This window comes from Arhodomonas sp. SL1 (assembly GCF_052060015.1).
GTDB lineage: Bacteria > Pseudomonadota > Gammaproteobacteria > Nitrococcales > Nitrococcaceae > Arhodomonas.
Genome location: NZ_JBPODZ010000011.1, coordinates 1 through 57,671 on the forward strand (window position 1 = coordinate 1; position 57,671 = coordinate 57,671).

Sequence of the window (57,671 nt, forward strand, 5' to 3'; positions counted from 1 at the left end):
TCAACACCGTCGGCCGGAATCAGAATCCCGAACCCGGAATGCGGGCTGCCGCGTAATGGGTTATTCAGGACGGACTACCTACCGGGTAACCCGCAATTATCGGCACCAAATGTCTCTGGCGGCCCCCGTGGTAGGCCGCCTATCGGGGCATTCCATCACCTTGCATTAGCCGTAAGTACCGCTCTTTATTAGGGAAACGCACATCTGCCGTTCGTGGAAGCGTAGCGCGCGCCGATCCTTGGCTATACGTTATTCGACCATGCTACGGCATTACATCTACCAGGACTGGCGTCCGATCTGCCAAGACACCGTTATCGATAACGATCAGGTGAGCACCCCATGTTCCACAAGGAGACGGCATCAGGGCAGCGGCCTGTGCCCATTGGGCTACTGATTGTCCGCGGCCGCCAATAACCCGGTGAGGTTTGGATGTGGGTCATAGCGAAACCATGAACTGGCAACGCCTGATCAATTTGCTCGACGCGGGTGGTCCGGTGGTGCCGATTTTGCTGCTGATGTCGATGCTCGCGCTCACCTTGATAATCGGAAAGGTCTGGCAGTTCCGCTTGTTACGTATCAGTGATTGGCGAGCCACGGAGGAGGCACTTACGCTATTTCGGAATGGTCACCTCTATGAGGCCCAACAGCGGGTGAATAGCTGCCGAAACCCAGCCGCACAGGCCTTAGCCCAGGCACTGAATGGCCTTAGGCGGGGCGTCGGCGAAGACCGGATTCGAGAGGAGGTGACTCGTTACGCCCGCAATGCCCTAGAGAGCCTGCGCAGCGGCTTACGCCCGCTTGAAGTCATTGGCTCCCTCGCTCCGCTTCTCGGTCTGTTCGGCACGGTGCTCGGGATGATCAAGGCGTTCCGGGAGCTGGAGCTGGCCGGCAGTCGGATCGATCCTGCAGTACTGTCCGGAGGGATCTGGGAGGCGTTGTTGACCACAGCTGTGGGGCTCGCCATCGCCATACCGGTAATCGCCGCGCTCAACTGGTTCGAGCGCCGCGTGGAACGCGTGGCCCACCGCATGGACGATGCGATCACCCGGGTATTCACGGAGGACCTCGCCGGTGGCACCCCCGGTGGGAATCAATCCGGTGAGGAGAGGGCTCGTGAGCCATCACCACGCACCGAAGCCAATGACTCCGGCGTGTGAGCGGCCACCCAGCGACTGCCTAGAATTAAGGTACCGCACGTCATCTGCTGATCTCCCATTCACTGTGCTTGCACTCTCCGCGGCCGGTTTACGTTACGTGGCCAGAGGTACCATCGAAGTGGGGACGTTGGGTACCGGCAGCTAGTATTCCCCATACAGGGGGTGCTGCTGGAAATCCACCGGGAGAGTTGCCTTATGGAAGGCATGGCCATAACAGGAGGTACGCCGTACCCGGGCGCGGGTCCCCGCCAGCGAAAGAACATTGGCATACGCCTTCTGATGCGGTCGGCCCGAGTCGTGCGCGCACGACTCGGGCTACTGGCTGTCGCGGATCACTGATGGACGTATCACGCCGGCAATGGCTACTCGCGTTCACGATCGCGGTGCTAATTCATGTCGCCGCTGCGATATTGCTATTGCAGCGCGAGCAGGGCACCGGCACCCCGGCGGCGGGTAGTGAAGGCCTGGAGATCTCCCTGGAAGCCCAGGGCGGCGCCTCCGCGAACGCAGGGGCGGAGGTGCCGGAGCTAATCGGCGCCGAGGCCCCGCGCAGGGCAAAAGGAGGCGTTGATAACGCCCTCCCGAAGCGGGCCGAGGCTAAAGCGGATGGTGCTACAGCCGTCGAGACCGCACCCGAGCGTAGACCGGCAGCGGAACCGGGACCAAGAATCACCCGCGCTACAGGACCATCGTTCGGGCCAGAGGCGGCCCCCGAGGTCGGGCCTGCTCCCATTACCGACATACATCCTCAGCACCCAAATATCGCAACCGGGGACATCGAGCCCGCCGAACCAGCAGGTGAGAGTCGCCGACGGGGAGCTCACAAGACAGAACCCCAGAGACCAGCAGCTGCAGTCCCCCAAGCCACAGCCGCCAAGGCCGGGACGGAGGAACCGGCAACCGCAGCCCCCCAATCCACAGCCGGCGCAGCCGAACCGCAGGGACCAGCCGCCGCGGCGGCCCAGCCCACTGCCGCCGAGGTCGAGGCGAAGGAACCGGCCGCCGCAACCACCCAATCAGCAGCCGTCGCAGCCGAGCCGCAGGAACCACCCGCCGTGGGTGCCCAGCCCAGTGCCGCCGAAGCCGAGCCGCAAGAACCAGCCGCCGCGGGCACCCAGCCCACTGCCGCCGAGGCCGAGCCGGAGGAACCGGCAACCGCAACCACCGAATCAGCAGCCGCTGCGGCCGACCCGCACGAACCAGCCGCCCCGGGGGCCCAACCCACTGCCGCCGAGGCCGAGACGGAGGAACCGGCAGCAGTGACTGCTCAAGCAATGGGCCGCAATATCGAGGCTGAACAGTCGGGGACCGTAACGAACAACGAGAGCACGGACAGGCACCGGGATAGTGATGACGGTGCCAGTGGCACGGGTGCAGCCACTGACGAGGCAGATAGCACCCAGACCGACTACTTGGCCACTCTCCGGAGGTGGTTCGAGAAAAATAAGAGCTATCCCCAACAGGCCCGAATCGGACGACAGGAGGGAACCGCCATATTGCGCGTCATCTTCGACCGGGACGGTTACGTGCTTGAGTACGAGCTCGTAAGGAGTTCTGGCCATGCCACCCTGGACAGGGAGGTCAAGGCGATGATCGAACGAGCGGCACCCTTGCCTCCCATTCCCGCGGAGCTAAATCGCCGTCGCCTCGAACTACGGGTACCTATTCAATTCTCGTTGCGCTAGTGGCCTTGATACTGAGAGAAGGAGACCCCCCATGCGTTCACGTATAATCCGATATTACCTTTGGCTTGTCCTGTTGATAGCGTTTCCCGCAACTGGACATACGGCGGAGAAAGTGACCCTACAGCTCAACAAACTCGAGCAGGAGGGAAAATCTTGCCTCGCCTATCTCGTAGTGGAGAACACCGCTGAAAGCGCCTACGACAGCCTCACGCTCGATTTGGTGATGTTCGATGGTGACGGCATCATCGCACGGCGATTGGCAGTGGAGACTGCGCCACTGCCCGCCGGCAAGACGAGCGTCAAGGTCTTTCGTATCGACGAACTCCCCTGTGACGCGATTGGGCGAGTACTTCTGAACGACATCCTCGCGTGCGAGGACGAGACCGGTGATCACGATGACTGCCTGTCGCGATTGGATACGGAGAGTGTCGCTGGAGTCCCGTTCATCCAATAGGCCGAGATCACTCGTAACGACGCGGTACGTCGCGGTCCCATGGCAGTCTGGGGCACACTAGTGCACTAGTACCAAAGGACCGCGCCGCACCGTGCTCGTCACCCATCACAGCAACCGGCTCGAGGCCCTGGCGGAGGCCCTCGGGCAAGCCATGGCCGAGGCGCCGCTGCCGCCGCTGACCCCCGAGACCGTGGTCGTGCCCCATGCCAGCATGTCCCACTGGCTCTCGCTCACCCTGGCGGAGCGGCAGGGGATCCTCGCCAACGTGGACTTCCCCTTCCTCGGCGGTCTGGTCTGGCGGCTGTTCTGCCGCCACTGGCCCGAGCTGCCCCAACAGCCGCCCTTCGACCGCGAGGCCCTGCGCTGGCGGCTGCTGGAGCTCGTGCCGGAGCTCCTCGACGAGCCGTCGCTGGCCCCGCTGCGGGGCTATCTCGCCGACGCGGAACACCCCCGGGGCAACCGCGCCTACCAGCTCGCCGACCGACTGGCCGGGCTCTATGACCAGTACCTGGTCTACCGACCCGATTGGATCCGGCAATGGGAGGACGGCGCCGAGGAGCACTGGCAGGCCGTGCTCTGGCGGCGGCTGCGTGCCGACACCGGCGGGGGCCGCGACCGTGCCGAACTGCTCGCCAGCTACATCGCGGACCTCACCGCCGGAGCCGTGGATACCGGCGCCCTGCCGCCACGGTTGTTCGTCTTCGGCCTGTCCTCGGCGCCGCCGGCCTATCTCGAGCTGCTGGCGGCGCTGGCGGTGCACATCCCGGTCGAGGTCTTCGCCCTCAACCCCTGCCTGCACTACTGGGGGGATGTCATCTCCGAGCGCGGCCTGGCGCGGTTGCGCGAGCGCTGGCGCAGGCTCGGCCTGGCCGATGCCACCGACTACTACAGCACCGGCCACCCACTGCTGTCCTCACTTGGGCGTACCGGTCGGGCCTTCCTGGAAGCCCTGCAGACCCACAGCAACGACGACGCCGACCACTTCCGCAGCGACGAGGCAGCGCCCGAGAGTCATCTCGGCCGGCTGCAGCAGGACATCCTGCTGCTGCGCCGGCGCGGGCCGGGGGAGGAGGCGCAACCGCTGCCCCTGGCGTCGGCGGATCGCTCGCTGACCGTACATGCCTGCCACGGCCCCATGCGCGAGGTGCAGGTACTCCACGACCAGCTCCGCCGGTTGTTCGACGAGACCGACCTCCGGCCCCGGGACGTGGTGGTGATGACCCCGGACATCGACACCTACGCCCCCTTCATCGAGGCCGTGTTCGGCAACGCCGCCGGGGCGCGCTACATCCCCTGGTCCATCGCCGACCGCACCCTGCCCGGCCGCCATCCGGTGGTGCAGGTGTTCGCGCAGATGCTCTCGCTGCCACGGAGCCGGCTCACCGCCGCCGAGGTGCTATCCATCCTCGAGGTGCCGGCGGTGCATCGCTGCTTCGAGCTGGATGCCGAGGCGGTGGAGCGCATCCGCGGCTGGGTCCGCGACAGCGGCATCCGCTGGGGGGCCGACGCCGCCCATCGCGCCGAGGAGGACCTGCCCGCCGGCTGGGAGACCCACAGCTGGCGCTTTGGCCTGAACCGCCTGCTGCTCGGCTACGCCATGGACGACGACACACCGCTGTATCATGACATCGCCCCACTGCCCGAGGTGGAGGGTGGCGAGGCCGCCTGGCTCGGGGCGTTCCACGCCTTCTGGGACGCCCTGCTCGAGACCCGGCGCGCCATGGGCCAGGACCACACGCCGGCGGGCTGGCAGACCCTGCTCAACGGGGTGCTGGAGACCTTCTTCCGGCCCTGGGACGAAGAAGAGAGCACGGCGCTCCAGGGGGTGCGCGACGCGGTGGCCGGCTTCGTGGAGGCCGCCGCTGCCGGCGGCCTGGCCGCGGAGCTGCCGCCGGATACCCTGCGCACCCACTTGCTCGAGGCCCTCGGCGAGGAGGGCCAGCCGGGCGGCTATCTCACCGGGCCCGTGACCTTCTGCGCGATGGTGCCGATGCGCAGCATCCCCTTTGAGGCGGTCTGCCTCATCGGCCTCAACGACCGGGACTTCCCCCGCCAGGACCCGTCCATGGATTTCGACCTCATGGCCCGGGAGCCGCGCCCCGGCGACCGCAGCCTGCGCGAGGACGACCGCTACCTGTTCCTGGAGGCGCTGCTCGCCGCCCGGCGCTATCTCTACCTCAGCTATGTGGGCCGGGACGTCCGTGACGACAGCCCGCGGCTGCCCTCGGTGCTCATCGAAGAGCTCAACGACACCCTGGACCGGGGCTTCACCACGGAAGACGGCACGCCGCCCAGCCAGCGGCTACTCACCGTCCACCCCCTGCAGCCCTTCAGCCCCCGCTATAGTGGCGAGGCCGAGGCAGCGCTGTTCAGCTATGCCGAGGATTGGCTGCGTCCGCCGGACGCCGAGGAAACCGAGGCGGGCGACAGCGTACCCGGCTTCGCCGACGAGCCCCTGCCGGAGCCGGAACCGGAGCTCCGGGCGCTTACCGTCGACGAGCTGGTGCGCTTCTTCCGCAACCCCGCCGAGGCCTTCCTGCGGCTGCGCCTGGACACCCGGCTGCAGCGGGAGGTCGCGGGAGAGGCCGAGAGCGAGCCCTTCGCGCTGGACGGGCTGGAAGGCTACCACCTCCGCAACCAGCTCCTCGAGCAGCGCCTCGCCGGCGGGGACACCGCCACCCTGGGCACCCTACTGGAGGCCAGCGGCACACTGCCGGAGGGTCCGTTCGGCCAGGCCGTGCTGCGCGAGGGCACCACCCGTATCGCCCCCCTGGAGGAGCGCGTCGCCGAGCAACGGCCGGGCCCGGGGGAAGCGGTGGAGGTGGACCTCGCCCTGGAAGGCTTCACCCTGACCGGGTGGCTGGATGGCGTCACGGAAGCCGGGCTGTTCAGCTATCGCGCCGCCCGGGTGGGGCCGGCGGATCAGCTCCGGGTATGGATCCGCCACCTGGCCCTCAACGCCATGGCCCCGGAGGCCCTCGACCGCCACACCCGCCACCTGGGCGAGGGGGAGCGGAACCAGCCACCCCAGGAGATCACCCTGACCCCCCTGGCGCCGGAGCAGGCCCGGGCGCAGCTGGCCGATCTGCTCGGCCTCTACTGGGAAGGCCTGCACGCCCCGCTGCCCCTGCCCCTGCGCAGCGCCTGGGCCTTCGCCCGGGAGTTGGCGAAGAACGGCGACCAGGACCGGGCGATGCAGAAGGCCCGCGCCGCCTGGGAGGATGACGACTTCAACCACCGCCCCGGCGAGGAGAGCGACCCGAGCTGGTCGGCGGTGTTCCGCGGCGCCAGCGCCGTGGAGCACCCGGAGTTCCCCACCCGGGCGGAGCGGCTGTTCCTGCCGCTGCTCCAACACCGGGATGGGGGAGAGGGATGACGGCCATGCAGGAGCTGGACATCGCCCGGTTGCCGCTCACCGGGCTGCGCCTCATCGAGGCCAGCGCCGGCACCGGCAAGACCTACACCATCGCCGCGCTCTACCTGCGCCTGGTGCTGGATGGCGCTGCGGAGCTCGGCCGCGACCTGGACCTGCGCGAGATCCTGGTGGTGACCTTCACCGAGGCCGCCACCGAAGAGCTCCGCGACCGCATCCGTGGCCGCCTGCGCGCCGCTGCCCGGGCCTTCGAGGTGGGTGCCGCCGACGGCGACGACCCGGTGCTCGAGGCCCTGCTCGCCCAGCGCGACGACCACACCGCCTGCGCCGAGCGGCTGAGGGAGATGCTCACCCGGGTGGACGAGGCGCCCATCCACACCATCCACGGCTTCTGCCACCGCGCCCTTCGCGAGAACGCCTTCGACAGCGGCGCGCCCTTCCGCGCCGAGCTGGTCACCGACGAGACCCATCTCCAGGAGGCCATCGTCGAGGACTTCTGGCGCCGGCGCTTCTATGCCCGCCCGGAACCCTACGCCCGCTGGGTGCGATCGCGCTGGCGCACCCCCCGGGACCTGCTCGGCGAGCTGCGCGGCGAGCTCAATCACCCGACCCTGGCCATCCTCCCCGAGCCCGACGGCGCCGCCCGGGAGCATCTGGAACAGGCCTTCACGGCCGCCGCCGGGGAGGCCGCCGGGCAATGGCACCGCGCCGCGGGGGAGGCCCTTGAGCGGATCGGGGAGGCCGTGGCCGCCAAGCGGCTGAGCGCCGCCAAGGACAAGGGCTACGCCGCGGAGCGCCTGGCCACCCTGCGCCCCGGCTGGGAGGAATGGTTCGCCGCTCCCCACCTGCCCCTGCCCGCGGGCTTCGAGCTGCTCACCAACGAAAGGCTCGAGGAATCCGTGCTCGCCCGGGCGGCGAAGGCCGGCGAGGGACCACCGGTCCATCCCCTGTTCGATGCCTGCAGCCGGGTACGGGAGCTCGGCGACTCCCTGGACCGGCACCGGCGCATCGAGGTCCTCCACGACGGGCTCCTCGCCCTGCGCGAGGGGCTCGCCGCGCGCAAGCGCGAGGAGCAGCTGCTCTCCTTCAACGACCTGCTCACCACCCTGGCCGACGCCCTGGACGGCCCCGGCGGGGCGACCCTCGCCCCGCGACTCGCCCGGCGCCACCCGGTGGCGCTGATCGACGAGTTCCAGGACACCGACCCGGCGCAGTACCGCATCTTCCAGGCCGTCTACCAGGGACGACCGGGCACCGGCTTGTTCATGATCGGCGACCCCAAGCAGGCGATCTACAGCTTCCGCGGCGCCGACATCTTCACCTACATGCAGGCCCGGCGGGCCACCGACGCCGAGACCGGGCGCTTCACCCTTCCGCGGAACTTCCGCTCCACCGAGCGCCTGGTCCAGGCCGTGGATGCGCTGTTCCGTGCCCCCCAGCGCCCCTTTGTGTTCGAGGAGATCGAACTACCGCGGGTACGTGCTGCCGGCCGCGCCGACCAGCGCCCCCTGAGCATCGATGGCACTGCCGCCGACGGGCTGCAGGTCTGGTTCCAACCCCGCGGCGAGAAGGAAAAGACGATCGCGAAGGGCCGGGCGGCGGAGCGCCTCGCCGGCGCCTGCGCCGGGGAGATCGCCGGGCTGCTGCGCCGCGCCGCCGACGGTGCCGCCCGCCTGGGGGAACGGCCCCTGCAGGCGCAGGACATCGCGGTGCTGGTCCGCAGTCACCACCAGGCGGAGGCCGTCAAACAGGCCCTGGCGGCCCGGGGCATCGCCGCCGTCCACCAGAGCCGGCAGAGCGTGTTCGCCAGCCGTGAGGCCGAGGACCTGGGCCACATCCTGCGGGCGGTGGCGGAACCCGGCGACGACCGGCTGCTGCGGGCGGCGCTGTGCACCCCGCTGATGGGGCTCAGCGCCGCCGGCCTCTACCGGGAGATGCAGGCGGGCCGGCCCTGGGAGCACCGCATCGAGCGCTTTGCCGGCTACCGGGAGCGCTGGGAGCAGCGCGGGGTGCTGCCCATGCTGCACACCCTGCTCCACGAGGAGGGCGTCATCGCCCGGGTGTTCGCCGCCCCGGAGGCGGAGCGGCGCATGACCAACCTGCTCCATCTCGGCGAGCTGCTGCAGCAGGCGGCGACAGAGCGCTACGGCATCACGGGGGTGCTGCGCTGGCTACAGGAGCACATCGACGACCCCGACGGGGCCGGCGAGGTGGCGGAGCTGCGCCTGGAGAGCGACGCCGAGCTGGTGCACATCGTCACCATTCACAAGAGCAAGGGGCTGCAGTATCCGGTGGTCTTCCTGCCCTTCCTCGCCCTGACCCGGGGCGCCGAGAAAAACCCCGAGCGCGCCCGCTTCCACGACGACGCCGGCGCCCTGTGCCTGGACCTGGGCTCTGAGGCCCTGGACACCCACGTGGCCCGGCAGCGGCGGGAGGACCTCGCCGAGGAGGTGCGGCTGCTCTACGTGGCCCTGACCCGTGCCTCCCACCGCTGCTATCTGGCCTGGGGCCACTACACCGACGCGGAGCGCTCCGGGCTCGGCTACCTGCTATTCCCCGGCGAGGACCCGGACACCGGGACGCCCCTCGGGGAATTCCCGGAGACCGACGCCGCCCTCCGCGCCCCCTGGGACCACCTTAGCGAGGCGCACCCTGGGGCCATTACGGTCACCGAAGTGCCGGCCCCCAACGGGGCGGGGGCCGGGGAGAGCCGGCCCGCGGAACGCCGCGGCCGGGCCCTGGCCCTCACCGGGACGGTCCGCCAGGACTGGCGGCTGAGCAGCTACACCGGGCTGCTGGCCAGCCACGCCGGTCAGCTCATCGAGCAGCCCGACCACGACGCCATGGAGGACGCCACGGCCATCCCTAGCGAGCCACCCGCCGGCGGCGGGATCTTCGGCTTCCCCCGGGGGGCGCGGGCAGGCACCTTCCTGCACCGGGTCCTGGAGCTCGCCGTCTTCACGGAGCCGTCGTCCCTCGCCCCGCTGGTACGGCACCTGTTGCCCGCCTACGGCTTCGACGGCGGCTGGGCGGAGACGATCACCGCCCACCTAGAGGGTGTGCTCGCCACGCCGCTGGACGACGCCGGCATCCGGCTGGCGGATTTGGGCGGCGGGCAGCGCATCGACGAGCTGGCGTTCTACTTCCCCGCCGATGACGTGGCGGCCGCGGACCTGGACGCGGCCCTGCCGCCAGTGGGCGACACGCGGCGGCCGCCGCTGACCTTCGGCCGTATGCGCGGCATGCTCAAGGGCTACATCGACCTGCTCTTCGAGCACCAAGGCCGCTACTACGTGGTGGACTACAAGTCCAACCACCTGGGCAATACGACCACGGCCTATGCCCCCCAGCGCCTGGAGCAGGCCATCGCCGCGAGCCGCTACGACCTGCAATACATGCTCTACACCCTGGCCGTGCACCGCCTGCTGCGCGCGCGGCTACCCGATTATGACTACGACCGCCACTTCGGCGGCGTCCGCTACCTCTTCCTCCGCGGCATGAGCCCGGCCAGCGGGCCGGGGGCGGGCATCCACCGCGTGCGTCCGGAGCGCGCGGTGGTGGAGGCCCTAGACGCACTGTTCGGCGGCGCGGAGGCAACGGCATGAGGGATCCGCTGCGCGAGGCCGCCACCGCAGGGCTGCTGCGGGCCCTGGACGCCCGCTTCGCGGAGTTCCTGCTCACCCTCGACGCGGGAACGCCACCAGCGGTACGCCTGGCAGCGGCCCTGGCCAGCCAGCAGCTCGGCGAGGGCCACATCTGCCTGGACCTCGCCGCCTTCGCCGGCCGCCGGGTCCTCGCCGACCCGGGCCAGGATGTGGCGGGAACGGATACCCCTACCCTAGACGCCTGGCGGGAGACCCTGACCACGGCATCGGTGATGCAGACACCCGGGGGCGGACCGGCACCGCTGGTGTTGGACGGCGACCGGCTCTACCTGCGCCGCTACTGGTGCTTCGAGCAGCACCTGGCCGCGCGCCTCCACGCCCTCTCCGGCCAGGAAGCGCCGGTGGACGACCCCCTCCTCACCGACGGGCTCCAGCGGCTGTTCGGCGACCCCGGCAGCGGGGTGGACTGGCAGCGGGTCGCCGCGGCGGTGGCGGTGCTGCGTCCCTTCGCGGTGGTCTCCGGCGGCCCGGGCACCGGCAAGACCCATACCGTCAGCCGGGTCCTCGCCCTACTCGCCGAGCAGGGCCTGGCGGCGGGCGCCGCGCCGCGGATCCGCCTGGCCGCCCCCACCGGCAAGGCGGCGGCGCGCCTCACCGAATCCATCGCCGCCACCCTCCCCACTCCGGAACGGCTGCGCGATCCGGCAGTCCTGGAGGCCATCCCCCGGGAGGCGGTGACCCTGCACCGGCTGCTGCGGGCCCGGCCAGGCCGGCTGCGCTTCGGCCACAATGCCGACAACCCCCTGCACCTGGACGTGCTGCTGGTGGACGAGGCCTCCATGGTGGACTTGCCGCTGATGGCCCGGCTGGTGGAGGCACTGCCGCCCCGGGCGCGTCTGATCCTGCTCGGCGACAAGGACCAGCTCGCCTCCGTAGAGGCCGGCGCGGTGCTGGGCGATCTCTGTGCAGGGGCCGACGGCTATACACCGGCCATGCGCGAGCGCCTGGCGGCGGTGACCGGGCAACGCCTGCCGGATATCGGGGCCGCCGGCCCGCTCGCCGACGGCATCACCTTCCTGCACCGCAGCCGGCGCTTCCGCGACGAGGGCGACGGCCCGCCGGGCATCGGCCGACTGGCCCGGTTGATCCGCGACGGCGAGGGGGAGGCGACGGTGGCGCTGCTGCGGGAGGTCGGCGAGGGGGGTGCGCACGGCGAGCTCGCCTTCCGGGCCATGGACACCGCCGGCCTGCGCGGGGCGCTCGCGGAGCAGGCGCTTCCCCGCTACCGCGCCATCACCGAGGCCACCGAGGTCCACGACGCCTTCGCCGCCCTGGAGCGGTTCCGCATCCTCACCGCCCTGCGCGAGGGCCCCTTCGGCGCCGGCGGCATCAACCGCATGATCCGCGAGCTCCTCGGCCCGTTGGCCCGCGGGCGCTGGTACCACGGCCAGCCAGTGATGGTGACCCACAACGACTACGCCCTGGGCCTGTACAACGGCGACATTGGCCTGGTCTGGGAGACGGGCCAAGGGCTGCGCGCCCACTTCCCGGCGCCGGACAGCGGGCTGCGGGACTTCGCTCCCCAGCGCCTGCCCGCCCACCAGACCGTCTACGCCATGACCGTGCACAAGAGCCAGGGCTCGGAGTTCCAGCGGTTGCTGCTGGTCCTGCCCGACGAGCCGAGCCCGGTGCTCACCCGCGAACTCCTCTACACCGGCCTCACCCGGGCCCGGGAACACGCCACCATCTGGGGCCGCCCGGGGGTCATCCGCGAGACGGTCCGCGACCGCCCCACCCGCCGCGCCTCGGGCCTCGCCAGCGCCGTGGCGGCACTTGGCCGATGATGGCGGCCATGGCAGCCTGAAACGGCCAATGCGACGATCATCACAGCGGGAGCCAGGGCATGCCCATCCGCAACCGGCTGCAGGACGCCATCGACCACTCGGACCGCCCCACGGTGCTGCACGAGGGCGACGACCGGGGTATCTACTGGTTGGGGATCCCCGATGAGACGGCCTTTCGCTGCAATACCTACCTGATCCGCGACGGCGACGCCGGGATCCTCGTCGACCCCGGTAGCCGGCAATATTTCCCCATCGTCCGGGATCGCGTCGCGCAGATCATGCCGCCAGAGGCGGTGACGGGGATGATCCTCAGCCACCAGGATCCGGACGTGGCCGCTTCCATGGGGCAATGGCTGGCGCTGAACCCGGATATCACGGTCTTTGCCACGCCGCGCACGCAGGTGCTGCTGCCCCATTATGGTATCGAGGGATACGAGTGGCACGACATGGAACGCAATCCCGAGCACCGGCTCCCCTCCGGCGCGCGGCTGCGATTCATACCCGCGCCGTTCCTCCACTTTCCCGGGGCGGTGGCCACCCACGACGATGCCTCGGGCTACCTGTTCTCCGGCGATATCTGGGCGGCCCTGGACACCGACTGGCGATTGCTGGTGGAGGACTTCGAGGCGCATCGGCCCAAGCTGGACCTCTTCCACACGGAGTACATGGCCTCCAACCTCGCCGCCCGCGGCTTCCTCCACCAGTTGGACCGCTATCCCGTCGAGGCCATACTCCCGCAACACGGCTCCATCATCGGCCCCGATCATGTGGAGCTGGCGCTGGATTACTTGTACCGCCTGCGCTGTGGCACCGACATTATCTACGCGGACATCGAATGAGCAGCGAAATCCCGGATACCGAAGACCTAACCCGGCGCGTCGCCGATCTGGAACGGGAAAACCGCCTGTTGCGTGAGTCCATGGGCCAGGCGGAACGCATGCGTGCCCTCTGGGAGCAGGCCCTAGAGGAGCTCAAGGCCACCAAGCAGACCCTGGAAGCACGCAACAAACAACTCGCCAGCCTCTATGGGGTGGCGGCGGCGGTGACCCGCTCGATCACCACCGAGGCGCTCTTCGAAGAGATCCTCGATGCCATGGAAGGGGTGCTCTCCCTGGAACATCCCTGCCCCATGGGCATCTTCCTGGTCGAGGGGTTCGGCATGCGGCTGGCCGCCCACCGCGGGGCGTCGCGGGAGTTCCTCGCCGCCCACGAGGGCATGCAGGTGGGCGACTGCCTGTGCGGGCGGGCGGCACAGGATGGCAATATCATCGTCACCCGCGATTGCCAGCGCGACCCCAATCACACCATCCGTTATCCCGGTTTCGAGCCCCATGGCCACCTGATCCTGCCGCTGAAGGCCCAGGACGAAACCGTAGGTGTCTTCTACTATTATCTGCCGCCGAACTTCGAGTTGAGCCAGCGGGAGATGGACACCTTCGTGGCCATCGGCCAACAGCTCGGCCTGGCCATCCATAACGCCCGCCTCTACGAGGAAACCCGGGCGCTGTCCATGCGCGACGCGCTGACCGCCCTCGGTAACCGCCGCTACCTGGACCTGGCGCTGGAGCGGGACCTGGGCAACGCCCGGCGCCACGGCATGGGGCTGGCGGTAGCCATGCTGGATATCGACCACTTCAAGGCCTACAACGACCGCCACGGCCACCCGGAGGGCGACCGGCTGCTCAAGGAGCTGGCCGGGATCCTGCGCGGCGAGCTCCGCGGCGGCGACCTGCCGGTCCGCCTCGGCGGCGAGGAATTCCTGGTCCTGCTGCCCGGCTGCGACCGGGAACGCGGGGCCGAGGCGGGCGAGCGCATCCGCCGCCTCGTGGCGCAGCGAACACCGGTGACCGTCAGCCTGGGCGTGGCCGTCCTCGAGGGATCGGGTTGCCAGGCGCAGTCCCTGATCGAGGCCGCGGACAATGCCCTCTACCAGGCCAAGGCAGCCGGCCGGAACCGTGTCCAGGTCGTGGGCTGCGGAGAGCAATCGGCGCGATGAACCCGCCCACCCTGCGCCGATGGCGCTTCGTGGCGCTGTTCACCGCGCTCATGGCGCCGGGGTTCGGCCCCGCCCTGGCCGAGCCCTTCCTCACGGGAACACCACCGGCCGAGCGCCACCGACTCGAGGCGCTGCGCGAGGGTTTCACCGCCGCCGGCGGTTTCCAACGGGTGGACGCTGCGGCGCTCACCGAGGCGCTGTCCAGCGCGCTTGCCGACTCGGACTCCGTTTTTCCCGCCCATGCCCGGCTCGACCCCCTCACCAAGGCCGCCCTGACGATGGAGACACGGGAACCGGCCGCGCCCTTCGCCCGCTATCGCCTCCGCTACGGCCTGGCGATGGTGGTTGGCTCCCCCGCGGGCAAACGCATCTCGGTCAGCCTGATCGAGGTGCAGCGTTTCAACCTGGGGACACGACGGCACCGGACGCTGATCCGCGAGCATGGCGAGAAGGCCGGCGATGTCACGGCGTTCGCACCGGGCCCCCACCTGGCCTATCGCCTGATCACCCGTCCGCTGATGGGCCATCACGCCGCCATCGACGCCGTGGCCCGCCGCGTCATCCCTGACGCAGAGGCCCGGCGGATGCAGTGCCTGGGCCACCCCTGCCTGAGCAGCGCCGCCACCAACGGAACCCGCCGAGCATGGGGATCGCTGCGCCCCGTCGACTTCGAGCCCCGCCGCACCCCGCCGGTCGCCGCCGTCGTGGAGGCCCTGCTCCGGCTCCACCGGGGCGCCCCGGAGGCCCAGGAAGACCCACGCTGGCGGGAATTCGAGCCACGGGAGGCAGTGCCGCCGGGGGAACCGTTCGTGGAGATCGTCGTCGAGACGGGATTCCAGCAGGAGCCCGCGCTAGATGCGGTGCTTCGGGACCGCGATCTCATGGACCACAGCGTCCACACGATCTGGCGGCGCCTCCTCCACCTGCCCGCCGGCGCGGAGAGCTATCATGGGCTGGATGTGGTCTACCGCCGCGGGCCTTCGGAGGATGGGCACCCCCCACGGCATTAGCCCAAGGCAGGCGCATGCGACGGCGCACCCCGTATCGGCCATTGCTTTTTATAGACGATCGGTCTATATTTTCCTCATGACATCTCCAGCACCGAACCGCCGGCGCGGGCGTCCGCCCAAGTCGCCGCGGGCCGAGGATGACACGCGCGCCGCGCTGATCCGCAGCGGCACCGAGGTGCTCACCGAGCAGGGTTTCACGGCGTCCGGGATCGACGGGATCCTCAAGCGCGTCGGGGTCCCCAAGGGCTCCTTCTATTATTACTTCCCGAGCAAGAAGGCCTTCGGCCGCGCCGTGATGGAACACTACGGCGCCTATTTCGCCAACAAGCTGGATCGCCATCTGCTGAATCCCGAGCAACCGCCCCTCCGCCGTATCGAGGCCTTTGTCACCGATGCCAAAGAGGGCATGGCCCGTCACGACTTTCGACGGGGATGCCTGGTGGGGAACCTGGGCCAGGAGGTGTGCAGCCTGCCGGACGAGTATCGGCAGTGGCTGCAGGCCACCCTCGAGGATTGGCAGCGCCGCGTGGCGCGCTGCCTCGAAGAGGCGAAGGAACTCGGCGAGCTCCGCGGCGACGTCGATTGCGCCCGGCTTGCCGAGGCCTTCTGGATCGGCTGGGAGGGGGCGGTGATGCGGTCCAGGCTGGAGCGCAGCGTTCGGCCCATGGAGGTCTTCGTGCGCTCCTACCTGGAGGGGCTTCCTCGCTAGCGTCAGAGAGGTGAGTGATGTTTAAGGCGATATTGATCGAAAAGCCGGACGGTGAGCAGCGCGTCGGAGTCCAGACGCTGGATGAATCCCAGCTCCCGGAGGGCGCCGTGACCGTACGGGTGGAATACAGCACCCTGAACTACAAGGATGCCCTCGCCATCACCGGCAAGGGGCCCGTTGTGCGGCAGTTTCCCATGGTGCCGGGCATTGACCTGGCGGGAACCGTGGAGACCTCGAGCTCCGACGCGTACCAGCCGGGGGACAGCGTCCTGCTCAATGGCTGGGGTGTGGGGGAGAAGCACTGGGGCGGCCTCGCGGAGAAGGCCCGGCTGGACAGTGGCTGGCTGATTCCGCTGCCTGGCGCATTCAGCGCCCGCCAGACCATGGCCATCGGCACCGCCGGCTACACCGCCATGCTCTCGGTGATGGCGCTGGAGCGCCACGGCGTGACCCCGGAGCAGGGCGATGTGCTGGTCACCGGCGCCAACGGCGGTGTCGGCAGCTACGCCATCGCGCTCCTCGCGCGGCTCGGATACCGGGTGATCGCGGCGACCGGACGCACCCAGGAAGCGGACTACCTCCGGGGCCTGGGGGCACAGGAGATCATCGAGCGCAGCGAGCTCTCGGAGCCCGGGCGGCCCCTCGCCAAGGAGCGCTGGGCCGGCGCCGTGGACTCGGTGGGCAGCCACACGCTGGCGAACGTCCTAGCCTCGACGCAATATGGCGGCACGGTGGCGGCCTGCGGGCTGGCACAAGGCATGGACCTCCCCAGCAGCGTGGCCCCCTTCATCCTGCGCGGTGTGACGCTCGCCGGCATTGACAGCGTCATGCGGCCCCAATCGGACCGCATCGAGGCATGGCGCCGGCTCGGCGAGCTGCTCGACCCGGAACAGCTCGACGCCATCACGCACACCATTGGCCTCGAGGAGGCCATCGACAAGGCCGGGGAGCTCCTCGAGGGCAAGGTCCGCGGGAGGATCGTCGTCCGCCTGCAGTGACCCCACCGCCCCCGGATCACGGCCGCGGCAAGTCCGCGGCCTCGAGGTGACAACGCACACCGTGGCCGGGATGGGGCGTGCGCAGCGGTGGCGCCTCCTTGCGACAGACGTCCATGACGTAGGGGCAACGGGTGTGGAAGGGGCATCCGGCGGGCCGTTCCGCCGGACCCGGATTGGTGCCGGCGAGCCGCGGGCGCACCGGCCGTTCCCGGCCCCGGGGCACGGCGGCCACCAGCGCCTCGGTATAGGGATGGCACGGGCCGGCGAGGACCGCCTCCGCCGGTCCCTCCTCCACGATCCCGCCCAGATACATCACCGCCACCCGATTGGCCAGCTGGCGGACCACCGCCAGGTCATGGGTGATGAACAGATACCCGACCCCCTGGCGGTCGCGCAGGCCGCGCAGCAGCTCCAGGATGGCCGCCTGCACGGACACGTCCAGCGCCGAGGTGGGCTCGTCCAGGATCACGGCGTCCGGGGTACCGGCAAAGGCCCGTGCGATGGCCACCCGCTGGCGCTGGCCGCCGGACAGCCGGCCGCCGCGGCGCCGGGCGAGCCCCGGATCCAGGGCCGCGGCCTCCATCAGCCCCGGCAGTCGCTCCCGCGCCTCGCGACGACCGACCCGGGCGAGCTTGCGGATGGCCCGGCGGAGGACGAAGCCGATGCGGTGGCTGGGGTTGAGGGTGCCGTCCGGTGATTGGAAGACCATCTGCAGCGGCTGCGGCGTGCGCCCGCCGCGGCCCTGACGCGTTAGCCGTCCGGCGGATGGACGGGCGAGACCGGTGAGCACACGCGCCAGTGACGTCTTGCCGCTGCCCGACTCCCCCACCAGGGCCAGGGTCTCGCCCCGGCGCAGGGTAAGGTCCACGTCCCGGAGGATCGGGACACCACCCAGGGTCAGGTGGATGCCGGCGGCCTCCAGCACCACCTCGCCGGCACCCTCGCCGGCGCTGGCCTCGGTGCGCGCGCCGGCCAGGGGGTCCGGCGTCGCCCCCGGGTAGAGGCAGCGGCTGACGCGGCCCGCGGACACCGCCGCCAGCGGTGGGCGCTCACGGTGGCAGCGCTCGCCGGCCACCGGACAGCGCGGCGCGAACACGCAGCCGCCGGGACGCTGCCCCGGCTCCGGCGGGGCGCCGGGGATGGGCGCGAGCCGTCGCGCATGGTCGTCGAAGTCCGGAATACAGGCCACCAGCCCCGCGGTGTAGGGGTGGCGCGGATCGCGAAACAGCGCCTCGGCATCGCCCTGCTCCACCAGCTCACCGGCGTACATTACCCCCACCCGGTCACAGACCGAGCGCACCACCCCCAGGTTGTGGCTGATGAACAGCAGCGCCACATCCATCTGGGCGCGCAGGGACTCGAACAGGGCGAGGATCTCGGCCTGGACCGTGGTATCCAGGGCGGTGGTGGGCTCGTCGAGCACCAACAGGTCCGGATCACCGGCCAGGCCCATGGCGATGACCGCGCGCTGCTGCATGCCCCCGGAGAGCTGGTAGGGGTAGAGCCGGCAGACCCGGGCGCCGTCGGGGATCTGCACCCGCTCGAGCATCCCCGCCGCCGCCCGCCAGGCCTCCGTGTTGGGCATGCCACGGTGGAGGCGATAGACCTCGGCGATCTGTTCGCCCACCGTTAGGGAGGGATTCAGCGCCGCCCCCGGGCTCTGGTAGACGGCCGCCACAGTACCGCCACGGAGCCGGCGCAACCCCTCCGCGTCCAGACCGGCGATGTCCGAACCGGCGAGGCGGATACGCCCGGCGCTGACCCGGGCATTGCTGGGCAGATAGCCCATCGCGGCCATGGCCACCGTGGACTTCCCGCAGCCGGACTCCCCCACCAGTCCATAGGCCTCTCCGGGCGCGATGGCGAGGCTCACCTCCGAGACCGCGTCCTGCCAATCCCCGCCACTGCGGTAGGCGATGGACAGCCCCTCCAGGGCCAGGATGGGCCCGCTCACCGTTCCTCCAGCTCGCGCAGGCCGTCGGCCATGAGCGAAAACCCGATGACGACGAAGGCGATGGCGCCTGCGGGGAACAGCACCGTCCACGGCGCGGAGGTCAGCAAGGCCCGGTTCTCCGCCACCATCAGCCCCCAGTCCGGGGCCGGCGGCTGGACCCCCAGACCGAGGAAGCCGAGGGTCGCCGAGGTGAACACGGCATAGCCCAGCCGGATGGTGCCCTCCACCACCAGCGGGCCGCGGACGTTGGGCAGCACCTCCACGGCGAGGACATAGAGCGGGCCTTCCCCGCGGATCCGCGCGGCCTGGACGTACTCCCGGCGCACCTCCACCAGGGCGGCGGCCCGGGCGGTGCGGGCGATCAGCGGCGCGAACACCAGCCCGATGACCAGGACCACGTTCCAGGTGGAGCCACCGAGCATGGTCAGTGCGAGCAACGCCAGGACCACGATGGGAAAGGCCATCACCGCGTCCAGCAGCCGCATGATGGCCTCGTCCACCCAGCGGCCCGAGTAGGCAGCGATCAGGCCGATGGCCGCCCCCAAAGCCAGGCCGATGAGGGTGGCCGCGGGGGCGATGAGCAGCACGTAGCGCCCGCCGTGGAGGACCCGGGAGAGCACGTCCCGGCCGTACTCGTCGGTACCGAACCAGTGGGCCAGTGACGGCGCCTGGCTGAGCGCGCCATAGTCGCTCTCCGTGGGGCCGTATGGGGCCAGCCACGGCGCCGCCAACGCGGTGACCAGCCAGGCCAGCACCATGACCGCCCCCACGGCGAGGGCGGGCGAGCGGCGCAGGCGTTCAGCGCCCGGAAAGGGCATGCCGTACCCGCGGGTTGAGCCAGGCGTAGATCACGTCGGCGGTGAGGTTGGCCAGGCCGAAGATGGCGGTGATGAGCAGGGCGCAGCCGGCGAGCAGGGGGATGTCCTTGTTGGAGGCGGCGTATTCCATGAGGCTGCCGATGCCCGGGTAGCGGAACAGCGTCTCCACCACCACCAGGCCACCGACCAGCCAGCCGAGCTGGGCGCCGATGACGGTGATGGTGGGCAACAGGGCGTTACGGAGCACGTGATGCCGGATCACCCGCCCGCGGGGCAGGCCCTTGAGCACCGCCGTGCGGGTATAGTCGGCCTCCAGCTCGCCGATCATCCCCGAGCGGACCATGCGGAAGAGATAGGCGAACAGCAGCAGCACCAGCGAGAGCGCGGGCATCAACAGGTGGCGGAGCCATTCCAGCAGGCCCGCCCCCTCGTCGGGCAGGGCCTGCACCGGCAGCCAGCCCAGGCCCACCCCCAGGCCGACGATGAGGAACACCCCCGTGACGAACTCGGGCATAGCGCCGAAGGCCAGCCCCACCACCGAGGCGACACGATCGAAGGGGCCGCCGGCGCGCTGGCCGGCGCGGACACCGGCGGCGATGGCCACCGGCACCAGCAGCACCAGCGCGTAGCCGGCGAGCAGCAGCGAACGGCCGAGGCGCTCCAGGGCCAACGGCAGCACCGCCGTGTCCAGGGTCAGAGAGCGCCCCCAGTCCCCGGTGAGCACGCCGCCCAGCCACTCTAGGTAGCGCACCGGCGCCGGCCGGTCGAGGCCGAGCTGGCGGTTGAGCTCGGCGACCGCGGCATCGCCGGCGAAGGGGCCGAGGACGATGCGACCCACATCGCCGGGCATCACCGAGGTCATCAGGAAGATCAGCAGCGAGGCCACCAGCAGGGTGGCCCCGAGCAGCGCCAGCCGGCGGAGCAGGAAACGGGTCATCGCGGCCCGTTACCGTACGCTCATCCCGCCAGCCAGGCGTCGCGCAGATCCAGGTAATTGGACATGTGCGCGCGCACCCCGCGCACCCGGCTGCGTACCGGGCGCAGGGCGTTGGGGAAATAGGTAATCACCGCCGGCACCTCGTCATGCAGGATCCCCGCGATCTCGGTGGCCAGCTCGCTGCGTCGCCCGTCGTCGGTGGTGGCCTCGAGCTCGTCGAGCAGCGCATCGAACTCCGCGTTCTTCCAGTGCGGGGCGTTCCACTCGGCATCGCTGCGGAACGCCGAGGCGAGGATCTGGCCGACGGTGGGGCGCGCCGTCCAGTCGGTCAACCCCATGGGGACCTCGGTCCAGTGCTCGTAGTAGACGTTGAGCGGCTCCACGTTGATGCTCACCCGGATCCCCACCGGTTCGAGCATCTGCTGGGCGAGCACGGCGTATTGGGGCAGCTCGACGAAGCGGCCGGTGTAGAGGTCGATCTCGAAGCCGTCGGGATAACCCGCCTCGGCGAGCAGGCGTTTCGCCTCGGCGACATCGCGCTCCCGCTGGGGCAGGTCCACCGCCTCCGGGTAGATGGGGGCGACGGGGTGGTCGTTGCCCAGCTCCGCGCGGCCGCCGAGCAGGGTCTCGACCATGGTGGGCCGGTCCATGGCCAGGGCCACAGCGCGCCGGACCCGCACGTCATCGAAGGGCGGCTGGTCGGTGCGCATGGTCAGCTGCCGGGTCATCGCCGAGGCCGCGGTGAGGACCTCCACGCCGTCGGCCTCGAACAGCGGCTTGGCATCCACCGGGCCGGCGAGGAGCATCATGTCCACTTCGTCGCCGCGCAGGGCGAGGATCTGCGGCTGGGTGGAGCCGTAGATGTCGCACTCCAGCCGGTCCACGTAGGGACGTGGGGCGTCCCAGTACTCCGGGTTGCGCTCGAAGGTCGCGGACTCCTGGGGCTTGTAGTCCACCAGCCGGAATGGCCCGGTACCCACCGGATTGGCGGCGAAGTCGCCATCGAAATCCGCCGGCAGGATGATGGCATTGTAGGTTTGGGTGTAGTAGGGGAAACGCCCGACCGCTTGCTCCAGCTCGAAGACCACCCGGTAGTCGCCGTCGGCGGAGACGCCTTCCGGCTTCAGGAACGGCAGCTGGGACGCCGCCGCGGTAGGATTTTCCGGGTCCACCAGGCGGCGGAAGGAGGCGACCACATCGGCGCTGGTCATCTCCCGGCCGTCGTGGAAGCGCACGCCCTGGCGAAGCTCGAAGACCCAGCGGCGGCCGCCGTCCTGGGCCTGCCAGTCGGTGGCGAGTACCGGCCGCAGGGAGAGGTCATCCTCGGCCCAGACCAGGTATTCCCCCACCTGCTGGATGACGGCGATCCCGCCACCGCTGGAGACGCGCAGGGGATCGATGGTCTTCACCGAGGGCAGCGCCACCCGCAGGGTGCCACCGCGTTGCGGCTCACCGGAGGCGGCACGGAGGGCGCCGGGCCAAAACCCCATGGTGCCGGCGCCGATACCGGCGATGCCCAGCGCCTGCAGGATGCGGCGGCGGCGCTGGTCGATATGCTTGCGGTCCCGGTCGTCGGTAGATTCCGTCACGGCATGCCTCCCGTGCTGTGCTGGCCTTCGTCGGAGGGTAGCGGATCGGCGTGGCGGTTTCATCCGCGCCCCGTGGCCGGTAAGCTTTCCGCCGCCCGACACCGGGAAGCCAGTACGCCGGATCCGCCCCATGAAGATCGCCTCCTGGAACGTCAATTCGCTGAAGGTGCGCCTACCCCAGGTCCTCGCCTGGCTGGAGCAGGCCCGGCCGGACATCGTGGGCCTGCAGGAGACCAAGCTCACCGACGAGAACTTCCCCGCCGAGGCATTGGCGGAGGCCGGTTATCAGTCGGTGCACAGCGGGCAGAAGACCTACAATGGGGTGGCGGTGCTCGCCCGCGAGCCGATCACCGGGGTAGTCACCGATATCCCCGGCTTCGCCGACCACCAGCGTCGAGTGCTGGCGGCAACCATCGGCGACACCCGCTTCATCAATCTCTACGTGCCCAACGGCAAGGCGGTCGGCGACGAGAAGTACGACTACAAGCTCGCCTGGCTCTCCCACCTGCGGGAATGGCTCGCCGCCGAGCAGGAGCGCCACCCGCGACTGGCGGTGGTGGGGGATTTCAACATCGCCCCGGAGGACCGCGACGTCCACGACCCCGAGGCCTGGCGGGAGCGGATCCTGTGCTCGACACCGGAGCGCGAGGCCCTGCAGGCGCTCACCGGACTCGGGCTGCGCGACAGCTTCCGCTGCTTCGACCAGCCGGAGGGGACCTTCTCCTGGTGGGACTACCGGATGAACAACTTCCGGCGCAACCGCGGCCTGCGCATCGACCTCATCCTCACCGCCCCGGCGCTCACCGAGCGGTTGACCGCCAGCTACGTGGACCGCGAGCCCCGGGCCTGGGAGCGCCCCTCGGATCACGCGCCGGTCGTGGCAGAGTTCACAGTCTAATCAAACGCTTGTCAAACGTGCTCTCGTTCCGATGGAGCATTGGTCGAAGTGTGATCTGAATCGCCGTGACAATCCTTTAGGACTGGCCTAATCCGCGCCGTCGTTGGGCTTCGACGACGCCATTTCTGAGGCATCCACGGGGGGATGGACCATGAGGCGCGGTACAGTCGTGCGCCAAGCGGCGCGACTCCTGCTGCCGTTGTTGTTGCTACTCGCGGGCTGCGGGGGCGGCAGCGGCACAAGCAGCGACAATGGAAACGGCGATCCGGCCGAGACGAGGAACCAAAACGCCTCGGACCCAGACTCGCCGCCGGCGAACAACGGCTCACCCGATCCAGGGAATGACGTGAACACAGGCAGCGGGGCCACACCGGAGGACGACAGCGGAGGGACCGACGGAAACGGCGTAGACACCCACCCAGACTCGAGCCCTGAGGCTGAGGCAGAGCCCGAGCCCGAACCCGAGCCCGAACCCGAGCCCGAGCCCGAGCCCGAGCCCGAACCCGAGCCCGAGCCCGAACCCGAGCCCGAGCCCGAGCCCGAGCCCGAACCCGAACCCGAGCCCGAGCCCGAGCCCGAACCCGAGCCCGAACCCGAGCCCGAGCCCGAGCCCGAGCCCGAGCCCGAGCCCGAACCCGAGCCCGAACCCGAACCCGAACCCGAACCCGCGGAGGCCACCGTGACTTGGCGCGCGCCCACTACCCGTTCAAACGGCAGGAGCCTTGCGATGACGGATCTCGCGGGTTACCGCCTCTACTACGGCACAACCTCAGGGGACTACCAGCACGAGATCCGAATCGACGACCCCTACCGACAGTCCTACACCATCGAGGAGCTGACGTCCGGGAGCTACTACATCGCGGTACGCGCCTATGATATTGGGGGTCGGGTGAGTGCGTACTCGAATGAGCTCCGGGTAACAATCGACTAAAATAGTAGTGTCTCCCCGAGCAGGGGCATTTGGTGGTGTTCGATTATCGTCTCCTCCCGTTGTTGACCGCCGCCGCAGCTACGGCCTGCGGCGGCGGAGGCGGTGGTGCCAGTCCCGGCAACGCCAGCGTGACCGTGAGCTGGGTTGCGCCCACAACCCGCGTGGACGGCACCCCGCTCAGCCTCGCGGAGATCGACGGTTTTGACCTGGTCTACGGCCTTACCCGCGAATCTAATGAGCACGAAGTGCACATTGCTGACCCGCATCGCAGCAGCTACACGCTCACCGGGCTCCCGCACGGCGAGTACTACATCGCCCTACGCACCTACAACATCTATGGCCAGTCCGGACCGCTATCGCGGCGTTTTCGGATCGTGATCGACTAACGGCTACCGACGTGGCTAGCCGAACAGCCAGTTCTCCACGTCCGGCACCGGCTGGCGGCGCTCCAGCCACTGCATGCCCTTGACGCAGCGGACGATCAGCCAGACGGCGGTGAACAGCCAGATGAGCCAACCGATGAGGATCACCGACGTGATCAGCCCCACCACCGACAGGCCGAGGCCGATCCAGAAGGTGCGGATCTGCCAGGTGTAGTGGCTGCGCAGCCACTCCGAGGCGCCATCGCGGTAGATGTAGGCCATCACCACCCCGATCAGGCCGGTGATGCCCACCACCAGCGCCACCAGATAGAGGATGTAGACCAAGCGGACGTTGCCCACACCGGCCTCGACCAGGCTCGCGTTCTCCTCGTTGTTCATGATGCCTCGCAACTGCCGTTTCGCGAACGGCACCAGTATGGCCATACAGCGGTGACAGGCAACCGCCGGAAAGGCACCATCGGCACCAAAGGCGGATCCGGAGACAGCCCATTGCAGTACCACGACCTGCGCGATTTCATCGGTAAGCTGGAGGCCGATGGCGAGCTGAAACGCATCGGCCACCCGGTGGACCCAGCCCTGGAGATGACCGAGGTCTGCGACCGCACTCTGCGCGCCGGCGGCCCGGCGCTGCTGTTCGAGAACCCCGTAGGCCACAACATGCCCGTGCTCGGCAACCTCTTCGGGACAGCGCACCGGGTGGCCCTCGGCATGGGCGCCGACGACACCGAGGCGCTGCGGGAGATCGGGCGGTTGCTGGCCTTCCTCAAGGAGCCGGACCCGCCCAAGGGCATGCGCGAGGCGTGGCAGAGCCTGCCCATCTACAAGAAGGTGCTGGACATGGCGCCGAAGAAGCTCCGCCGGGCGCCCTGCCAGGAGGTGGTGCTCGAGGGCGAGGACGTCGACCTGGCGCGGATCCCGGTGCAGACCTGCTGGCCCGGCGACGCCGGCCCCCTGATCACCTGGGCACTGGTGACCACCCGCGGGCCGGAGAAGACCCGCCAAAACCTGGGCATCTACCGCCAGCAGGTCATCGGCCGCAATCGAGTGATCATGCGCTGGCTCGCCCACCGCGGCGGGGCGCTGGATTTCCAGGCCTGGCAGCAGGCCCGCCCCGGCGAGCCCTTTCCCGTGGCGGTGGCCCTGGGGGCGGACCCGGCGACCATCCTGGCGGCGGTGACGCCGGTGCCCGACAGCCTCTCGGAGTACGCCTTTGCCGGCCTGCTCCGCGGCCGGCGCACGGAGCTGGTGCGCTGCCTCGGCTCGGAGCTGCAGGTGCCGGGGAGCGCCGAGATCATCCTCGAGGGCCACATCTACCCGGACGACACCGCCGACGAAGGCCCCTTCGGCGACCACACCGGCTACTACAACGAAGTGGAGCGCTTCCCGGTGTTCACCATCGAGCGCATCACCCACCGGCAGCGGCCCATCTATCACTCCACCTACACGGGCCGCCCACCGGACGAGCCCGCGGTGCTGGGGGTAGCGCTGAACGAGGTGTTCGTGCCCATCCTGCAGAAGCAGTTCCCCGAGATCACCGACTTCTACCTGCCGCCGGAGGGCTGCAGCTACCGCATGGCGGTGGTGAGCATGAACAAGCAGTACCCCGGCCACGCCAAACGGGTGATGTTCGGGGTCTGGTCGTTCCTGCGGCAGTTCATGTACACCAAGTTCGTGGTGGTGGTGGACGACGACGTGAACCCGCGGGACTGGCGCGACGTGATCTGGGCCATGACCACCCGCATGGACCCGGCCCGGGACACGACCCTGGTGGAGAACACCCCCATCGACTACCTGGACTTCGCCTCCCCAGTCTCCGGGCTGGGCTCGAAGATGGGCCTCGATGCCACCACCAAGTGGAAGGGCGAGACCGAGCGGGAGTGGGGCACCCCCATCCGCATGGACGAGGCGGTGAAGGCCCGCGTCGAGGCCTACTGGGACGAGCTGGGTATCACCTGAAGGGTCCCGTGCCAAGGACCCTGCGTTAATCCCCCGTTCGTTTGGCTGCTGGCTTTCCCGGGGCAAAGCCTGGCCGCGGCGCCACCTTTACGGGAGAATGGCCAAAAACCGCGCGAGAGCTGCCGAGCGATGAGCTATCGAGTCCGCATCGAGAATACCCGGCACGAGTTCACCGTCGACGAGGGCGAATCGGTCCTCGACGCGGCCCTGCGCCAGGGCCTGATCCTGCCCTACAGCTGCCGCGGCGGCACCTGTGGCACCTGCATGGGCAAGGTGGTCGAGGGTGAGGTGCGTTATCCCGACGACCGACGGCCGCCAGCGCTCTCCGAGGCTGAGGAGGCGGTGGGTCAGGCCCTGTTCTGCCAGGCCCGGCCCGCCTCGGACCTAGCCATCGAGGTGCGCGAGGTACGCTCCGCAGAGGACATCCAGCCCCGCAAGCTCCCCTGCCGCGTCGAGCGCCTCGACGAGCTCGCCCACGACGTCCGACGCCTGTGGCTGCGCACACCGGGCAACGAGCGGCTGCAGTTCCTGCCGGGCCAATACATCGACTTCCTGTTGCGCGGCAATCGGCGGCGCAGCTTCTCGCTGGCCAACCCGCCCCATGACGACGAGCTCCTCGAGATCCATGTCCGCCAGGTGCCCGACGGCCGTTTCACGGGCTACGTCTTCCAGGAGCTCAAGGAACGGGCCCTGTTGCGCTTCGAGGGGCCCTTCGGGACGTTCTTCCTGCGGGAGGACTCCCCCCGGCCGATCCTGATGATGGCCGGTGGGACCGGTTTCGCGCCGATCAAGTCCATGCTCGAGCACGCCTTCCACCATGGCTTCGACCGCCCCATCCACTTCTACTGGGGGGTGCGCGGGCGCCGCGACCTCTACCTCGCCGAGCTCCCCGAGCACTGGGCGGCGGCGCATGAGCACTTCCATTATACGCCGGTGCTCTCGGAGCCGGACCCGGGGGACGACTGGCAGGGGCGCACCGGGTTCGTGCACGAGGCGGTGCTGGCCGATTACCCGGATCTTTCCGCCTATGACGTCTATATGAGCGGGCCACCGCCGATGATCGACGCCGCGCGCACGGCCTTCCTCATCCACGGTCTGGATCCCGATCATCTGTATTTCGACGCCTTCGACTACGCCGTCGACCCGCCGGAATAGGCCCCTCGATGCAATCCTTCCCCCGCGTCACTATAATGGCGGATCGTTTCACCAATACGGCAGATTCATCGATGCCTTATGTAGATACGGGCAGCGCCCGGCTCTACTATGAGACCCATGGCCACGGCGAGCGGGCGCTGGTGCTCATCATGGGCCTCGGCGGCACCGTGGAGGCGTGGGGGATGCAGCTGCCGGCGTTCAGCGCCGAGGCCCACGTGGTGGCCATGGACAACCGCGGCGCCGGGCGCACCGAAAGCCACACCCCCGAATGGAGCGTCGACGACATGGCCGCCGACGTGCTCGCGGTCATGGATGCAGCGGATGTGGAGCGCGCCCATGTGGTCGGGGTATCCATGGGCGGGCTCATCGCCCAGGCCCTGTACCATCTCGCCCCCGAACGGGTGCGCAGCCTGATCCTCGGCTGCACCGGGCCAGGCGTGAACGATCCCGCCTTCGAGCGCCCCGCCCCGGCCGTGGAGCAGGTCCTGCACATCGACCGCGAGAGCGTGGGCCATGCGACGGCCTTGCGTCGGCTCACCGAGGTGTTCTACCACCCCACCTACCGGGAGCGGGTTCCCGATCTCGCCGACCGGCTGCTGCGCTTCGAGCAGGACCTGGGTGCGGACCTCGCCGGGCCCCATCGCCAGCTCGAGGCGGTCTACCGCCAGCCCGGCGAGGGGGGCCGGCTCTCCGACATCCAGGTACCCACGCTGGTGCTCCATGGCGAGGACGACATCGTCTGGCCGGTGGAGAACGGCGAATACCTCGCCGAGGCCATCCCGGGGGCACGACTGGAGGTTTTCCCGGAAACCGGCCACATGCTGATGCTGGAACGCCCACGGGCCTTCAACGCCAGCGTGCTCTCCTTCATCCGCGAGCTGGAGTGATCGTGCCCCGAACCCTCCCCCAACGCCTGTTGATCGCGCCACTGCTGGCCCTGGGCGTAGGCCTGGGCGGCTGCGCCACCACCAATGGCGGCAGTGTCGAGGCGGAAGAGGGCGAATACGATCCGCTGGAGCCCGCCAACCGCAAGGTGTTCGATTTCAACGAATCCCTGGACGAGTATGTCCTCGCACCGGCGGCGCGGGGCTGGGTTGCGGTCACCAACGAGACCGTACGTACGGGCGTGGGCAATTTCTTCGATAACCTCGCCTACCCCGGGGTAATCCTCAATGACCTGCTCCAGGGCAAGGTCGGTTATGCCGCCGACGGCACGGCGCGGCTACTGGTCAACACCACCCTGGGCGTGGGCGGGCTAATGGATCCGGCGAGCCGCATGGGCCTGGCCAAGCGCAACGAAGACTTCGGCCAGACCCTGGGCCACTACGGCGCCGGCAGCGGCGCCTACCTGATGCTGCCGGCGTTGGGTCCCTCCAGCGCCCGGGACGTCACCCGCTACCCGGTGGAGTATTACACCGGCGGCATGAACTATCTCGCCTTGAGCGGCGTGGCCACCGGCGGGCTGGTGGCGCTGAACCTCGTCAACACCCGCGCCCGGCTGGAGGGCACGGTACGCCTGCGCAACGAGGCGGCCCTAGACCCCTACGCCTTCACCCGCTCCAGCTACCTGCAATACCGGCGCAACCTCATCTACGACGGCGATCCGCCGGAGGAGGAAGATCCCTACGGCGATTTCTTCGACGACATGGACTCCGGGGGCGACAGCGACCCCGGCGCGCCCTTCCCCGACTAACCGAGCTCCGCGAGAAGCCGCTGGATGGCGCGATGGGCGCCGGCGGCATAGCCACCGCCGAAGAGGTTGAAATGATTGAGCAGGTGGTAGAGCTGGTAGAGCCCGCGCCGTACCGGATAGCCGGCATCCCGGGGCCAGACTTCGTCATAGGCGGCGTGGAAGGCATCCGGGAAGCCGCCGAAGAGCTCGGTCATGGCCAGATCCGACTCCCGATCACCGAAGTATACCGCCGGGTCGTAGAGCACCGGCGTGCCATCACCGTCGAAGGCCGCGTTGCCGCCCCACAGATCCCCGTGGAGCAGTGACGGCGTTGGCCGGTAACCGCTGAACAGCCCGCCCAGGTGCTCGCGAAGGCGCTCACCGTCGTCGAGCAGATCCCGGGATCCGCCGTTGTCGGCAGCCAGGCGCAGTTGGTGACCGAGGCGTTGCTCGGCGAAGAAACGCACCCAGTCGTCGTGCCAGCCGTTGGGCTGGGTGGTGGTGCCGATGGTGTTGTCCCGGTGCCAGCCGAAACGCGTGGCCCGGCGCTGGTGCATCGACGCCACCGCCCGGCCCATTCGCGCCCAGCCGTCGGCACCCGGGCCGGCGAGGGCCAGCCATTCCAGCACCAAGTAGCTACAGCCGCCGGCGGCGCCATGGCAGAGCACCGCCGGCACCCGCGGCCCGCCCTCCGCGGCGGCCAGCTCGCGGAGGCCGTCCGCCTCGGCGGCGAACATGTCGGCACGCGCCGGGGCATTGAGCTTGATGAACCAGCGACCGAGGCGCAGGGCGCGGTTGATGTCGCCGCCGGCCACCGGCGCCGCCCGGCCCTCGGCGGCCTCCCCTGCGGCCTCCCGGATCGCCTCGCGCACCGCCCCGGGCAAGGTCGGGCTCATGGCAGCGACACCTCGGTGGCGGCGTCGGCCAGGGGCAGGCGACGTATACGGTTGCGCAGCTGCACCGGCAGTGCCAAACGCTCCAATGCATCGGCGTCCACGCCCCGCCAGCCTGCCACCTCGTGGGCGTGACGAATGGGCAGGTCCCGGCGGATGCGGGTCAGCTCCCGGGAGAGAAAGGCCGCCTCGCGGTGGGCCTCCAGCAGCCGCCGTACCCGTGCGGCACCGCGGATCCCCCAGCGGCCCACGCCACCGAGGTCGGCGTAGAGCCCGTCCAGGCTGTCACCGTGGCGCAGCAGCGCGGCCGCGGTCTTGGCGCCGATGCCGGGCACGCCGGGGATGTTGTCCACCGCGTCACCGGCCAGGGCCAACAGGTCGGCGACCTGATCCGGCCTCACCCCAAGGCTCGCCTCGACCCCCGCCGGATCGAGCCAGCGGTCCCGGGCGGCATCCCACCACCAGTCCCCGGTCTCGAGGAGCTGGGCATAGTCCTTGTCCGCGGTCACATAGACCATGTGGTGGCCGGCTTCGCGCCAGTGACGCGCCGCACTGCCCACCAGGTCATCCGCCTCGTAGCGGGGGCTGGCCAGCGTCGCCACCCCCAGGGCCTCGGCCAGCGAGCGGCAGACCCCGAACTGGCGCTCCAACTCCGGTGGCGGCGGCGGTCGGTTGGCCTTGTAGTCCGGGTAAAGCTCGTGGCGGAAGGAGGTGGTCAGGCTCTCATCGAAGGCGCAGACCACGTGGGTCGGCCCTTCGTATTCGATCAGATCGCAGAGGAAGCTTCCGAAACCGTGGACCGCGTTGGCGCAGGCGCCGGCCTCGTCGCGCACCTGCTCGGGCACGGCGAACCATGCCCGAAAGATATAGAGACTGGCATCGACGAGGTACAACGGTCGGTACACGCCACTCCCATCGCGTGCGGCAAACCCGCGGGCAGTGTAAGGAAGCCGCCGCTGATTGACCAGCGAAGGGGTTCAGGCGGGTAGCCACCCGATGCGCTCGCGCAGCGGGCTGCGCCGGGGGAAATGCGCGCGCAGGAAGGCCATCTGGTCCGCGAGGATACGCCGGCCCTGGAGGTAGACGTACTCGGCATGGGTGGGGGTAAACGGCACCGCAAGGAGCTGCATGCCGGCCTCCTCCGGGGCGCGGCTGCCCTTGTGATTATTGCAGCGCTTGCAGGCGGTGACCACGTTATTCCACACATCCAGTCCACCGCGGCTCACCGGGTGGACATGGTCCCGGGAGAGGAAGCCACTGCGCGGGCGCTCACCGCAATACAGGCAGATGTGGTCGTCCCGGCGGAACAGGGTGGCGTTATTCAGCGGCGGGATGTAGCCGGCGCGGCCCTTAATGGCGGCCTGGGCGGTGCCCTCGGTGGCGATGATGGAGTTGACGTCGATGATACTACGCCGGCCGGTCGCCGCGTTGTGGCCGCCGTGGACACGATAGAGCCGCTGGCCACAGGTGTAGGCCACCTGTTCGAGGTAGTAGAGCCGCACCGCGTCCTGGTAGGTAATCCACTCCAGCGGCATGCCAGAGACATCGGTGCGGAGTATATGGTGCTCGAGGCCCAACATGACACACCCCGCGATGTGATGATCTCTTTATTCCATATACCGAGTCTATGGTGCAACCATTGCACTGCTGTTGCAGCGTTTCCGGCCGGCCGCATAGAAGCCAGCTATCTAAAATATGTTATCCATAGATTAGACCAAGGCGCCCCGTGCCCATATACTGTCCGGCCGATTGGGTATCCTGGCTATGAGAACAGCACGACAATACGGGAGACAGTTTCATGACCATCAAAGTTGCCGTGCCCAAGGAGACGGCGCCCGGCGAACGCCGGGTGGCACTGGTACCCAGCGTGGTCAAGCAGCTGGACAAGCTCGGTGTGGAGACCCTGATCCAGGCCGGGGCGGGCGAAACCAGCGGCTTCGACGACGCCGACTACGAGGGCGCAAAGGTGGTAGGCAGCGCGGAGGAGCTATACGCTGCAGCAGATATCGTTCTGCGTGTGCAGCCCCCCACGGTAGAGGACGCCGGCAAGCTCAAGGAGGGCAGCATCCTCCTCGGCTTCCTCTCGCCCCACGAGGGTGACAGCCGGATCAAGAATTTCCTCAAGCGCCGGATCACGAGCTTCTCCATGGAGCTGGTGCCGCGGATCACCCGGGCCCAGTCCATCGATGCGCTGTCCTCGCAGGCCAGCATCTCCGGCTACAAGTGCGCGCTGCTGGCCGCCTCCCGCTGCTCCCGGCTCTTTCCCATGCTCACCACCGCCGCCGGCACCATCCGCCCGGCCAAGGTGCTGGTCATCGGCGCCGGCGTCGCGGGCCTGCAGGCCATCGCCACCGCCAAACGCCTCGGCGCCATCGTCGAGGCCTACGACGTACGCTCGGCGACCAAGGAGCAGGTGGAGTCCCTGGGCGGCAAGTTCGTCGAGACCGGCGTCAAGGCGGAGGGCGAGGGCGGCTATGCCCGCGAGCTCACCGCGGAGGAGAAGAAGCAGCAGGCCGAGGTCCTCGCCGACCACATCGCCGCCGCCGACGCGGTGATCACCACCGCGGCGATCCCCGGCAAACCCGCGCCGAAGATCATCGAAACGGCCACGGTGGAGCGGATGAAGCGGGGCGCGGTGATCATCGACATGGCCGCCGAGACCGGGGGCAACTGCGAGCTCACCAAGGCCGGCGAGGACGTGGAGCACAAGGGCGTGACGGTCGTCGGGCCGAAGAACATCCCGAGCACCGCGGCCACCCACGCCAGCGAGATGTACTCCCGCAACCTCTACAACCTGCTCGCGCTGCTGGTCAAGGACGGCGAGCTCAACGTCGACTTCGACGATCAGGTCATCGCCGACAGCTGCCTGACCCACGACGGCGAGGTGCGCCACGGCCCGACCCGCGAGCGCCTGCAAGGAGGGAACAAGTAATGGTCATCGAAGGCTTCGTCGCCCTGTATATCTTCATGCTCGCCGCGTTCACCGGCTACGAGGTGATCACGCGGGTCCCGGTCATCCTGCACACGCCGCTGATGTCCGGCTCCAACTTCGTCCACGGCATCGTCATCGTCGGTGCCATGGTGGCGCTCGGCCATGCCGAATCGGTGACCGAGCAGATCATCGGCTTCATCGCCGTGCTGCTCGCCGCCGGTAACGCCGTGGGCGGCTACGTGGTGACCGAACGCATGCTCGAGATGTTCAAGAGCAAGGACGAGCAGTAAGCAGGGGGCCTGTGAACAATGCATAACGTAGTACAGCTTTCCTACTTCCTGGCGGCCGTGCTCTTCATCCTCGGCCTCAAGGGGATGAGCTCGCCGAAGACCGCCCGCAAGGGCATCGTCTGGGCGGGCGTGGGCATGGTGGTCGCCACCGTCGCAACCTTCTTTAAGCCCGACCTTCACGGGGTGGGCAACTACACCCTCATCGTCATCGGCATCGCCGTGGCCGGCGGCCTCGCCTGGTACTCGGCGAAGAAGGTCGAGATGACCGACATGCCGCAGATGGTGGCGCTCTACAACGGCATGGGCGGCGGCGCCGCCGCGGCCATCGCCGCCGTGGAGCTCATCCGGGCCATCGATTCCCTCGGTGCCGGCGCCATGGAGCGCGTCCGCGAGTTCGCCGAGGCGAAGGACCTCACCATCGAGCAGGCCCAGCAGCTGGTCGGTGGCAACTCCACGGTCGGCAACGCCCTCGGCGCCGACGTCGCCATCCTCGGGCTACTCGGCGCGCTGATCGGCACCGTGGCCTTCACCGGCTCGCTGGTGGCCTGGGCCAAGCTGGACGGCCGGCTCAAGCGCAACAGCCTGGTGCCCGCCCAGCAGGTGGTGAATATCGTGATCTTCGCCGCCGCGGTGATCTTCGGCATCTGGAGCTTCTACACCGACAGCCTGGCGGTACTGGTGATCTTCTTCGCCCTCGGCCTGCTGTTCGGCGTGTTCATGGCCGTACCCATCGGCGGTGCCGACATGCCGGTGGTGATCTCGCTGTTCAACGCGCTCACCGGCCTGGCGGTGGGCTTCGAGGGCTATGTGCTCGGCAATCCGGCCATGATCATCGCCGGCACCGTGGTCGGCGCCGCCGGCTCGCTGCTCACCCAGCTGATGGCCAAGGCGATGAACCGCCCGCTGACCAACGTGCTCTTCAGCGGCTTCGGCACCACCGAGTCCGCCGCCGCCGAGGGCCCCGAGGGCGAGATGAAGGAGATCCAGGCCGAGGACGCCGGCATCATGATGGCCTACGCCAACCAGGTCGTTATCGTCCCCGGCTACGGCATGGCCGTCGCCCAGGCGCAGCACAAGATCTGGGAGATGGTCGAGCTCCTACAGGACAAGGGCGTGACCGTGAAGTTCGCCATCCACCCGGTGGCCGGCCGCATGCCCGGGCACATGAACGTGCTGCTCGCCGAGGCGGGTGTCCCCTATGACATGATCTACGACATGGAGGACATTAACGCCGAGTTCGCCACCACCGACGTGGCCCTGGTCATCGGTGCCAACGACGTGGTCAACCCGGCGGCGAAGACCGACGAGTCCAGCCCCATCTACGGCATGCCCATCCTCGACGTGGAGAACGCCGAGAACGTCATCGTCATCAAACGCGGTCGCGGGACCGGCTTCTCCGGCGTGGAGAACCACCTGTTCTTCTCGGACAACACCCGCATGCTCTTCGGCGATGGCCAGAAGGTCGCCGGCGAGTTGGTGCAGGTGGTCAAGCAGTTCTGAACGGGGCTACCCCCGCCACCACCAAGAGGCCGCCCCCGGGGCGGCCTTTTTGATTGCGGCCGCGGTCCCCCGGCGGCCTACTCGGCGAGTTCGCCGGCCTCGGTATCCCAGCCCTGGAAGAGCGCCACCAGGAAGTCCACCATCGTCCGCACCTTCGGCGTCGGATAGCGGCTCCAGGGGTAGACCGCGTATACGCCGACATTTGCACTTTATCGTGTATTGCCGGCTCCCTACACTGCGGGGAGGTACCCACCGACAACCACTCGCGCCCCGCGCAGGAGGAGCACCATGAAGTCCCGCGCCGCCGTCGCCTTTCAGGCCGGACAGCCCCTGGAGATCGTCGAGGTCGATGTCGCCCCGCCGCGCGAGGGCGAGGTGCTAGTCCGCAACGTCGCCACCGGCGTGTGCCACACCGACGCGTTCACCCTCTCCGGCGCCGACCCGGAAGGCAATTTTCCGGTGATCCTCGGTCACGAGGGCGGTGCGGTGGTCGAGGAGGTGGGCCCGGGCGTGACCGGCCTGGCCCCCGGGGATCACGTCATTCCGCTGTATACGCCGGAGTGCGGCGAGTGCAAGTTCTGCCGCTCGGGCAAGACGAACCTGTGCTCGGCCATCCGTGCCACCCAGGGCCAGGGCGTGATGCCGGACGGCACCAGCCGCTTCTCCTACAAGGGCGAGAAGATCCACCACTACATGGGCACCTCGACATTCTCCGAGTACACCGTGTTGCCGGAGATCGCCCTGGTTAAGGTCAGCCCCGAGGCCCCACTGGACAAGGTCTGCCTGCTCGGCTGCGGCATCACCACCGGGATCGGCGCGGTGCACAACACCGCCAAGGTGGAGCCCGGCTCGACGGTGGCGGTGTTCGGCCTCGGCGCCGTCGGCCTGAGTGTCATCCAGGGGGCAGTGCTCGCCAAGGCGGAGCGAATCATCGCCGTGGATATCCAGCCCGGCAAGTTCGAGTTCGCCGGCCAGCTCGGCGCCACCGACTTCGTCAATCCGAACGAGTACGACGCGCCCATCCAGCAGGTCCTCACGGAGATGACCGACGGCGGCGTCGACTACTCCTTCGAGTGCATCGGCAACGTCAACACCATGCGCGCCGCCCTGGAGTGCTGCCACAAGGGCTGGGGCGAGTCGACGATCATCGGCGTCGCCGGCGCCGGCGAGGAGATCTCCACCCGACCATTCCAGCTGGTCACCGGGCGGGTCTGGCGCGGCTCCGCCTTCGGCGGCGTAAAGGGCCGCACCGAACTCCCGGGTTACGTCACCCGCTACCTCGGCGGCGACATCCGCATCGACGAGTTCGTCACCCACACGATGGGCCTGGAGGAGATCAACCACGCCTTCGAGCTGATGCATGCCGGCGAGAGCATCCGCTCGGTGGTGTACTTCTGAGCCGGGAGGGGACGATGGCCGAACGATCAACGCTGGAGACCGTCGCCGAAAACCGCTGCTTCGACGGCCGGGTGGTCCGCTACCGCCACCACGCCCGCAGCCTCGACTGCGAGATGATCTTCGGCGCCTACCTGCCCCCACAGGCCGAGCGCCGCTCGGTGCCGGTGCTCTACTGGCTCTCGGGGCTGACCTGCACCGACGAGAACTTCCTGCACAAGGCCGGCGCCCAGCGGCTGGCCGCCGAGCTGGGGCTCGCCATCGTCTGCCCGGACACCAGCCCGCGGGGCACCGACCTGCCCGGCGAGCACGACGACTACGACTTCGGTTCCGGCGCGGGCTTCTACGTCAACGCGACGCGTCCGCCATGGGACGGCCACTACCGGATGTACGACTACGTCATCGAGGAGCTGCCGGCGCTGGTGGAGGCCGAGCTTCCGGTCACCGGGCAACGCTCGATCAGCGGCCACTCCATGGGCGGCCACGGGGCGCTGGTCTGCGCCCTGCGCAACCCGGGCCGCTATCGCGCGGTCTCCGCGTTCGCCCCCATCTGCAACCCGGTCGCCGTGCCCTGGGGGCGCAAGGCCTTCTCGGGCTATCTGGGCGACGACGAGGCGCAGTGGCGCGCCTACGACGCGAGTCACCTCGTCGCCACGGCCCCGGAACGCTTGCCCCTGTTGGTGGACCAGGGCGAGGCGGATGGCTTCCTCGCCGAGCAGCTCCGTCCCGAGGCCTTGGAGGCCGCCTGTGAGGCCGCCGGCCACCCGCTGCGACTACGCCGGCGACCGGGCTACGATCACAGCTACTACTTCATCGCCAGCTTCATCGACGAGCACCTCCGCCACCACGCCGAGGCGCTGGGCTGCAGCGGCTGACCGACGGCCCCGCCCACCGCCGGCGACGGCGTCGCGTACGCCCCGATTGGGCTCCGGCGGGATCGGGCGGCGGGGACGCACCCCTGTAGCGGGTCTGTTAGGCTATGGAGCCATCGCAAACACCGTCTTTCAGGGGAATCGAAATGGCAGATGAATCCGGGCTCTCCGAGCTGAAGATGGACCCCAACGGGCTTTATCGCGAGGAGGTCTTCACCGACCGCCGCATCGGCACCATCCAGCGGCTGACGCCGGTGCGCACCGACGGCAGCGATGACCCGGACCGGGACGTGATCTACCTCGGCCAGACCCAGGTGATGACCCCCGCCGGGGCACTACCGTTGTCCTTCGAGCTCGAGGCCGACTCCCTCGGCGCCGCCATGGAGGCCTTCCCGGAGGCCGCACAGCAGGCCCTGGAGCAGACCATGGAGGAGCTCAAGGAAATGCAGCGCGAGTCCGCCTCGCGCATCGTCACGCCGGACCAGATGGGTGGCCAGGGCGGTGCCATGCCCGGGGGCGGCGCCGGCGGTGGCGGTGGCGGCATGCCGGGCGGCGGCTTCCAGCTGCGCTGAGCATGGGCGCAGAGGCAGATCGGGCGTCGTCCATCGACGAGGAGGCGGCAGCCCTCTGGGACTTCGCCGTGCGCGTCTATGACATGGCGGGCATCAAGGATGCCTGCCTCGCTGTACAGGCCCGCTACGGACTGAGCATCTCCACCCTGCTCGGTGCGATCTGGGCGGGGGCCCACGGCCATGGCCGCCTGGGCGCCACCCAGCTGGAAACCACGGTGCGCCGGGCCATCGAGTGGCACCGGGAGGTGATCGAGCCCATGCGTGCCCTGCGCCGGCGGCTGCGCCAGCAGCCACCACCGGGACTGGAGGCTCGGACGGAGGCCCTGCGCCGGGAAGTGCTGCGCCAGGAGCTGGAGGCGGAACGCATCGAGCAGCACCTGTTCCTGGAGGACTTCCCGCGCGGCGAGTGTGCGGTATCCCCGGCGGAGGAGCGCTGGCGGGACGCCACCGCCAATGCCGCACTGTATACCCGCAAGAGCTGCCCGCGCCCGGAGGCAGAGGCCCTCGACGCGTTGGCGCTGATCCTCGGGGCGGCGTTCCCGGACGTGGACGCGGCGGCGATCAAGCGCGAGGCCGCCGGTATCTGGCGGGTGGGCGGCTAGCTCAAGCCGAGCACCCGCACCGCATGGTGGATCTCCCGCAGCCGCTCCCCGTCACCGCCGCGATCGGGATGGTGGCGCATGGCCAGCCGCCGGTAGGCGCGCTTGATCTCGGCGTCGTCCACCGGGTCCTCCAGGCCGAGCACGGCCAGGGCATGGCCACGTTCCTCGCCCGCGGCGAACCGGCCCCAAAACGAGCCGAGCAGGCGCTGCACCTGGAGCTCGTCCACCTCCTCCAGGTTGACGTGCTCGGCGTAGAACTCGCGCAGCGGGTCCGGCATCGCCGGCCGGCTCGTCCCCTGCGGGGATGCCGGCAGCAACCGGATGCGCAGGCAGTGGATCTCCAGGGCCTCGCCACCAGCAGCGAGGCGCTCGGCGAGGCGGTAGAGGGTATGGAAGAGCAGGAAATGGGTGCGATACAGCCCAAGCGGCGTGGACAGGCTCGCCCCGTCGATCTCCGGCACGTCCGACCGGGCCTGTAGCACGCGGATGAGTTCGAACTCGCTGAGCGCCGCGGGCGCCGCCTCCCGGAGCAGCTCCTCCAGGAGGGGCAGATGATGGTCCCACGGGCCCGGCCATGCCGGCGTGCGCATTGTCTCCCCCCCGGTCACGGTATCCCCCTGCCGGCTGCTGCACCCAGGGCACACACCCCGTGGGACCGGATCCTATCGGATCCACGACAGCCCCGGAAGGGTGGACCCCGCCAACCCCGGGGAACGCCGACATGAGCGAATCCCCCCCCATCGCCCGCGTCGCCGTGCCCGGGCCGCTGCGTGGCGCCCTGGATTACCGCGTCGACGAGGGCGAGCCACTGCCGGGCATGAGGGCCCGTGTCCCCCTGGGGCGTCGCCAGGTCGTAGGCGTAGTGGTGGAGGTGCCGGTACGCGCCGGGGTGGCCCCGGGACGGCTCCGGCCGGTCACCGAATGGCCGGATGAGGCCCCGCTGCTCGACGAGGAGCTCCTGGGCTTCCTGCAATGGGCGGCGGACTACTACCACTACCCCATCGGCGAGGCCCTCGCCGCCGCCCTGCCCGTGCGCCTGCGCCAGGGGGCGCGGGCCGCCTACACCCGGGAGACCTGCTGGCGGATCACCGACGCCGGCCGGGAGGCCTCGGCGCAGAGCCTACAGGCGCGGGCACCGCGGCAGGCGGCCCTGCTGGAGCGGTTACAGGCCGCCGAAACCCTCACCGCCGCGCACTTCCCCGAGCGTGGCGGGGACTGGCGCGGGGGACTGGGCCGCCTGGCCGACAAGGGCCTGGCGGTGACCGAGACCGTGGACACACCGGCCCTGGTCGTCGGGCGAGCCCGGGAGGGGGCGGAACCGGTGCCCAACACCGACCAGCAAGAGGCTATCGACGCCCTGCGCGCCGCGCGGGGCTTCCAGGCCGTGGTGCTGGAAGGGGTGACCGGCAGCGGCAAGACGGAGGTCTATCTCCAGGCCATCGAGGCGGTGCTCGCCCGCGGCCTCCAGGCCCTGGTCATCGTCCCCGAGATCGGACTCACCCCGCAGCTGGTGGACCGCTTCGCCGGGCGACTGGACGCCCGCATCGCCGTGCTGCATTCGGCGCTGGCCGATGGGGAGCGCCTGGACGGCTGGCTCGCGGCCCGGGAGGGGCGCGCCGACGTGGTCATCGGCACCCGCTCGGCGGTCTTCACGCCGCTGGCACGCCCGGGGCTCATCGTCGTGGACGAGGAGCACGACGCCTCGCTCAAACAACAGGAGGGCTTCCGCTATTCCGCCCGCGACCTAGCCGTGGTCCGCGCCCGGCGCCTGGACCTACCGGTGGTACTCGGCAGCGCCACCCCGTCGCTGGAAACCCTCCACAATGCCCGGCGCGGGCGTTACAGCCTCCTCCATCTTCCCGCTCGCGCCGGCGGGGCGACGATGCCTGCGTTCCGGCTACTCGACGTGCGCGGGCGCCCCATGCGCGACGGGCTCTCCGAGCCCCTGCTGGAGCGGGTGCGCAGCCACCTCGATGCCGGTGGCCAGGTGCTGGTCTTTCTCAACCGCCGCGGCTTCGCACCGGTACTGCTGTGTCACGAGTGCGGCTGGCTGGCCGGGTGCGAGCGCTGCGACGCCCGGCTGACCTACCACCGTCACCGCTCTCGGCTGCACTGCCACCACTGCGACCACGAGCGTCCCGTCCCAAGGCAGTGCCCGGAGTGCGGCAGCGTCGACCTGCGCCCGGTGGGCCAGGGCACCGAGCGCCTGGAGGCAGCCATTGGCGAGGCCTTCCCCGACACTTCCATGATCCGCATCGATCGGGACAGCACCCGGCGCAAGGGGGCGTTCCAGCGCCAGATGGCCGCCGCCCAGAGCGGAGAGGCGCGCCTCCTGCTCGGTACCCAGATGCTCGCCAAGGGCCATCACCTCCCCGATGTGACCCTGGTGGCGGTAGTGGACGCCGACCAGGGGCTGTTCAGCGCCGACTTCCGTGCCCCGGAGCGCCTCGCCCAGCTCATCATCCAGGTGGCCGGGCGCGCCGGGCGCGCGGAGCGCCCCGGCGAGGTGGCCATTCAGACCCACCAGCCCGAGCACCCGTTGCTGCAGATGCTCATCCATGGCGGCTACCGGGCGTTCGCGGAGGAGGCGCTGCGTGAGCGGGAGGCCGCGGACCTGCCGCCGTTCAGTGCCCTGGCCCTGCTCCGCGCCGAGGCGGTGGATGCCGCCGCCCCCAGGGCCTTCCTGGAAGAGGCCCGGCAAGCGGCACCGGAGGAGGCAACCGTCACCCTGCTCGGGCCGGTGCCGGCGCCCATGGAACGCCGTGCCGGTCGTTACCGGGCACAGCTGCTGCTCCAGGCCTCGACCCGGGCGGCACTGCAGCACCACCTCAGCCGGTGGATGCCGACGGTGGCCGCCCTGAAGAGCGCGCGCCGGGTACGCTGGGCGCTGGACGTGGACCCGCTGGAGATGCTCTAGGGGGATCTCCCCTTCCTTGCATGAACGCCTGCACAGGCGATAATAGGGCGCTTCGACCATCCGCACACGGACAGCACCCGGCTACCTATGAAGCACCAACTCGCGGGACTGCTCGCCCAGGCCATGGAATCCCTGAAGGCCGCCGGCGAGCTGCCCACCGACATCGAGCTCGACATCCAGGTGGAGCGCGGCCGCGGCGCCGGCCACGGCGACTTCGCCACCAACACCGCCATGCGCCTGGCCAAACCGGCGAAGCGCCCGCCCCGGGAGATCGCCGAGGCCCTGGTGGGGGCACTGCCGAGGCATCCCTATGTGGAGCGGGTGGAGGTGGCCGGTCCGGGATTCATTAATTTCTTCCTCACCGATGAGGCCGCGTTCGCGGTGATCCGCGATGTCTGGGAACAGGGCGAGGGCTTCGGCCGCAGCGATGCCGGTGCCGGGCGCCGGATCCTGGTGGAGTTCGTCTCCGCCAACCCCACCGGCCCGTTACACGTCGGCCACGGTCGCGGCGCCGCCTTCGGCAGCGCCCTGGCGAAGCTCCTCTCCGCCGCCGGCTTCGAGGCGCACCGGGAGTATTACGTCAATGACGCAGGCCGGCAGATGGACATCCTCGCCGTGTCCGTGCTGCTGCGCTACCTCGAGCACCTCGGCGAGGCGGTGCGTTTCCCGGACAATGGCTACCGGGGCGAGTACATTCGCGACATCGCCGCAGAGCTGGCGACGCACCACGGCGACGCCTTTCGGTTGGACGCCGCCGAGCTCGCCGCGGGGGCGCCGGCGGACGCCTCGGAGGGCGGCGACAAGGAGGCCCATGTGGACGCGGTGATCCGCAACGCGCGGGCACTGCTCGGTGAGGCGGCGTACCGCGAGATCCAGGACGCCGCCCTCGAAGCCATCCTCGGCGACATCCGCGACGACCTGGCCGCCTTCGGGGTCACCTTCGACCGCTGGTTCTCCGAGCGCGGCCTCACCGAGGACGGCTCGGTGGCCCGTACAATCGAGCGCCTGGTCGAGGCCGGCCATTGCTACGAGGCCGAGGGGGCACTGTGGTTCCGGGCCACGGCCTTCGGCGACGACAAGGACCGGGTCGTGCGCCGCGCCGACGGCGCCACCACCTATTTCGCCTCGGACATCGCCTATCACCTGGACAAGTTCGAGCGCGGCTTCGATCAGCTCGTCGATGTCTTCGGCGCCGATCATCACGGCTACATGGCCCGGGTGCGGGCGAGCCTGGAGGCCTTCGGCTACCCGGCGGACCGGCTCGAGTTCCGCCTGGTGCAGTTCGCGATCCTCTACCGCGGCAGCGAGCGGCTGCCCATGTCCACCCGCTCCGGGGAGTTCGTCACCCTGCGCGAGCTGCGCGAGGAGGTGGGCGACGACGCCGCCCGCTTTTTCTACGTCATGCGCCGGCCCGAGCAGCATCTGGACTTCGACCTGGAGCTCGCCAAGTCGGAATCCGCAGACAATCCGGTCTACTACCTGCAGTACGCCCATGCGCGGATCTGCAGCGTGCTCCGCCAGCTCGACGAGCAGGGGCTGGAGCACGATCCGGAGGCAGGCTTCAACGCCATCGCCCGGCTCACCGAAGACCATGAGCAGACCCTGATCACCCAGCTGGCCCGCTACCCGGAGGTACTCGAGGGGGCGGCACTCGCCCATGAGCCGCACCAGCTCGCCCAGTACCTCCGCGATCTTGCCGGCGCCTTCCACACCTATTACAACGCCCACCAGTTCCTGGTGGAGGACGCGGGGCTGCGCAACGCCCGGCTCAATCTGGTACTCGCCGCCCGCCAGGTGCTGCGCAACGGCCTCGACATCCTCGCCATCGACGCCCCGGAGCGGATGTAGCCGTGGCGGCGAGTCGCGGCCAGTCCGGGCGCGGTGCCCGCCGCCGCAGCGGGGGCCGGGGTAAGGCCCAGGGGCGCTCCCTGCCGGGTTGGCTGTGGGGACTCGGCGGGCTCGCGGCAGGCCTGGCGGTGGCGGTGCTGGTGCACTGGCACCACACCAGCGGCGGACCGGAACAGCTCGCCGCGCTGTTCGGTGGGACACCCGAGCAACCAACCACCACCCCCGCCGAGCCCCAGGGCACGCCGGAGGGCGGGGACCGGCCGCGCTTCGAGTTCTACCGCCTGCTCCCCGAACAGGAGGTGGAGGTCCCGGACGAGCGCCCCACCACCGCGAAACGCGGCGAGACCGCGGAGCCGGCGGGGCCGGCCGTCTCCGCCGAGGACGGCCCGGTCGCCCAAGACCAGGCTCCCCCGGCGGCAGAGCGGAGCGACGGCCGCGATGCCGCCGAGCAGGCCGGCGCCGAGGGCCAGCGCTACCTGCTACAGGCGGGTTCGTTCCGTCAGGCCGACGACGCCGACCGCATGAAGGCGGAGCTCGCCCTGCTCGGGGTGGAGGCCCGCGTCCAGCGCGTGGAGCTCTCCGGCGGCGAGCTCTGGCACCGGGTCCGCCTCGGCCCGTTCGCCGATCTCCAGCGGGTCAACACCATCCGCCGGCGCCTGCAGGACAACGGCATCGAGACCATCCTCCTCAAGCGCAGCGGCTGAGCCTCACAGCGAGCGCTTGTTGCCCTGCTCGAACATCTCCTGCTTGAGGCGATAGAGCGTGGAGATGTCCTCGTCGCCATGGCCCTGCTCCATGAGGCGCTCGTAGTGCTTGAGGGTCATCTCCACCGTGGGCAGTGATACCCCCATGTTCTCGAGCATGCGCCGGCAGATGGAGAGGTCCTTGTGGTGCAGGGCCGCCTTGAAACCGGGGTCGTAGGTGCCACGCACCATGGTCGGGCCACGGTGGGTGAGGAACCAGTTACCGGCGGCACCACCACCGACCACGTCGATGACCCGGTCCATGTCCAGGCCCATGGCCTGGCCGAAGGCCAGCGCCTCCGTCACCGCCTGATTGATGCCGGCGACCATGATCTGATTCACCGCCTTGGTGGCCTGGCCGCTACCGGAATCCCCCATGTGGGTGACCGACTTGCCGATGGCCTCCAGGGCGGGCATGGCCTGGACCAACGCCTCGCCGTCGCCGCCGACCATGACCACGAGCTGGCCATTCTCCGCCCCCTCGCGGCCGCCGGAGACCGGCGCATCCAGGAAACGCGCGCCGCGCCCCGCCACCCGCGGGGCGGCCTCGTGGACGGTGTTCACGCCGATGGTGGAGGTATCCACCACCACGGCGCCCTCCTGCAGCCCCGGTGCCATGGCGTCCACCACCTCGAGGACGTCGGCATCCGCGGACACGCAGGTGATGATCACCTCGCAGGCCGCGGCCACGTCCTCGGGGGTGGCCGCCGCCGTGACACCGAGCTCCGCGGCCAGGGCCTCCGCCTTCTCGGTCGTGCGGTTCCATACCGTGCCCAGCAGGTCGTGCTTGGCCAGATTGCGCGCCATCCCGGCACCCATGGCACCGAGACCGATCACACCCACGTTCATGGCGAACCTCCTCTCTCTCGTAAATAGGTAGAGCCCTGCAGCCCCGCCTCCAGCTCCTGGAGGCAGGCCGCCCGGGTCTCCGGGTCCAGTGATGCGGCCCCTGCCCGCCGGCGGTAGGCCTGCAGCAGGCCCCGTTCGTCGAAGTGCACGTGCCGGAGGACCGCCTCCACGCTCTCGCCGTTGAACGGCTCCGAGAGCCGCCAGTCGCCGTCGGCGAGCACCACGTTCACGGCGTCCGTGTCGCCGAACAGATTGTGCATGTCACCGAGGATCTCCTGATAGGCCCCGACCAGGAAGACCCCTAGGACCAGGGTCTCCCCGTGGCGCCAGGCCGGAATCGGCAGTGTGGTCTCCACGCCGTCACGGTCCACATAGCGGTGGATCGCGCCGTCGGAGTCGCAGGTGAGATCCTGCAGGACCGCGCGGGCCTCCAGCGGCTCGTCCAAGCGATGGACCGGTAGGATGGGGAAGATCTGGTCGATGGCCCAGATGTCGGGCATGGACTGGAATAGCGAGAGGTTAGCGAAGATCTTGCCGGCCAGTCGCTCACGCAGGGTGTCGAGGACCTCCCGATGGGCCCGTACCCGCGGATCGAGGCGAGTCAGCACCCGGGCGCAGGTGGCACGGTAGAGGCGCTCCGCCTCCGCGCGGGCCGCGAGATCGAGCACCCCGTGGGTGTACATCGACTGCGCCTCCTCGAGCCCGTGGCAGGCGTCGTGGTAGACCTCGAGCGGCGAGCGCTCGGCCGTACCCGCATACCCCCCCCACAGGTCCTGCAGGATGGCGGGGGCCTCCGCATCGGGCGGCGACGGCGACGCACCCGTGTCGAACCCGTCCACGTCGATGATGTTGGTGAGCAGCACGGCGTGATGGGCGGTCATGGCCCGGCCGGACTCGGTGATGATCTCCGGGTGGGGCAGCCCACACTCGTCGCAGATCTCGCGGAGGGTGCGCACGATGTGCCAGGCATATTCACCCACCGAGTAGTTCATGGAGCAGAAGCTCCGGGAGTGGGTGCCCTCGTAGTCCACGCCGAGCCCGCCACCGACATCCACACGCTCCACCGGCGCCCCCAGGGTGCGGAGCTCGGCGTAGTAGCGCGCCGCCTCACGCATGCCCCGCTGGATATCGCCGATATGCGGAATCTGTGAACCCAGATGGAAGTGCACCAGCCCGAGCGCGTCCAGGGCGTCGGCGGCCTGGAGGCGCTCCACCACCTCCAGGGTCTGGGCGGCCGTGAGGCCGAACTTCGAGCGCTCTCCGCCGGTGTTCTGCCATTTCCCTTCGCCGATGGAGGCCAGGCGGATACGGACCCCCAACCGCGGTGCCACCCCGAGGCGCCCGGCCTCTGCGAGCAGTAGCTCCAGCTCGGAGAGTTTTTCCACCACTACCCATACATCCAGGCCGAGCTGGCGGGCGCGCAGGGCGAGGCGGATGTATTCGCGGTCCTTGTAGCCGTTGCAGATGACCCGGGCACCGGCCGGGGCCACGGCGAGGATGGCCATGAGCTCGGGCTTGCTGCCGGACTCCAGGCCCACCCGCGTATCGGCGGCGAGGACCTCCTCGACCACGCGGCGCTGCTGGTTGACCTTGATCGGATACACCGCCGTGTGCCCGGCGCGGTACCCCTCCCGGGCGATGGCCTCGGCGAAGGCGCCGCAGAGTCGCTGCACGCGGTCATGGAGGATATCCACGAAGCGGACCAACAACGGCAGGTCCAAGCCCTCCCGGGCCGCCGCCCGCGCCACCTCGTGGAGGTCCACCGCCGGACCGTCGGCGCCCCGCGGCATCGCGACCACCCGGCCGCCGTCGGTGACGTCGAAGTAACCCTCGCCCCAGTGGGCAATATTGTAGCTCTCCCGGGCCGCGGCGCTGTGGCCGTCCGTCATTGCCGCCACTCCTCCCGAATCCCCGCCACCGACCGTACCCGTGCCTGGTGCACCGCATCGGCGATGTCCGGCCCCTTGAGGCCCTGATCCACGAACGGCCGCGCCACTACCGCCCGGGCCGCCGTGAAGGCCGCCTCCAGGTAGCGCCCCTGGGGATAGTCGCTGTCCGCCAGCCCCGCCCGGCCGCGGGCATCGGCCTCGCAGGCGGCGATGAAACGGGACACCCGCTCCGGCTTGCGGAAGGCGTCCATGGACTCGAACAGCCGCACCACGGTGGCCGGTCGTAGCTGCGGGGCCTGATGGGCCTGCAGGTGATAACGGGTGACCAACCGGGCGAGGTCGCGGCAATCGTTGGATACCCGCAGGCGCTGGCAGACGCCGTCCACCAAGGGCACACCCCGCTCCTCGTGGCCGCGGTGGCGCGGCAGCTCCTCCGCCGGCGTCACCCCCTTGCCCAGGTCGTGGACCAGGACCGCGAAGCGCACCGGCAGCTCATCGCTGATCCGCGCTGCCCTATCCAGGGCCAGGCAGAGGTGTTCGCCGGTGTCGATCTCCGGGTGGAAGTCGGCCCGCTGGGGCACGCCGAACAGGGCATCCACCTCCGGCAGCAGCACGGCCAACGCCCCGCAGTCGCGCAGCACGCGCAGGAAGGCGCTGGGCGCATCCGCCATCAGGGCGCGGCTGACCTCCTGCCAGACCCGTTCCGGGACCAGCGCCTCCACTTCACCGTCGGCGACCATCTCCCGGCACAGGCCAAGGGTCTCGTCGGCGACCCGGAAGCCGAGGGAGGCGAAGCGGGCGGCGAAGCGCGCCAGGCGCAGGATGCGCACGGGGTCCTCGCGGAACGCGGGCGACACGTGGCGGAGCTGCCGGCGCTCCAGGTCCGCACGCCCGCCATAGGGGTCGATGACCCGGCCCTCGGCGTCCTCGGCCATGGCGTTGATGGTGAGATCTCGCCGCGCTAGGTCCTCCTCCAGGCTCACTTCCGGCGCGGCATGGAAGGTGAAGCCGTGATAGCCGCGCCCCACCTTGCGCTCGGTACGCGCCAGGGCATATTCCTCGCCGGTCTCCGGGTGGAGGAAGACGGGGAACTCCCGGCCCACTGGCCGGAAGCCGGCGGCGCGCATGCCCTCGGGGGTGGCGCCCACCACCACCCAGTCCCGCTCGGTTACCGGTAGCCCCAGCAGGCGGTCGCGCACGGCGCCCCCCACCTGATAGACCCGCGCCCCCTCGGGGCAGCGCACGGCCGTGGAAGGGGAGGGGCTACCCGGCATCAGGCCCGGCGTGCCGTGCGGCGGAAGCGGTTGTAGGCCATGCGTGCACGGCGGCGGCCGAGATACAGCGGAACCACCGCCTCCACCGCCGTGGGATGGATGCCGAGCCGGCCGAGGCCATCGTCGCTGCAGACGTTATCGACCTGACTCGAGAGGTAGTTGTCCATGGTGTAGGGCCGCCCCGGCGCGTGCTGCATTACCCGCGCCTGTAGCCGTGAGAGACCGTCGGAGAGCCCGATCACCGGTTTGCGGGTACCGATGAGCTCGGCGCAGTACTCGACGAGCTCGCGCAGGCTGTAGACCCGCGGGCCACAGAGCTCATAGGTCTGGCCGAAGGTATCGGAATTGTCCAGGGAACGGATGAACGCCTCGGCCACGTCACCCACGTAGACCGGCTTGAAGCGCGCATTGGGGGTGGGCACGGGCATCAACGGCGCCAGGCGCAGCATGGTGGCGAACTGGTTGAGGAAGTTGTCCTCCCGGCCGAAGATCACCGACGGCTTGAACACCGTCACCGGGAAGCCGGCATGGTGCGCCTCCAGCGCCAGGCGCTCGCCCTCCGCCTTGGTCTGCAGATAACGGCTCGGCGCATCCGTGGACGCCCCGAGGGCGCTCATGTGCAGCAGGCGCCGCACCCCGGCGGCGCGGGCGCTCTCGACGATGTTGCGCACCAGCTTCACGTGGACCTCGTCGAAGCCGCGGGCGCGGCCGGGCTCGTCGTGGAGCACGCCGACGAGGTTGATCACCGCGTCCATTCCCCGGAGCTCGCGGCGTAGGGTATCCGCGTCGTGGATATCCGCTTCCACCAGCTCCAGGTTGGGGATCGGCAGCAGGTGGCGGCTGCGCTCGCGGTTGGTGGTCAGCACCCGTATCCGCACGTCCGTGTTGGCCAGCCGATTGGCGATATGCCGCCCCACGAAACCGGAGCCGCCGAGGATACAGACGGATTTCACTCGCATGGGCCACGCCCCCCTGTGATCCGGAAAAATCCCAAAACCTGGCGCTATTGTAAGGGAACAAGGCGCTGCAGTGGGCGGGCGCCACCATTGATCACCGGCATCCCGCCTGAATGCGACGGCACGAATCTGCGATACTAGGCGTTTTGCGCAGTGAGGGGGCGCCTTGGAGATCCTCGCCATCTATCTGCTCGCGGGGGCGAGCGCCGGTTTCGCCTCAGGGCTGTTCGGCATCGGCGGCGGGCTGATCATCGTGCCGGTGCTGCTGGCCGTCTTCGCATGGCAGGGGATGGACCCGGCCGTGGCCACCCATCTCGCCATCGGCAGCTCCCTGGCGACTATCATCGTCACCTCGATCTCGTCGCTGCGGGCCCACTGGCGGTTGGAGAACATCCTCTGGGCGGTGTGGCGGCCGCTAGCGCTCGGCCTGGTTGCCGGCGCCCTGGCGGGTGCCCAGGTCGCCGGCCTGATGCCCGGGGACCTGCTCCAGGGCGTATTCGGCACCTTCGTGCTGGTGATGGCCGCGCGGATGGCCTTCGGTGGCCAACCCCCCGCCCACCGTAGCGTCCCCGGCCCCCTCGGGCTCGGCGCCGTGGGGGTGGGCATAGGGGCGGTATCGAGCATCGTCGGTATCGGCGGCGGCAGCCTCACCGTGCCCTTCCTCGCCTGGTGCGCCGTGCCCATGCGCGCGGCGGTGGGGACCTCCGCCGCCGCCGGCCTGCCCATTGCGGCCGCCGGCACGGTGGGCTTTATCATCGCCGGCGGCCTCCATGCCCGCGCCGAGCTCCCGGAGTGGGCCACCGGGTTCATCTATTGGCCGGCGGTGGCCGGCATCACCGCCGCCAGCGTCCTGTTGGCCCCGGTGGGGGCGCGGCTCGCCAGCCGCCTGCCCCAGCACATCCTGAAACGCGCCTTCGCCGTCTTCCTGGTGCTGGTTGGCGCCCGACTGCTAATCGGCTAATCGGCTCAACCGACGCCGAGCTTCTTCTCCAGATAGTGGATGTTGGTCCCGCCCTGGCGGAAGGCGGAGTCGCTGAGCAGATCCAGGTGGAGCTCGGCGTTGGTCTTGATCCCCTCCACCACCAGCTCGGTGAGCGCGATGCGCATCCGGGCAATGGCGCTGTCGCGGTTGTCCGCCCAGGTGATGATCTTGCCGATCATGGAATCGTAGTGGGGCGGGACCACGTAGCTGGAGTAGATGTGGGAGTCCACCCGCACCCCCGGACCGCCCGGCGCATGGAACTGCTCGATGCGCCCCGGCGAGGGGATGAACGAGCGCGGGTCCTCGGCATTGAGCCGGCATTCTACGGCATGGCCGCGGATGCGGATGTCGTGCTGGGCGTAGCGCAGGCGCTCTCCGGCGGCGACGCGCAGCTGCTCGGCCACCAGGTCCACGCCGGTGACCTCCTCGGTGACCGGGTGCTCCACCTGGATACGGGTGTTCATCTCGATGAAGAAGAACTGGCCGTCCTGGTAGAGGAACTCGAAGGTCCCCGCCCCACGGTAGCCGAGCTGCCGGCAGGCCTCGGCGCAGCGCTCGCCGATGTCCCGGCGCTGGGTCTCGGTCAGCCCGGGGGCCGGGCTCTCCTCGATGACCTTCTGGTGACGGCGCTGCATGGAGCAGTCCCGCTCGCCGAGGTGGATGGCGTTGCCATGGCCGTCGGCGAGCACCTGGATCTCGATGTGCCGCGGGTCGTCCAGGTACTTCTCCATGTAGACGATGTCGCTGCCGAAGGCGTTCTGGGCCTCGGCCCGGGTCACCGAGATGGCGTGCAGGAGGTTGGCCTCGCTGTGGACCACCCGCATCCCGCGCCCGCCGCCGCCGGCGGCGGCCTTGATGATTACCGGGTAGCCGATGCGCTCGGCGGTGGCGAGGTTCTCCTGCTGCTCCTCACCGAGCGGGCCGCCGGAGCCCGGCACACAGGGGATGCCCGCGGCCTTCATGGCCTCGATGGCGGAGACCTTGTCCCCCATCATGCGGATGGTTTCGGCACGCGGGCCGATGAACACGAACCCGGAGTTCTCCACGCGTTCGGCGAAGTCCGCGTTCTCCGAGAGGAAGCCGTAACCGGGGTGAATGGCAGTGGCATCGGTGACCTCCGCCGCGGAGATGATCGCCGGGATGTTGAGGTAGCTCTCCGACGATGGCGGCGGGCCGATGCACACGGACTCGTCGGCGAGGCGCACGTGCTTGAGCTCACGGTCGGCACTGGAGTGGACGGCGACGGTGCGGATGCCGAGCTCCCGGCAGGCGCGCAGGATGCGCAGCGCGATCTCGCCGCGGTTGGCGATGACGACTTTGTCGAGCATGGTGATCTTCCCTTCCCGGGTGGTGCGGTCACTCGATGACGAACAGCGGCTGATCGAACTCCACCGGCTGGCCGTTCTCCACGAGGATGCTGCGCACCAACCCGGCCCGGTCGGCCTCGATCTGGTTGAGCATCTTCATCGCCTCGATGATGCAGAGGGTATCCCCCACCTCCACCTGCTGGCCCTCCTCGACGAACGACGGTGCGCCCGGCGAGGACGAGCGGTAAAAGGTGCCCACCATCGGTGAGCGCACCGTGTATCCCGAGGGCTCCGCCGGCGTCTCCGGCTGGGTGCCACTGTCGCCGGATGAGGCGGGCGCTGGCGCCGGGGCCGGTTCGGGCGCGGGGACCTGGTATTGGACGGGGGGAGCGGCCTGGGCCTCGCGGCCACGGCTGATACGCACCGACTCCTCGCCCTCGCAGATCTCGATCTCGTTGATGCCGGATTCCTCGAGCAGCTCGATGAGGCGCTTGATCTTACGGATATCCATGGGTGTTCAGTCCTGTCCCGTGCGCCGGAGCGCGGCGTCCAAGGCATAGTCGTAACCGTCCGCGCCGAGGCCCGTGATGACCCCCTCAGCGCGGTCGGAGAGATAGGAATGGGCACGAAACGGCTCCCGCGCATACACGTTCGAGAGGTGTACCTCTATGAACGGGATCGCCACGGCGAGCAGTGCGTCACGGATGGCGACGCTGGTGTGGGTGAACGCGGCCGGATTGATGATGATAAAGTCCACGGACTCATCGGCGGCACGCTGGATGCGCTCGACGATCTCGTGTTCCGCGTTGCTCTGAAAGCACATCAGTGTCGCGCCCTGCTCCTGGGCGCGGCGGGTGAGCGCCGTTTCGATGGCCTCCAGGCCCGCGCGCCCGTAATAGCCGGGCTCACGGCTGCCGAGCAGGTTCAGGTTCGGCCCGTTGATCAGCAATACCGTCGCCATTGCCCTTCCCCCGATTGGCGACATTCATCCGGGGCGGATGACGTCAGCGCGGTATTGTGAATGGGCAGGGCGAAAATGTCTAGTTCGCTGCAGTTGGCCGCAGGATCCAAATTTTTCCGCGGAGTTTTCGATCACCCCCGGTTTCGGGAGAGCTCGGAGAGGATCGGTGCCAGCTCGCCTTCGCGGACCTGGCGGGCAAAGACATGGCGGATGCGCCCGCCTCGATCGATGACCACGGTATAGGGCAGCGCCCCGCTGTCGCTGCCGTAGCGGGTCTGCACGTCCATCGCGGCCCCCACTCCGTGGAGGGTCGGATAATCGAGGGGCTGTTCCTCGATAAAGCCGCGCACGGCCTCCAGGCGATCGACGGCGACGCCGACGAACTGGACGCCCCGCTCGCCGAAACGCGCCTGGAGCTCGTTGAACAGTGGGATCTCCTCGCGGCAGGGCGGACACCAACTGGCCCAGAAGTTGAGCACGATGACCTGGCCATCCCACTCGGTGATGGAACGGCGCTCGCCGTCGAGATCCGGAAGGGTGAACACCGGTCGGACCGTCCCCTGGCGCTCCTGGTACCAGAGCAGGCCGCCCACCCCGAAGGCGATGCCGAGCAGCAGCGCCAGGGCGACGTAGATGAGCCGCCGCATCAGCCCGCCGCCCCCGTGCCCCACGCGCGCTCCAGGCGGCCGATGAAGGCCTCCGGGCCGAGGAACCCCACCACCCGGTGCTCACGGCGCTCCTCGCCATCGGCATCAAAGAGCATCACCGCCGGCGGCAGGAATACGTCGTAGGCCTGAAGCAGACGCTTGTCCGCCGCGCTCATCTCGGTGACATCCACCCGCAACAGCTCGGCGCCGGCAAGGCGCTCGCGCACCGTGGCGTCGGCAAAGGTCTCCTCATCGAGCTTGACGCAATACACGCACCAATCGGCATAGACATCCACCAGCGCCGGACGGCCCGACGCCTGCGCCCCCGCCAGGGCCTCGCGCAGCCCGGAGAGGTCATCCACCTCGCGGAACTCGCCCACCACGCCGGTGGGTTCGGGGGCGGGCCCGCCGGCCACGGTGAGCGAACTAAGCGGGCGCCAGACATCACCGCCCCCGGCCGAGGCGCCCACCAGCGCCACCGCCCCCCAGATGAACAGCGCCATGCCCCCGGCCTTGCGCAGCCGCCGCGCCGGCGGCGCGCCGGGCCCTAGGCGATCGAGCCCCCCGAGGAAGACACCGCAGCCGAGCAGTAACGCACCCCAAAGGGCGAGGGTCACCGCACCGTCAAGGAGGCGCTCGAGCAGGTAGATGGCCACGCCCAGGAAGAGCACGCCCACCACGGCCCGCACCGCCGTCATCCACGGCCCGGCACGGGGCAACCAGCGGCCGGCGGCGGTACCGATGGCCAGCAACGGCACCCCCATCCCGTTGGCAAGGACGAACAGCGCCAACCCCCCGAGCCAGGCGTCACCGGTGGTGCTGATGAAGGCCAGGGCGACGATGAGCGCCGGCCCGGAGCAGGCGCCGACGATGAGCGCCGAGAGCATGCCCATGACCGCTGCGCCGGCGAAGGTGCCACCATGCTGGCGGTGGGAGAGCGCCGCCAGCCGCGTCTGCCAGGCACTCGGCAGCTGCAGCTGGAATACCCCGAGCATGGCCAGGGCCATCACCACCAGCAGCGCCGCAAAGCCGCCGAGCACCCATGGCCCCTGGAGGTCGGCCTGGATCGCGGAACCGGTGAGCCCGGCGGCTACACCAGCGGCCGCGTAGGTGACCGCCGTGGCCTCCACATAGACCAGCGACAACCAGAACGCCCGGGCGCCGGTGCGATGGCGATCACCGGCAATGAGCCCGGAGAGGATGGGCACCATGGGATAGAGGCAGGCGGTGAAGGCCAGCAACAGCCCGGCCACGAAGAAACCGCCGAGGATAGGCACCAGCCGGCCGCTGGCCAGCGCGCCGTCCAGGGCGGCGGAGCCGCCGGAGACCCAACCCCCCCCGCCGCTGGCGCCCGCCGCCGGGGCGGCGCCATCGACGCCGGCCACCGCCACCTCCACCGTTTCCGGCGGGTAGCAGACACCGGCCTCGGCGCAACCCTGGTAGTCGGCCACCAGGGTGAACGGCCCGCCCTCGTCCACATAGATGGACATGGACACCGGCTCCCGGAAGACCGCCACTTCGCCAAAATACGGATCTTCGTCGATCTCGCCGGGCGGGGACTCGATGCGGCGGACCACCTCGCCCCCCGCGCCGCGGAAGTCGATCTTGTCGCGGTAGAGGTAGTAGCCCTCCTGGACGTCCCAGCGGGCCACCAACCGATCCTCGGCGACGCGCTCAACGGTGAGCGGGAAGGCCTGCTCCGGCGGCAGCAGATCCTCCTGGCCGCCGACGAGCCCGGACAGCGCACCGGACTGCCCCTGGGCCCCCACGGCGGCGGCGAGGAGCAACAGCAGGCAGCCCAGGGCCAGGACGGGCGGCGAGAACAAGCGGCGATGCGCGGTGCGATGCGGCATGGGGTAGCACGGATCTCCGTTGCGCGTGGGCCCGAAGGCCTCAACCGGTCGAGGTCTCCTCGGTGACCCATTGCAGGTAGCCGGCGAGGCCCGCGGCTATGGGGACCGCGATGATCTCGGGAAGTTCATCGGGGTGCGCAGCGCGGACCGCCTCTTCCAGTCGTGGAAAGACCTCGCGGGTGGTCTTGGCGAGCAGCAACAGCTCGCTGTCGCGCTGGATCTCCCCATCCCAGTGATACACCGAGGTCATCCCCGGCACGATGTTGACGCAGGCCGCGTGACGGCCGGCGACCAGCGTTTCGGCGATGCGGTCGGCGGCCTCCCGATCCGGGCAGGTCACCAGCGCCACCAGGTGATCGTCCGCCATGATGCACCTCCTTAGCCTGGACAAACTGCAATTGTACCACCGCACCCCTCGCCAACTATTGACTGCTGCGGTGATGTGACTATCATTAGCACTCACCTGAGGCGAGTGCTAACAAACGGCCTCGCCGGGCACAACCTACTCCAATGTTCCAGTGAACACGGCTTTAAGGAGACGTCCCGATGAATCTGCGTCCGCTTCATGATCGCGTAGTGGTCAAGCGCCAGGAGGAAGAGCGTACCTCCCCCGGCGGCATCGTTATCCCCGACACCGCCGCGGAGAAGCCGATCCGGGGCGAGATCGTCGCCGTGGGCAACGGCAAGCGCCTGGACAACGGCGAGGTCCGCCCGCTCGACGTCAAGGTCGGCGACAAGGTGCTGTTCGGCAAGTTCGCGGGCACCGAGGTAAAGCTCGGCGATGAGGATGTCCTCGTGATGCGCGAGGACGACGTCATGGCCGTGATCGAGGACTGAGCCGCCCGCCGGCAGCAACCATCCACCGAACACCGAATACAGAGGTAGAGAGCAAATGGCAGCGAAAGATATACGCTTCTCCGACGACGCCCGGCAGCGCATGATGACGGGTGTCAGCACCCTCGCCAACGCGGTGAAGGTCACCCTCGGCCCCAAGGGCCGCAACGTGGTCCTCGAGAAGAGCTTCGGCGCCCCCACCGTCACCAAGGACGGTGTCTCCGTCGCCAAGGAGATCGAGCTCAAGGACAAGTTCGAGAACATGGGCGCACAGATGGTCAAGGAGGTCGCCTCCCAGACCTCCGACAGCGCCGGTGACGGCACCACCACCGCCACGGTGCTCGCCCACGCCATCCTGCGTGAGGGCCTCAAGGCCGTCACCGCGGGCATGAACCCGATGGACCTCAAGCGCGGCATCGACAAGGCCACCCATCAGGCCGTCGAGGGCCTCGCCGAGCTGTCCAAGCCCTGCGACACCGATAAGGCCATCGCCCAGGTCGGCACCATCTCCGCCAACTCCGATGAGGAGATCGGCAAGATCATCGCCGACGCCATGAACAAGGTCGGCAAAGAGGGCGTGATCACCGTCGAGGAGGGCTCCGGCCTGGAGAACGAGCTCGACGTGGTCGAGGGCATGCAGTTCGACCGCGGCTACTTGAGCCCCTACTTCATCAACAACCAGCAGAGCATGTCCGCAGAGCTCGAGGATCCCTACATCCTCCTCTGCGACAAGAAGATCTCCAATATCCGCGAGCTGCTGCCGCTGCTGGAGAACGTCGCCAAGTCCAACCGCCCGCTGCTGATCGTCGCCGAGGACATCGAGGGCGAGGCGCTGGCGACCCTGGTGGTCAACAGCATCCGCGGCATCGTCAAGGTGGCCGCCGTGAAGGCGCCCGGCTTCGGTGACCGTCGCAAGGCCATGCTCCAGGACATCGCCGTGCTCACCGGCGGCACCGTGATCTCCGAGGAGGTCGGACTGACCCTCGAGAAGGCGACCCTCGACGAGCTCGGCACCGCCAAGAAGGCCAACATCACCAAGGAGGAGACCACCATCGTCTCCGGCGGCGGCCGTGCCGAGGACATCAAGGGCCGGGTCGACCAGATTCGCACCCAGATCGAGGATGCCTCCTCCGACTACGACCGCGAGAAGCTCCAGGAGCGCGTGGCCAAGCTCGCCGGTGGTGTGGCGGTGATCAAGGTCGGTGCCGCCTCCGAGATCGAGATGAAGGAGAAGAAGGCCCGCGTCGAGGACGCCCTGCACGCCACCCGCGCGGCGGTCGAGGAGGGCATCCTGCCGGGCGGCGGCGTGGCCCTGCTGCGCGTGCTGAAGTCCCTCGAGGGCCTCAAGGGCGACAACCACGACCAGGACCTCGGCATCGGCCTCGTGCGTCGTGCCGTCGAGGAGCCGCTGCGCCAGATCGTCACCAACTCCGGCCAGGATGCCGCTGTGGTGGTCAACGCCGTGCTCGCCCAGGAGGGCAACTACGGCTACAACGCCCAGACCGGCGAGTATGGCGACATGGTCGAGTTCGGCATCCTCGACCCGACCAAGGTCACCCGCACGGCGCTGCAGAACGCCGCCTCCGTGGCCGGGCTGATGGTCACCACCGAGGCGATGATCGCCGAGCACCCCGAGGAGAAGGACGAGGGTGGCGCCGGCGACATGGGTGGCATGGGCGGAATGGGCGGCATGGGCATGATGTAAGCCCTGCCGGCCTCCGCGCCGTGACAGAAAGCCCCGCCCCGTGCGGGGCTTTTTTGTGTCCGCCATGGCAAACTGGCGGCCATGGCCGAGCTGCCAAGACATCGCTGGGACCTGACCCCGGCCGAGGCCCGGGCGCTGCAGTGCCGGCTCGCCGGCCGGGTGCGGCTGGAGCCGGGGCCGCGGCGGGTGCGGACCATCGCCGGGGTGGATACGGGCTTCGAGGACGGCGGCGCCACCGCCAGGGCGGCGGCGGTACTGCTGGACTGGCCGGACCTGAACGTCATCGCCGACCACATCGCCCGCACCCCGACCCCCATGCCCTACGTACCGGGGTTGCTGTCCTTCCGGGAACTGCCCGCGGTGCTCGCCGCCCTGGAGGGACTGGACACTGCCCCCGACCTGGTGCTCTGCGACGGTCAGGGCATCGCCCATCCGCGGCGCCTGGGCATCGCCGCCCACCTCGGAGTGCTAACGGACCTCATCACCATTGGGGTGGGCAAGAGCCGTCTGACCGGCAAGTACACCGAGCCGGGCCCGCACCGCGGCGATGCCTCACCACTACTGGCCGACGGGGAGCGCGTGGGCACGGTGCTGCGGACTCGCGACCGCGTCCGAGCGCTGTTCGTCTCGCCGGGTCACCGCATCGACCACGCGGGCGCAGAGGAATGGGTCCTCGCCTGCTGCCGGGGTTATCGCCTCCCGGAACCCATCCGTCAGGCGGACCAC

General features: G+C 69.5%; 51 protein-coding genes (1 of these 51 running past the window's edge). 32 read left to right on the forward strand and 19 right to left on the reverse strand.

Features of this window, described 5'->3' with window-relative positions; all coding sequences use genetic code 11:
* The first annotated feature begins 449 nt into the window (after positions 1-449).
* From ACQ754_RS13640 to acuI, 11 genes are all read left to right on the forward strand, one after another.
* Complete coding sequence (locus ACQ754_RS13640; protein WP_440997585.1) at positions 450-1,157, forward strand: MotA/TolQ/ExbB proton channel family protein; 708 nt, start codon at positions 450-452, stop codon at positions 1,155-1,157.
* A gap of 1,055 nt (positions 1,158-2,212) precedes the next feature.
* On the forward strand, positions 2,213-2,842 hold the full coding sequence (locus ACQ754_RS13645; protein ID WP_440997586.1) for an energy transducer TonB: 630 nt from the start codon (positions 2,213-2,215) through the stop codon (positions 2,840-2,842).
* Positions 2,843-2,954: 112 nt separating this feature from the next.
* A complete protein-coding gene (locus ACQ754_RS13650; RefSeq protein ID WP_440997587.1) occupies positions 2,955-3,296 on the forward strand; it encodes a Tat pathway signal sequence domain protein in 342 nt (113 codons plus the stop codon).
* A gap of 91 nt (positions 3,297-3,387) precedes the next feature.
* Positions 3,388-6,672: an exodeoxyribonuclease V subunit gamma gene (gene recC, locus ACQ754_RS13655; protein WP_440997588.1), complete on the forward strand. Its 3,285-nt coding sequence runs from the start codon at positions 3,388-3,390 to the stop codon at positions 6,670-6,672.
* Positions 6,669-10,274 (forward strand): exodeoxyribonuclease V subunit beta, encoded by a 3,606-nt coding sequence (gene recB / locus ACQ754_RS13660; protein ID WP_440997589.1) that lies wholly within the window; start codon positions 6,669-6,671, stop codon positions 10,272-10,274. Before recC ends, recB begins: the two co-directional genes overlap by 4 nt.
* Positions 10,271-12,118, forward strand: coding sequence for an exodeoxyribonuclease V subunit alpha (gene recD, locus ACQ754_RS13665; RefSeq protein WP_440997590.1), 1,848 nt, complete (start codon positions 10,271-10,273; stop codon positions 12,116-12,118). The genes recB and recD overlap by 4 nt, the downstream gene beginning before the upstream one ends.
* Positions 12,119-12,177: 59 nt before the next feature.
* Positions 12,178-12,957: an MBL fold metallo-hydrolase gene (locus ACQ754_RS13670; protein ID WP_440997591.1), complete on the forward strand. Its 780-nt coding sequence runs from the start codon at positions 12,178-12,180 to the stop codon at positions 12,955-12,957.
* Positions 12,954-14,114, forward strand: a complete 1,161-nt coding sequence (locus ACQ754_RS13675; protein WP_440997592.1) for a diguanylate cyclase — start codon at positions 12,954-12,956, stop codon at positions 14,112-14,114. The genes ACQ754_RS13670 and ACQ754_RS13675 overlap by 4 nt, the downstream gene beginning before the upstream one ends.
* Positions 14,111-15,124: a hypothetical protein gene (locus ACQ754_RS13680; protein WP_440997593.1), complete on the forward strand. Its 1,014-nt coding sequence runs from the start codon at positions 14,111-14,113 to the stop codon at positions 15,122-15,124. The genes ACQ754_RS13675 and ACQ754_RS13680 overlap by 4 nt, the downstream gene beginning before the upstream one ends.
* 76 nt (positions 15,125-15,200) lie before the next feature.
* A complete protein-coding gene (gene acuR, locus ACQ754_RS13685) occupies positions 15,201-15,833 on the forward strand; it encodes an acrylate utilization transcriptional regulator AcuR (protein ID WP_440997594.1) in 633 nt (210 codons plus the stop codon).
* Between the two features lie 17 nt (positions 15,834-15,850).
* Positions 15,851-16,831 (forward strand): acrylyl-CoA reductase (NADPH), encoded by a 981-nt coding sequence (gene acuI / locus ACQ754_RS13690; protein WP_440997595.1) that lies wholly within the window; start codon positions 15,851-15,853, stop codon positions 16,829-16,831.
* Positions 16,832-16,847: 16 nt separating this feature from the next.
* On the opposite strand, the gene ACQ754_RS13695 is transcribed toward acuI, so the two are convergent.
* The 4 genes from ACQ754_RS13695 to ACQ754_RS13710 are packed head-to-tail and all read right to left on the reverse strand — an operon-like array spanning position 16,848 to position 22,129.
* A complete protein-coding gene (locus ACQ754_RS13695) occupies positions 16,848-18,785 on the reverse strand; it encodes a dipeptide ABC transporter ATP-binding protein (RefSeq protein ID WP_440997596.1) in 1,938 nt (645 codons plus the stop codon).
* Complete coding sequence (locus ACQ754_RS13700; protein WP_440997597.1) at positions 18,782-19,603, reverse strand: ABC transporter permease; 822 nt, start codon at positions 19,601-19,603, stop codon at positions 18,782-18,784. The genes ACQ754_RS13695 and ACQ754_RS13700 overlap by 4 nt, the downstream gene beginning before the upstream one ends.
* Positions 19,584-20,540, reverse strand: a complete 957-nt coding sequence (locus tag ACQ754_RS13705) for an ABC transporter permease (RefSeq protein ID WP_440997598.1) — start codon at positions 20,538-20,540, stop codon at positions 19,584-19,586. Before ACQ754_RS13705 ends, ACQ754_RS13700 begins: the two co-directional genes overlap by 20 nt.
* A 20-nt stretch (positions 20,541-20,560) precedes the next feature.
* A complete protein-coding gene (locus ACQ754_RS13710; RefSeq protein ID WP_440997599.1) occupies positions 20,561-22,129 on the reverse strand; it encodes an ABC transporter substrate-binding protein in 1,569 nt (522 codons plus the stop codon).
* A 130-nt stretch (positions 22,130-22,259) separates the two neighbouring features.
* On the opposite strand from ACQ754_RS13710, the gene xth reads away from it, so the two are divergent.
* From xth to ACQ754_RS13725, 3 genes are all read left to right on the forward strand, one after another.
* The gene (gene xth, locus ACQ754_RS13715; protein ID WP_440997600.1) at positions 22,260-23,027 is read left to right on the forward strand and encodes an exodeoxyribonuclease III; all 768 of its coding nucleotides are present in this window, start codon (positions 22,260-22,262) and stop codon (positions 23,025-23,027) included.
* 346 nt (positions 23,028-23,373) lie between these two features.
* On the forward strand, positions 23,374-23,958 hold the full coding sequence (locus ACQ754_RS13720; protein WP_440997601.1) for a fibronectin type III domain-containing protein: 585 nt from the start codon (positions 23,374-23,376) through the stop codon (positions 23,956-23,958).
* A 29-nt stretch (positions 23,959-23,987) separates the two neighbouring features.
* A complete protein-coding gene (locus ACQ754_RS13725; protein WP_440997602.1) occupies positions 23,988-24,344 on the forward strand; it encodes a fibronectin type III domain-containing protein in 357 nt (118 codons plus the stop codon).
* Between the two features lie 15 nt (positions 24,345-24,359).
* On the opposite strand, the gene ACQ754_RS13730 is transcribed toward ACQ754_RS13725, so the two are convergent.
* The gene (locus tag ACQ754_RS13730) at positions 24,360-24,719 is read right to left on the reverse strand and encodes a DUF4870 family protein (RefSeq protein WP_440997603.1); all 360 of its coding nucleotides are present in this window, start codon (positions 24,717-24,719) and stop codon (positions 24,360-24,362) included.
* A gap of 111 nt (positions 24,720-24,830) precedes the next feature.
* Between ACQ754_RS13730 and ubiD the strand changes: the two genes are divergently transcribed.
* The 4 genes from ubiD to ACQ754_RS13750 all read left to right on the forward strand — a co-directional run bounded on the left by ubiD (position 24,831) and on the right by ACQ754_RS13750 (position 29,145).
* The gene (ubiD, locus tag ACQ754_RS13735) at positions 24,831-26,297 is read left to right on the forward strand and encodes a 4-hydroxy-3-polyprenylbenzoate decarboxylase (RefSeq protein WP_440997604.1); all 1,467 of its coding nucleotides are present in this window, start codon (positions 24,831-24,833) and stop codon (positions 26,295-26,297) included.
* Positions 26,298-26,426: 129 nt separating this feature from the next.
* On the forward strand, positions 26,427-27,452 hold the full coding sequence (locus ACQ754_RS13740; RefSeq protein WP_440997605.1) for a CDP-6-deoxy-delta-3,4-glucoseen reductase: 1,026 nt from the start codon (positions 26,427-26,429) through the stop codon (positions 27,450-27,452).
* Between the two features lie 71 nt (positions 27,453-27,523).
* Complete coding sequence (locus tag ACQ754_RS13745; RefSeq protein WP_440997606.1) at positions 27,524-28,339, forward strand: alpha/beta fold hydrolase; 816 nt, start codon at positions 27,524-27,526, stop codon at positions 28,337-28,339.
* Between the two features lie 2 nt (positions 28,340-28,341).
* On the forward strand, positions 28,342-29,145 hold the full coding sequence (locus ACQ754_RS13750) for an MlaA family lipoprotein (protein ID WP_440997607.1): 804 nt from the start codon (positions 28,342-28,344) through the stop codon (positions 29,143-29,145).
* Here ACQ754_RS13750 and ACQ754_RS13755 read toward each other — a convergent pair.
* The 3 genes from ACQ754_RS13755 to ACQ754_RS13765 form a co-directional block, all read right to left on the reverse strand.
* Complete coding sequence (locus ACQ754_RS13755) at positions 29,142-30,020, reverse strand: fructosamine kinase family protein (RefSeq protein ID WP_440997608.1); 879 nt, start codon at positions 30,018-30,020, stop codon at positions 29,142-29,144. The genes ACQ754_RS13750 and ACQ754_RS13755 overlap by 4 nt on opposite strands.
* Positions 30,017-30,922, reverse strand: coding sequence for a 5'-3' exonuclease (locus tag ACQ754_RS13760; protein ID WP_440997609.1), 906 nt, complete (start codon positions 30,920-30,922; stop codon positions 30,017-30,019). The genes ACQ754_RS13755 and ACQ754_RS13760 overlap by 4 nt, the downstream gene beginning before the upstream one ends.
* A 72-nt stretch (positions 30,923-30,994) precedes the next feature.
* Positions 30,995-31,597 carry an HNH endonuclease gene (locus tag ACQ754_RS13765; RefSeq protein ID WP_440997610.1) on the reverse strand — a complete coding sequence of 201 codons (603 nt, stop codon included), beginning with the start codon at positions 31,595-31,597 and terminating at the stop codon, positions 30,995-30,997.
* A 218-nt stretch (positions 31,598-31,815) separates the two neighbouring features.
* Here ACQ754_RS13765 and ACQ754_RS13770 point away from each other — a divergent pair, with 218 nt between their 5' ends.
* The 7 genes from ACQ754_RS13770 (at position 31,816) to ACQ754_RS13800 (ending at position 38,180) form a co-directional block, all read left to right on the forward strand.
* Complete coding sequence (locus tag ACQ754_RS13770; RefSeq protein WP_440997611.1) at positions 31,816-32,949, forward strand: Re/Si-specific NAD(P)(+) transhydrogenase subunit alpha; 1,134 nt, start codon at positions 31,816-31,818, stop codon at positions 32,947-32,949.
* Positions 32,949-33,239, forward strand: a complete 291-nt coding sequence (locus ACQ754_RS13775) for an NAD(P) transhydrogenase subunit alpha (RefSeq protein WP_440997612.1) — start codon at positions 32,949-32,951, stop codon at positions 33,237-33,239. Before ACQ754_RS13770 ends, ACQ754_RS13775 begins: the two co-directional genes overlap by 1 nt.
* An 18-nt stretch (positions 33,240-33,257) precedes the next feature.
* Complete coding sequence (locus ACQ754_RS13780) at positions 33,258-34,739, forward strand: NAD(P)(+) transhydrogenase (Re/Si-specific) subunit beta (RefSeq protein ID WP_440997613.1); 1,482 nt, start codon at positions 33,258-33,260, stop codon at positions 34,737-34,739.
* 288 nt (positions 34,740-35,027) lie between these two features.
* Positions 35,028-36,137, forward strand: coding sequence for an S-(hydroxymethyl)glutathione dehydrogenase/class III alcohol dehydrogenase (locus tag ACQ754_RS13785; protein WP_440997614.1), 1,110 nt, complete (start codon positions 35,028-35,030; stop codon positions 36,135-36,137).
* Between the two features lie 14 nt (positions 36,138-36,151).
* Positions 36,152-37,009 (forward strand): S-formylglutathione hydrolase, encoded by an 858-nt coding sequence (gene fghA, locus ACQ754_RS13790; RefSeq protein ID WP_440997615.1) that lies wholly within the window; start codon positions 36,152-36,154, stop codon positions 37,007-37,009.
* A gap of 143 nt (positions 37,010-37,152) precedes the next feature.
* Positions 37,153-37,578 (forward strand): hypothetical protein, encoded by a 426-nt coding sequence (locus ACQ754_RS13795; RefSeq protein WP_440997616.1) that lies wholly within the window; start codon positions 37,153-37,155, stop codon positions 37,576-37,578.
* Between the two features lie 2 nt (positions 37,579-37,580).
* Entirely contained in the window at positions 37,581-38,180 is a 600-nt protein-coding gene (locus tag ACQ754_RS13800) for a TIGR02444 family protein (RefSeq protein WP_440997617.1), read from the forward strand.
* Here the strand turns inward: ACQ754_RS13800 and ACQ754_RS13805 are convergent.
* On the reverse strand, positions 38,177-38,770 hold the full coding sequence (locus ACQ754_RS13805; protein WP_440997618.1) for a DNA-J related domain-containing protein: 594 nt from the start codon (positions 38,768-38,770) through the stop codon (positions 38,177-38,179). The genes ACQ754_RS13800 and ACQ754_RS13805 overlap by 4 nt on opposite strands.
* A gap of 131 nt (positions 38,771-38,901) precedes the next feature.
* Here ACQ754_RS13805 and ACQ754_RS13810 point away from each other — a divergent pair, with 131 nt between their 5' ends.
* From ACQ754_RS13810 to ACQ754_RS13820, 3 genes are all read left to right on the forward strand, one after another.
* The gene (locus ACQ754_RS13810) at positions 38,902-41,097 is read left to right on the forward strand and encodes a primosomal protein N' (protein ID WP_440997619.1); all 2,196 of its coding nucleotides are present in this window, start codon (positions 38,902-38,904) and stop codon (positions 41,095-41,097) included.
* A gap of 87 nt (positions 41,098-41,184) precedes the next feature.
* The gene (gene argS / locus ACQ754_RS13815; RefSeq protein ID WP_440997620.1) at positions 41,185-42,945 is read left to right on the forward strand and encodes an arginine--tRNA ligase; all 1,761 of its coding nucleotides are present in this window, start codon (positions 41,185-41,187) and stop codon (positions 42,943-42,945) included.
* Positions 42,946-42,947: 2 nt separating this feature from the next.
* Positions 42,948-43,649: an SPOR domain-containing protein gene (locus ACQ754_RS13820; RefSeq protein ID WP_440997621.1), complete on the forward strand. Its 702-nt coding sequence runs from the start codon at positions 42,948-42,950 to the stop codon at positions 43,647-43,649.
* A gap of 3 nt (positions 43,650-43,652) precedes the next feature.
* Here the strand turns inward: ACQ754_RS13820 and ACQ754_RS13825 are convergent, their stop codons facing one another.
* The 4 genes from ACQ754_RS13825 to ACQ754_RS13840 are packed head-to-tail and all read right to left on the reverse strand — an operon-like array spanning position 43,653 to position 48,659.
* On the reverse strand, positions 43,653-44,537 hold the full coding sequence (locus ACQ754_RS13825) for an NAD(P)-dependent oxidoreductase (protein WP_440997622.1): 885 nt from the start codon (positions 44,535-44,537) through the stop codon (positions 43,653-43,655).
* Complete coding sequence (speA, locus tag ACQ754_RS13830; RefSeq protein ID WP_440997623.1) at positions 44,534-46,426, reverse strand: biosynthetic arginine decarboxylase; 1,893 nt, start codon at positions 46,424-46,426, stop codon at positions 44,534-44,536. The genes ACQ754_RS13825 and speA overlap by 4 nt, the downstream gene beginning before the upstream one ends.
* A complete protein-coding gene (locus ACQ754_RS13835; RefSeq protein WP_440997624.1) occupies positions 46,423-47,700 on the reverse strand; it encodes a multifunctional CCA addition/repair protein in 1,278 nt (425 codons plus the stop codon). The genes speA and ACQ754_RS13835 overlap by 4 nt, the downstream gene beginning before the upstream one ends.
* Positions 47,700-48,659: a complex I NDUFA9 subunit family protein gene (locus tag ACQ754_RS13840; RefSeq protein WP_440997625.1), complete on the reverse strand. Its 960-nt coding sequence runs from the start codon at positions 48,657-48,659 to the stop codon at positions 47,700-47,702. The genes ACQ754_RS13835 and ACQ754_RS13840 overlap by 1 nt, the downstream gene beginning before the upstream one ends.
* A gap of 163 nt (positions 48,660-48,822) precedes the next feature.
* On the opposite strand from ACQ754_RS13840, the gene ACQ754_RS13845 reads away from it, so the two are divergent.
* Positions 48,823-49,617, forward strand: a complete 795-nt coding sequence (locus tag ACQ754_RS13845; protein ID WP_440997626.1) for a sulfite exporter TauE/SafE family protein — start codon at positions 48,823-48,825, stop codon at positions 49,615-49,617.
* Between the two features lie 5 nt (positions 49,618-49,622).
* On the opposite strand, the gene accC is transcribed toward ACQ754_RS13845, so the two are convergent.
* The 6 genes from accC to cutA all read right to left on the reverse strand — a co-directional run bounded on the left by accC (position 49,623) and on the right by cutA (position 54,773).
* A complete protein-coding gene (gene accC, locus ACQ754_RS13850) occupies positions 49,623-50,966 on the reverse strand; it encodes an acetyl-CoA carboxylase biotin carboxylase subunit (protein WP_440997627.1) in 1,344 nt (447 codons plus the stop codon).
* Between the two features lie 28 nt (positions 50,967-50,994).
* Positions 50,995-51,456 carry an acetyl-CoA carboxylase biotin carboxyl carrier protein gene (accB, locus tag ACQ754_RS13855; protein WP_440997628.1) on the reverse strand — a complete coding sequence of 154 codons (462 nt, stop codon included), beginning with the start codon at positions 51,454-51,456 and terminating at the stop codon, positions 50,995-50,997.
* Between the two features lie 6 nt (positions 51,457-51,462).
* Positions 51,463-51,906 (reverse strand): type II 3-dehydroquinate dehydratase, encoded by a 444-nt coding sequence (aroQ, locus tag ACQ754_RS13860; protein ID WP_440997629.1) that lies wholly within the window; start codon positions 51,904-51,906, stop codon positions 51,463-51,465.
* A 131-nt stretch (positions 51,907-52,037) separates the two neighbouring features.
* Entirely contained in the window at positions 52,038-52,577 is a 540-nt protein-coding gene (locus ACQ754_RS13865; RefSeq protein WP_440997630.1) for a TlpA family protein disulfide reductase, read from the reverse strand.
* Entirely contained in the window at positions 52,553-54,406 is a 1,854-nt protein-coding gene (gene dsbD / locus ACQ754_RS13870; protein ID WP_440997631.1) for a protein-disulfide reductase DsbD, read from the reverse strand. Before dsbD ends, ACQ754_RS13865 begins: the two co-directional genes overlap by 25 nt.
* A gap of 40 nt (positions 54,407-54,446) precedes the next feature.
* Entirely contained in the window at positions 54,447-54,773 is a 327-nt protein-coding gene (gene cutA, locus ACQ754_RS13875; protein WP_440997632.1) for a divalent-cation tolerance protein CutA, read from the reverse strand.
* A 179-nt stretch (positions 54,774-54,952) separates the two neighbouring features.
* Between cutA and groES the strand changes: the two genes are divergently transcribed.
* The 3 genes from groES to nfi all read left to right on the forward strand — a co-directional run.
* Positions 54,953-55,243 (forward strand): co-chaperone GroES, encoded by a 291-nt coding sequence (gene groES, locus ACQ754_RS13880; protein WP_440997633.1) that lies wholly within the window; start codon positions 54,953-54,955, stop codon positions 55,241-55,243.
* A 55-nt stretch (positions 55,244-55,298) separates the two neighbouring features.
* Positions 55,299-56,945, forward strand: coding sequence for a chaperonin GroEL (gene groL / locus ACQ754_RS13885; RefSeq protein WP_440997634.1), 1,647 nt, complete (start codon positions 55,299-55,301; stop codon positions 56,943-56,945).
* 81 nt (positions 56,946-57,026) lie between these two features.
* Positions 57,027-57,671 carry the 5' portion of a deoxyribonuclease V gene (nfi, locus tag ACQ754_RS13890; protein WP_440997635.1) on the forward strand. It continues 36 nt past the right edge of the window, so only the first 645 of its 681 coding nucleotides appear in the window; the start codon lies at positions 57,027-57,029; its stop codon lies off the right edge, out of view.

Coding starts and splice junctions, on each gene's coding strand:
- ACQ754_RS13835 (WP_440997624.1), bottom strand. CDS start 47,700: ATGCCGGGTAGCCCCTCCCCTTCCACGGCCGTGCGCTGCCCCGAGGGG.
- recD (WP_440997590.1), top strand. CDS start 10,271: ATGAGGGATCCGCTGCGCGAGGCCGCCACCGCAGGGCTGCTGCGGGCC.
- ACQ754_RS13765 (WP_440997610.1), bottom strand. CDS start 31,597: ATGTTGGGCCTCGAGCACCATATACTCCGCACCGATGTCTCTGGCATG.
- recB (WP_440997589.1), top strand. CDS start 6,669: ATGACGGCCATGCAGGAGCTGGACATCGCCCGGTTGCCGCTCACCGGG.
- ACQ754_RS13640 (WP_440997585.1), top strand. CDS start 450: ATGAACTGGCAACGCCTGATCAATTTGCTCGACGCGGGTGGTCCGGTG.
- xth (WP_440997600.1), top strand. CDS start 22,260: ATGAAGATCGCCTCCTGGAACGTCAATTCGCTGAAGGTGCGCCTACCC.
- speA (WP_440997623.1), bottom strand. CDS start 46,426: ATGACGGACGGCCACAGCGCCGCGGCCCGGGAGAGCTACAATATTGCC.
- ACQ754_RS13740 (WP_440997605.1), top strand. CDS start 26,427: ATGAGCTATCGAGTCCGCATCGAGAATACCCGGCACGAGTTCACCGTC.
- fghA (WP_440997615.1), top strand. CDS start 36,152: ATGGCCGAACGATCAACGCTGGAGACCGTCGCCGAAAACCGCTGCTTC.
- accC (WP_440997627.1), bottom strand. CDS start 50,966: ATGCTCGACAAAGTCGTCATCGCCAACCGCGGCGAGATCGCGCTGCGC.
- ACQ754_RS13730 (WP_440997603.1), bottom strand. CDS start 24,719: ATGAACAACGAGGAGAACGCGAGCCTGGTCGAGGCCGGTGTGGGCAAC.
- ACQ754_RS13770 (WP_440997611.1), top strand. CDS start 31,816: ATGACCATCAAAGTTGCCGTGCCCAAGGAGACGGCGCCCGGCGAACGC.
- ACQ754_RS13755 (WP_440997608.1), bottom strand. CDS start 30,020: ATGAGCCCGACCTTGCCCGGGGCGGTGCGCGAGGCGATCCGGGAGGCC.
- argS (WP_440997620.1), top strand. CDS start 41,185: ATGAAGCACCAACTCGCGGGACTGCTCGCCCAGGCCATGGAATCCCTG.
- ACQ754_RS13805 (WP_440997618.1), bottom strand. CDS start 38,770: ATGCGCACGCCGGCATGGCCGGGCCCGTGGGACCATCATCTGCCCCTC.
- accB (WP_440997628.1), bottom strand. CDS start 51,456: ATGGATATCCGTAAGATCAAGCGCCTCATCGAGCTGCTCGAGGAATCC.
- acuI (WP_440997595.1), top strand. CDS start 15,851: ATGTTTAAGGCGATATTGATCGAAAAGCCGGACGGTGAGCAGCGCGTC.
- ACQ754_RS13775 (WP_440997612.1), top strand. CDS start 32,949: ATGGTCATCGAAGGCTTCGTCGCCCTGTATATCTTCATGCTCGCCGCG.
- ACQ754_RS13670 (WP_440997591.1), top strand. CDS start 12,178: ATGCCCATCCGCAACCGGCTGCAGGACGCCATCGACCACTCGGACCGC.
- aroQ (WP_440997629.1), bottom strand. CDS start 51,906: ATGGCGACGGTATTGCTGATCAACGGGCCGAACCTGAACCTGCTCGGC.
- groES (WP_440997633.1), top strand. CDS start 54,953: ATGAATCTGCGTCCGCTTCATGATCGCGTAGTGGTCAAGCGCCAGGAG.
- ACQ754_RS13795 (WP_440997616.1), top strand. CDS start 37,153: ATGGCAGATGAATCCGGGCTCTCCGAGCTGAAGATGGACCCCAACGGG.
- ACQ754_RS13785 (WP_440997614.1), top strand. CDS start 35,028: ATGAAGTCCCGCGCCGCCGTCGCCTTTCAGGCCGGACAGCCCCTGGAG.
- dsbD (WP_440997631.1), bottom strand. CDS start 54,406: ATGCCGCATCGCACCGCGCATCGCCGCTTGTTCTCGCCGCCCGTCCTG.
- ACQ754_RS13675 (WP_440997592.1), top strand. CDS start 12,954: ATGAGCAGCGAAATCCCGGATACCGAAGACCTAACCCGGCGCGTCGCC.
- ACQ754_RS13800 (WP_440997617.1), top strand. CDS start 37,581: ATGGGCGCAGAGGCAGATCGGGCGTCGTCCATCGACGAGGAGGCGGCA.
- ACQ754_RS13700 (WP_440997597.1), bottom strand. CDS start 19,603: ATGCCCTTTCCGGGCGCTGAACGCCTGCGCCGCTCGCCCGCCCTCGCC.
- groL (WP_440997634.1), top strand. CDS start 55,299: ATGGCAGCGAAAGATATACGCTTCTCCGACGACGCCCGGCAGCGCATG.
- ACQ754_RS13810 (WP_440997619.1), top strand. CDS start 38,902: ATGAGCGAATCCCCCCCCATCGCCCGCGTCGCCGTGCCCGGGCCGCTG.
- ACQ754_RS13840 (WP_440997625.1), bottom strand. CDS start 48,659: ATGCGAGTGAAATCCGTCTGTATCCTCGGCGGCTCCGGTTTCGTGGGG.
- ACQ754_RS13825 (WP_440997622.1), bottom strand. CDS start 44,537: ATGAACGTGGGTGTGATCGGTCTCGGTGCCATGGGTGCCGGGATGGCG.
- ACQ754_RS13745 (WP_440997606.1), top strand. CDS start 27,524: ATGCCTTATGTAGATACGGGCAGCGCCCGGCTCTACTATGAGACCCAT.
- ACQ754_RS13705 (WP_440997598.1), bottom strand. CDS start 20,540: ATGACCCGTTTCCTGCTCCGCCGGCTGGCGCTGCTCGGGGCCACCCTG.
- ACQ754_RS13780 (WP_440997613.1), top strand. CDS start 33,258: ATGCATAACGTAGTACAGCTTTCCTACTTCCTGGCGGCCGTGCTCTTC.
- acuR (WP_440997594.1), top strand. CDS start 15,201: ATGACATCTCCAGCACCGAACCGCCGGCGCGGGCGTCCGCCCAAGTCG.
- cutA (WP_440997632.1), bottom strand. CDS start 54,773: ATGGCGGACGATCACCTGGTGGCGCTGGTGACCTGCCCGGATCGGGAG.
- ACQ754_RS13680 (WP_440997593.1), top strand. CDS start 14,111: ATGAACCCGCCCACCCTGCGCCGATGGCGCTTCGTGGCGCTGTTCACC.